55 protein-coding genes, 1 tRNA gene and 1 pseudogene (2 of these 57 cut by a window edge) are annotated in these 56,395 nt (G+C 62.1%); 27 read left to right on the top strand and 30 right to left on the bottom strand.

All coding sequences use genetic code 11. The features are described from left to right. From SFY93_RS08540 to SFY93_RS08525, 4 genes are all read left to right on the top strand, one after another. Positions 1-467: the 3' end of a ThiF family adenylyltransferase gene (locus SFY93_RS08540; protein ID WP_320446747.1), read on the top strand. It extends 781 nt beyond the left edge of the window; the window shows 467 of its 1,248 coding nt (coding positions 782-1,248); the start codon falls outside the window, past its left edge; it ends in the stop codon at positions 465-467. Next, a complete protein-coding gene (locus tag SFY93_RS08535; protein ID WP_320446746.1) occupies positions 464-883 on the top strand; it encodes a ubiquitination-like system serine protease family protein in 420 nt (139 codons plus the stop codon). Before SFY93_RS08540 ends, SFY93_RS08535 begins: the two co-directional genes overlap by 4 nt. Positions 884-1,051: 168 nt before the next feature. After that, positions 1,052-2,074 carry a hypothetical protein gene (locus tag SFY93_RS08530; RefSeq protein WP_320446745.1) on the top strand — a complete coding sequence of 341 codons (1,023 nt, stop codon included), beginning with the start codon at positions 1,052-1,054 and terminating at the stop codon, positions 2,072-2,074. Positions 2,075-2,646: 572 nt separating this feature from the next. After that, positions 2,647-3,906 carry a tyrosine-type recombinase/integrase gene (locus SFY93_RS08525; RefSeq protein ID WP_320446744.1) on the top strand — a complete coding sequence of 420 codons (1,260 nt, stop codon included), beginning with the start codon at positions 2,647-2,649 and terminating at the stop codon, positions 3,904-3,906. On the opposite strand, the gene SFY93_RS08520 is transcribed toward SFY93_RS08525, so the two are convergent. Both SFY93_RS08520 and SFY93_RS08515 read right to left on the bottom strand, forming a co-directional pair. Further along, positions 3,903-4,079 (bottom strand): hypothetical protein, encoded by a 177-nt coding sequence (locus tag SFY93_RS08520; protein WP_320446743.1) that lies wholly within the window; start codon positions 4,077-4,079, stop codon positions 3,903-3,905. The two genes, SFY93_RS08525 and SFY93_RS08520, sit on opposite strands and share 4 nt — an antisense overlap. Before the next feature lie 66 nt (positions 4,080-4,145). Beyond that, positions 4,146-4,222, bottom strand: a tRNA-Pro gene (locus tag SFY93_RS08515). A gap of 93 nt (positions 4,223-4,315) precedes the next feature. Here SFY93_RS08515 and SFY93_RS08510 point away from each other — a divergent pair. From SFY93_RS08510 to SFY93_RS08500, 3 genes are read left to right on the top strand one after another with little or no spacing between them, the layout of a single operon-like run. After that, complete coding sequence (locus SFY93_RS08510; RefSeq protein WP_320446742.1) at positions 4,316-5,311, top strand: L-threonylcarbamoyladenylate synthase; 996 nt, start codon at positions 4,316-4,318, stop codon at positions 5,309-5,311. A gap of 39 nt (positions 5,312-5,350) precedes the next feature. Beyond that, positions 5,351-6,808: an FAD-binding oxidoreductase gene (locus SFY93_RS08505; protein WP_320446741.1), complete on the top strand. Its 1,458-nt coding sequence runs from the start codon at positions 5,351-5,353 to the stop codon at positions 6,806-6,808. Then, positions 6,805-7,233 (top strand): GNAT family acetyltransferase, encoded by a 429-nt coding sequence (locus SFY93_RS08500; protein WP_092139459.1) that lies wholly within the window; start codon positions 6,805-6,807, stop codon positions 7,231-7,233. The genes SFY93_RS08505 and SFY93_RS08500 overlap by 4 nt, the downstream gene beginning before the upstream one ends. Before the next feature lies 1 nt (position 7,234). Here the strand turns inward: SFY93_RS08500 and SFY93_RS08495 are convergent, their stop codons facing one another. After that, positions 7,235-7,990 carry an SOS response-associated peptidase gene (locus SFY93_RS08495; protein ID WP_320446740.1) on the bottom strand — a complete coding sequence of 252 codons (756 nt, stop codon included), beginning with the start codon at positions 7,988-7,990 and terminating at the stop codon, positions 7,235-7,237. Positions 7,991-8,051: 61 nt separating this feature from the next. Here SFY93_RS08495 and SFY93_RS08490 point away from each other — a divergent pair, with 61 nt between their 5' ends. The 4 genes from SFY93_RS08490 (at position 8,052) to SFY93_RS08475 (ending at position 10,100) form a co-directional block, all read left to right on the top strand. Further along, entirely contained in the window at positions 8,052-8,567 is a 516-nt protein-coding gene (locus SFY93_RS08490; protein ID WP_068733299.1) for a hypothetical protein, read from the top strand. 4 nt (positions 8,568-8,571) lie between these two features. Then, entirely contained in the window at positions 8,572-8,994 is a 423-nt protein-coding gene (locus SFY93_RS08485; protein WP_093759520.1) for an NUDIX hydrolase, read from the top strand. Positions 8,995-9,074: 80 nt separating this feature from the next. Next, the gene (locus SFY93_RS08480; protein WP_320446739.1) at positions 9,075-9,449 is read left to right on the top strand and encodes a TIGR02301 family protein; all 375 of its coding nucleotides are present in this window, start codon (positions 9,075-9,077) and stop codon (positions 9,447-9,449) included. 15 nt (positions 9,450-9,464) lie between these two features. Beyond that, complete coding sequence (locus tag SFY93_RS08475) at positions 9,465-10,100, top strand: HAD family hydrolase (RefSeq protein WP_320447722.1); 636 nt, start codon at positions 9,465-9,467, stop codon at positions 10,098-10,100. Positions 10,101-10,109: 9 nt separating this feature from the next. On the opposite strand, the gene SFY93_RS08470 is transcribed toward SFY93_RS08475, so the two are convergent. Continuing rightward, a complete protein-coding gene (locus tag SFY93_RS08470; RefSeq protein ID WP_320446738.1) occupies positions 10,110-11,384 on the bottom strand; it encodes an acyl-CoA dehydrogenase family protein in 1,275 nt (424 codons plus the stop codon). A 132-nt stretch (positions 11,385-11,516) separates the two neighbouring features. On the opposite strand from SFY93_RS08470, the gene SFY93_RS08465 reads away from it, so the two are divergent. Continuing rightward, positions 11,517-12,296, top strand: a complete 780-nt coding sequence (locus SFY93_RS08465; protein ID WP_320446737.1) for an enoyl-CoA hydratase-related protein — start codon at positions 11,517-11,519, stop codon at positions 12,294-12,296. 11 nt (positions 12,297-12,307) lie between these two features. Here SFY93_RS08465 and SFY93_RS08460 read toward each other — a convergent pair whose 3' ends face one another. From SFY93_RS08460 to SFY93_RS08450, 3 genes are read right to left on the bottom strand one after another with little or no spacing between them, the layout of a single operon-like run. Next, positions 12,308-12,682, bottom strand: a complete 375-nt coding sequence (locus SFY93_RS08460) for a DUF6285 domain-containing protein (RefSeq protein ID WP_320446736.1) — start codon at positions 12,680-12,682, stop codon at positions 12,308-12,310. A gap of 4 nt (positions 12,683-12,686) precedes the next feature. Next, positions 12,687-13,685 (bottom strand): phosphotransferase family protein, encoded by a 999-nt coding sequence (locus SFY93_RS08455; protein ID WP_320446735.1) that lies wholly within the window; start codon positions 13,683-13,685, stop codon positions 12,687-12,689. 3 nt (positions 13,686-13,688) lie between these two features. After that, on the bottom strand, positions 13,689-14,483 hold the full coding sequence (locus SFY93_RS08450) for an enoyl-CoA hydratase/isomerase (protein ID WP_320446734.1): 795 nt from the start codon (positions 14,481-14,483) through the stop codon (positions 13,689-13,691). A 218-nt stretch (positions 14,484-14,701) separates the two neighbouring features. On the opposite strand from SFY93_RS08450, the gene SFY93_RS08445 reads away from it, so the two are divergent. Continuing rightward, a complete protein-coding gene (locus SFY93_RS08445; RefSeq protein WP_175368773.1) occupies positions 14,702-15,493 on the top strand; it encodes an SDR family NAD(P)-dependent oxidoreductase in 792 nt (263 codons plus the stop codon). Between the two features lie 197 nt (positions 15,494-15,690). On the opposite strand, the gene SFY93_RS08440 is transcribed toward SFY93_RS08445, so the two are convergent. Then, the gene (locus tag SFY93_RS08440; protein ID WP_320446733.1) at positions 15,691-17,358 is read right to left on the bottom strand and encodes a flavin-containing monooxygenase; all 1,668 of its coding nucleotides are present in this window, start codon (positions 17,356-17,358) and stop codon (positions 15,691-15,693) included. Positions 17,359-17,569: 211 nt separating this feature from the next. Here SFY93_RS08440 and SFY93_RS08435 point away from each other — a divergent pair, with 211 nt between their 5' ends. Genes SFY93_RS08435 through SFY93_RS08425 form a run of 3 tightly spaced genes read left to right on the top strand, consistent with a single transcriptional unit; the run spans position 17,570 to position 20,699 of the window. Continuing rightward, positions 17,570-18,703, top strand: a complete 1,134-nt coding sequence (locus SFY93_RS08435) for a nitronate monooxygenase (RefSeq protein WP_320446732.1) — start codon at positions 17,570-17,572, stop codon at positions 18,701-18,703. 17 nt (positions 18,704-18,720) lie between these two features. Beyond that, complete coding sequence (locus SFY93_RS08430) at positions 18,721-20,238, top strand: acetyl-CoA acetyltransferase (protein WP_320446731.1); 1,518 nt, start codon at positions 18,721-18,723, stop codon at positions 20,236-20,238. Further along, on the top strand, positions 20,220-20,699 hold the full coding sequence (locus tag SFY93_RS08425; RefSeq protein ID WP_320446730.1) for a PaaI family thioesterase: 480 nt from the start codon (positions 20,220-20,222) through the stop codon (positions 20,697-20,699). Before SFY93_RS08430 ends, SFY93_RS08425 begins: the two co-directional genes overlap by 19 nt. 65 nt (positions 20,700-20,764) lie before the next feature. Here the strand turns inward: SFY93_RS08425 and SFY93_RS08420 are convergent, their stop codons facing one another. The 5 genes from SFY93_RS08420 to ltnD form a co-directional block, all read right to left on the bottom strand. Beyond that, positions 20,765-21,973 carry an efflux RND transporter periplasmic adaptor subunit gene (locus SFY93_RS08420; RefSeq protein WP_320446729.1) on the bottom strand — a complete coding sequence of 403 codons (1,209 nt, stop codon included), beginning with the start codon at positions 21,971-21,973 and terminating at the stop codon, positions 20,765-20,767. After that, complete coding sequence (locus SFY93_RS08415; protein WP_320446728.1) at positions 21,963-25,148, bottom strand: efflux RND transporter permease subunit; 3,186 nt, start codon at positions 25,146-25,148, stop codon at positions 21,963-21,965. Before SFY93_RS08415 ends, SFY93_RS08420 begins: the two co-directional genes overlap by 11 nt. 458 nt (positions 25,149-25,606) lie before the next feature. Beyond that, positions 25,607-26,884, bottom strand: coding sequence for a 3-oxo-tetronate kinase (gene otnK, locus SFY93_RS08410; protein ID WP_320446727.1), 1,278 nt, complete (start codon positions 26,882-26,884; stop codon positions 25,607-25,609). Next, complete coding sequence (gene otnI / locus SFY93_RS08405) at positions 26,881-27,663, bottom strand: 2-oxo-tetronate isomerase (RefSeq protein ID WP_116661265.1); 783 nt, start codon at positions 27,661-27,663, stop codon at positions 26,881-26,883. Before otnI ends, otnK begins: the two co-directional genes overlap by 4 nt. A gap of 17 nt (positions 27,664-27,680) precedes the next feature. Next, entirely contained in the window at positions 27,681-28,613 is a 933-nt protein-coding gene (gene ltnD, locus SFY93_RS08400) for an L-threonate dehydrogenase (protein ID WP_320446726.1), read from the bottom strand. 133 nt (positions 28,614-28,746) lie between these two features. Here ltnD and SFY93_RS08395 point away from each other — a divergent pair, with 133 nt between their 5' ends. Further along, positions 28,747-29,412 (top strand): 3-oxo-tetronate 4-phosphate decarboxylase, encoded by a 666-nt coding sequence (locus tag SFY93_RS08395; RefSeq protein WP_165826768.1) that lies wholly within the window; start codon positions 28,747-28,749, stop codon positions 29,410-29,412. Positions 29,413-29,433: 21 nt separating this feature from the next. Here SFY93_RS08395 and SFY93_RS08390 read toward each other — a convergent pair whose 3' ends face one another. The 6 genes from SFY93_RS08390 to SFY93_RS08365 all read right to left on the bottom strand — a co-directional run bounded on the left by SFY93_RS08390 (position 29,434) and on the right by SFY93_RS08365 (position 35,087). Next, positions 29,434-30,138, bottom strand: coding sequence for an ABC transporter ATP-binding protein (locus SFY93_RS08390; protein WP_068733264.1), 705 nt, complete (start codon positions 30,136-30,138; stop codon positions 29,434-29,436). Beyond that, a complete protein-coding gene (locus SFY93_RS08385; protein ID WP_068733262.1) occupies positions 30,122-30,856 on the bottom strand; it encodes an ABC transporter ATP-binding protein in 735 nt (244 codons plus the stop codon). Before SFY93_RS08385 ends, SFY93_RS08390 begins: the two co-directional genes overlap by 17 nt. Continuing rightward, on the bottom strand, positions 30,853-31,836 hold the full coding sequence (locus SFY93_RS08380; protein ID WP_170849756.1) for a branched-chain amino acid ABC transporter permease: 984 nt from the start codon (positions 31,834-31,836) through the stop codon (positions 30,853-30,855). The genes SFY93_RS08385 and SFY93_RS08380 overlap by 4 nt, the downstream gene beginning before the upstream one ends. Beyond that, positions 31,836-32,669 carry a branched-chain amino acid ABC transporter permease gene (locus tag SFY93_RS08375; RefSeq protein ID WP_210269314.1) on the bottom strand — a complete coding sequence of 278 codons (834 nt, stop codon included), beginning with the start codon at positions 32,667-32,669 and terminating at the stop codon, positions 31,836-31,838. The genes SFY93_RS08380 and SFY93_RS08375 overlap by 1 nt, the downstream gene beginning before the upstream one ends. Before the next feature lie 267 nt (positions 32,670-32,936). Then, positions 32,937-34,187, bottom strand: a complete 1,251-nt coding sequence (locus SFY93_RS08370) for an ABC transporter substrate-binding protein (RefSeq protein ID WP_068733256.1) — start codon at positions 34,185-34,187, stop codon at positions 32,937-32,939. 81 nt (positions 34,188-34,268) lie between these two features. Further along, on the bottom strand, positions 34,269-35,087 hold the full coding sequence (locus SFY93_RS08365) for a putative hydro-lyase (protein WP_175368759.1): 819 nt from the start codon (positions 35,085-35,087) through the stop codon (positions 34,269-34,271). A 119-nt stretch (positions 35,088-35,206) separates the two neighbouring features. Here SFY93_RS08365 and SFY93_RS08360 point away from each other — a divergent pair, with 119 nt between their 5' ends. From SFY93_RS08360 to SFY93_RS08350, 3 genes are read left to right on the top strand one after another with little or no spacing between them, the layout of a single operon-like run. Beyond that, positions 35,207-36,124, top strand: coding sequence for a LysR family transcriptional regulator (locus SFY93_RS08360; protein WP_320446725.1), 918 nt, complete (start codon positions 35,207-35,209; stop codon positions 36,122-36,124). Positions 36,125-36,165: 41 nt separating this feature from the next. After that, entirely contained in the window at positions 36,166-37,413 is a 1,248-nt protein-coding gene (locus SFY93_RS08355) for a Zn-dependent hydrolase (protein WP_120288424.1), read from the top strand. Between the two features lie 19 nt (positions 37,414-37,432). Then, on the top strand, positions 37,433-38,341 hold the full coding sequence (locus SFY93_RS08350) for an NAD(P)-dependent oxidoreductase (RefSeq protein ID WP_320446724.1): 909 nt from the start codon (positions 37,433-37,435) through the stop codon (positions 38,339-38,341). A gap of 71 nt (positions 38,342-38,412) precedes the next feature. Here the strand turns inward: SFY93_RS08350 and SFY93_RS08345 are convergent, their stop codons facing one another. Beyond that, the gene (locus SFY93_RS08345) at positions 38,413-39,489 is read right to left on the bottom strand and encodes a tartrate dehydrogenase (RefSeq protein ID WP_320446723.1); all 1,077 of its coding nucleotides are present in this window, start codon (positions 39,487-39,489) and stop codon (positions 38,413-38,415) included. Between the two features lie 145 nt (positions 39,490-39,634). Between SFY93_RS08345 and SFY93_RS08340 the strand changes: the two genes are divergently transcribed. Beyond that, on the top strand, positions 39,635-40,414 hold the full coding sequence (locus SFY93_RS08340; RefSeq protein ID WP_320446722.1) for an SDR family oxidoreductase: 780 nt from the start codon (positions 39,635-39,637) through the stop codon (positions 40,412-40,414). 16 nt (positions 40,415-40,430) lie between these two features. Here SFY93_RS08340 and SFY93_RS08335 read toward each other — a convergent pair whose 3' ends face one another. The 3 genes from SFY93_RS08335 to SFY93_RS08325 all read right to left on the bottom strand — a co-directional run bounded on the left by SFY93_RS08335 (position 40,431) and on the right by SFY93_RS08325 (position 45,103). After that, positions 40,431-41,330: a 4-(cytidine 5'-diphospho)-2-C-methyl-D-erythritol kinase gene (locus SFY93_RS08335; protein ID WP_320446721.1), complete on the bottom strand. Its 900-nt coding sequence runs from the start codon at positions 41,328-41,330 to the stop codon at positions 40,431-40,433. A 16-nt stretch (positions 41,331-41,346) separates the two neighbouring features. Beyond that, positions 41,347-43,134 carry a tetratricopeptide repeat protein gene (locus SFY93_RS08330; protein ID WP_320446720.1) on the bottom strand — a complete coding sequence of 596 codons (1,788 nt, stop codon included), beginning with the start codon at positions 43,132-43,134 and terminating at the stop codon, positions 41,347-41,349. Between the two features lie 310 nt (positions 43,135-43,444). Further along, positions 43,445-45,103 (bottom strand): electron transfer flavoprotein-ubiquinone oxidoreductase, encoded by a 1,659-nt coding sequence (locus SFY93_RS08325; RefSeq protein WP_175368752.1) that lies wholly within the window; start codon positions 45,101-45,103, stop codon positions 43,445-43,447. Positions 45,104-45,258: 155 nt separating this feature from the next. On the opposite strand from SFY93_RS08325, the gene SFY93_RS08320 reads away from it, so the two are divergent. Further along, a complete protein-coding gene (locus SFY93_RS08320; protein WP_320446719.1) occupies positions 45,259-46,092 on the top strand; it encodes a uracil-DNA glycosylase in 834 nt (277 codons plus the stop codon). A gap of 13 nt (positions 46,093-46,105) precedes the next feature. Here the strand turns inward: SFY93_RS08320 and SFY93_RS08315 are convergent, their stop codons facing one another. From SFY93_RS08315 to SFY93_RS08300, 4 genes are all read right to left on the bottom strand, one after another. Continuing rightward, positions 46,106-47,614, bottom strand: a complete 1,509-nt coding sequence (locus SFY93_RS08315; RefSeq protein ID WP_320446718.1) for a glycosyltransferase family 39 protein — start codon at positions 47,612-47,614, stop codon at positions 46,106-46,108. A gap of 82 nt (positions 47,615-47,696) precedes the next feature. Continuing rightward, entirely contained in the window at positions 47,697-48,431 is a 735-nt protein-coding gene (locus SFY93_RS08310) for a ribonuclease HII (RefSeq protein WP_320446717.1), read from the bottom strand. Positions 48,432-48,506: 75 nt separating this feature from the next. Then, entirely contained in the window at positions 48,507-48,959 is a 453-nt protein-coding gene (locus tag SFY93_RS08305; RefSeq protein WP_320447721.1) for a VOC family protein, read from the bottom strand. A 117-nt stretch (positions 48,960-49,076) separates the two neighbouring features. Beyond that, entirely contained in the window at positions 49,077-50,240 is a 1,164-nt protein-coding gene (locus SFY93_RS08300; protein WP_175368747.1) for a PA0069 family radical SAM protein, read from the bottom strand. A 204-nt stretch (positions 50,241-50,444) separates the two neighbouring features. On the opposite strand from SFY93_RS08300, the gene SFY93_RS08295 reads away from it, so the two are divergent. Both SFY93_RS08295 and SFY93_RS08290 read left to right on the top strand, forming a co-directional pair. Continuing rightward, positions 50,445-51,014, top strand: coding sequence for a glycosyltransferase (locus SFY93_RS08295; protein WP_089262399.1), 570 nt, complete (start codon positions 50,445-50,447; stop codon positions 51,012-51,014). A gap of 2 nt (positions 51,015-51,016) precedes the next feature. Continuing rightward, the gene (locus tag SFY93_RS08290; protein ID WP_320446716.1) at positions 51,017-51,523 is read left to right on the top strand and encodes a GNAT family N-acetyltransferase; all 507 of its coding nucleotides are present in this window, start codon (positions 51,017-51,019) and stop codon (positions 51,521-51,523) included. On the opposite strand, the gene moaB is transcribed toward SFY93_RS08290, so the two are convergent. Then, positions 51,520-52,080 carry a molybdenum cofactor biosynthesis protein B gene (moaB, locus tag SFY93_RS08285; RefSeq protein ID WP_320446715.1) on the bottom strand — a complete coding sequence of 187 codons (561 nt, stop codon included), beginning with the start codon at positions 52,078-52,080 and terminating at the stop codon, positions 51,520-51,522. The two genes, SFY93_RS08290 and moaB, sit on opposite strands and share 4 nt — an antisense overlap. A 2-nt stretch (positions 52,081-52,082) precedes the next feature. Beyond that, on the bottom strand, positions 52,083-53,021 hold the full coding sequence (gene ypfJ / locus SFY93_RS08280; RefSeq protein WP_320446714.1) for a KPN_02809 family neutral zinc metallopeptidase: 939 nt from the start codon (positions 53,019-53,021) through the stop codon (positions 52,083-52,085). A gap of 240 nt (positions 53,022-53,261) precedes the next feature. On the opposite strand from ypfJ, the gene SFY93_RS08275 reads away from it, so the two are divergent. Then, the gene (locus SFY93_RS08275; protein ID WP_320446713.1) at positions 53,262-54,395 is read left to right on the top strand and encodes a site-specific DNA-methyltransferase; all 1,134 of its coding nucleotides are present in this window, start codon (positions 53,262-53,264) and stop codon (positions 54,393-54,395) included. 150 nt (positions 54,396-54,545) lie between these two features. Next, complete coding sequence (locus SFY93_RS08270; protein ID WP_320446712.1) at positions 54,546-55,232, top strand: glutathione S-transferase family protein; 687 nt, start codon at positions 54,546-54,548, stop codon at positions 55,230-55,232. Positions 55,233-55,285: 53 nt separating this feature from the next. On the opposite strand, the gene SFY93_RS08265 is transcribed toward SFY93_RS08270, so the two are convergent. After that, positions 55,286-55,714: a nuclear transport factor 2 family protein gene (locus tag SFY93_RS08265; protein WP_320446711.1), complete on the bottom strand. Its 429-nt coding sequence runs from the start codon at positions 55,712-55,714 to the stop codon at positions 55,286-55,288. Between the two features lie 91 nt (positions 55,715-55,805). Between SFY93_RS08265 and SFY93_RS08260 the strand changes: the two are divergent. Beyond that, positions 55,806-56,395, top strand: a pseudogene (locus tag SFY93_RS08260) (LysR family transcriptional regulator); it runs 334 nt beyond the window's last position.

The following is a 56,395-nucleotide window of genomic DNA, read 5'->3' as shown; positions in this document are numbered from 1 at the left end:
ATGCGCTGGCACGGCTGTACGGAAACTGGCATGCGGGCCTGGAGCCGGTGCCGGAGCGGATCACCGCGTCGAACATCGAGCGCCTTAAGGGCTTCGACTTCGTCTTCGTGTCGGTGGACGATGGACCAGCGCGTCTCCTGATCGTCGATTGGCTTAGCGCGCGAGGCATTCCATACATCGACTGTGGCATGGGCCTTGACCGATCGCTCGTCGGCCTGAGCGGATTCGTGCGCGCGACGGGCACCGACCGCAAGGCATTCGACGAAAATGTCGGCACCGCGCGACTGCCCACGCAGAATGCCAAGGTTAACGAATACCGCAAACAGGCGCAGATCACCGAGCTGAACGCGCTCAACGCCGTCATGGCCGTGATCAGGTTCAAGCAGCATTTCAAGCTCCTGGATCGCCTCGACGAAGCGACGTGCAGCATCTTCGATACCGCGACGCTGGAGATCGACAAGTCATGATGGCCATCATGCGCTTCACCTACCAAGCCGTCGAACGCCTGCCCAAGCAGATGGACCAAGGAGTTCTGTACCATTCCGAAGAGTTCGACGTTGCGGCCCTATCCTGCGCATGCGGGTGCGGACATAGAGTGACGCTGCTTGTGCCCGATAGTCACCAGGTCTTCGGGAAGAACGGATTGGCCACCGTCCGCCCCTCGATTTCGGTCTGCGACGCGCCGTGCAAGTCGCACTACATCATCTCAGGCGGCGACGTCGAATGGTTGCCTGCTTTCTCGGCCGCCCAGGCGTCGTTGGTCATGCGCAATCAGATCGCGCGTCACGTCGTCCACGACGAGCAACAGCGACCGTGGATTGACCGCGTCTGGATCGCAATTGCACGGGCCTTCGCCAAGTTGAAGGCGGTGTTGCGCCTGTAGCGCACGCGGCCGTGGATCGGCATGTGTTCCGCGGCGTGCCGAAGGCGCCCTCGGAGGGGATCAGGGTCGAGCTGGAAGTTGCTGTAGGGGTAGCAGCTGCGGCGCACGCTGGTTCCGCTCTTCGTCGTGCTCTGGTGATTTGGGTCAACATTCGATGTGGCGAGACCAATGCACATTTTCATCGACGAAACAGGCACCTTCACCGGGGTCGGTCAGCCGCTCAGCATCTCGATGATCGGCGCTCTGATCGTTCCCGACGCGCGGAGACGAAGCCTGGAGCGAGAGTACGGAAAGATCCGCAGACATCTGCCGATCGAAAAGGGCGAGGTCAAGGGAAAGAATCTGGCGGAGAAGGACATCGCGAGACTCTTGCCGATCCTTCGGCATCACGATGTCCTGTTCGAGGTCGCCGCGATCGATCTTGGTCTCCATACCGAAGAGGGCATTCGGCGAAATCAGGGCCGGCGTGCGGAAAGCATGACGGCGAATCTATCGCCAGAGCATCATCCATCCTTGGTTGATGCCGTCTGGACGGCGCGGCGCGCGTTGGAGTCCTACAGCCTACAGCTCAACATCCAGAGCGCCATCATCTTCGAGTTGGTCCGGACCGTCATCGAACATGGCACGTTGTATTATTGTCAGCGCCGGCCGAAAGAATTGGCCAATTTTCATTGGATCGTCGACGCGAAGGGCGACAATTCCGTTCCGACTCATTGGGAGCAGTGGTGGACGACGTTCATCAAGCCTGCCTTGCAAACCAAGTTTGCTCACGAGCCGATCGGCTCCCTGAGGATCGGGGACTACTCCCACATGAAGCGGTTCGTATTCGACGAGATCTCGGACTTCCACCAGCGGGTGCTGAAGCCGAAGCCAGACGGTCCAAAGCCCATGAATCTCGGCCTGGTCCTGTCGGAGAGCCTCAGGTTCTCTACGGATCCCGAGCCGGGCCTCGAGCTGGTCGACATACTGACCAATGCAACGCGAAGGGCGTTGCGGGGCAACCTACAATCCGGCGGGTGGGGAGAGATCCCGACGATCATAATCAATCGGAAGCCGCAGAACATCCAGCTCCTGTCCTTGGACGATGCTGTGCCTGAAAGTGCCCTCCTCCCCTACGCCAGCGTTGTGAAGGCTTTCGGAACAGGTTCCAAGTCGATGCTGACTGCGGCCAACCGCAAAAGAGATTGGTAGCGCGCGGTCACGCCCTTCGGCGCCTATTTTACCATCCGCAATCTCTCCGAGCGACAGCAAGCAGTTAGCCCTTCCGAGATCGTTCCCGAGCATGCCGTATACTTCAGCTACCTCGAGAAAGGCTGCCAATTCGCTTAAATGCGCCTTGCACGCATCGCTTGTCAGTTTACGTCGCACGACCGATTTCCACTCCAATCTAGCCGATTGCCGCCTCCGCTAAAATACCTCTACCACGGCGTACGATTTCCCATTTTGATACTCGAACTCGCCAGATCTTATGGTGTGACGACAACCAATCTAGGTGAAGTTCACCGAGCATCAGAATATCTGCATCGCATGCCAAGGTGTATAGTCGACAAGCTCGCTAGAGCGAAAGCACGTCCTGATCCCTCCCAGTGGGGTGAGGACGAAGTAATGACCCTGACCGAGGCTGTTGCCGTTTTCTTCCCGCAAGGCCCATTGACATTATCATCATTGCGCAGGGCAGCGTCCGCTGGGACTCTTGAAATCGCCAAAGTTGCGGGCAAGAATCTGACCACGCCTCGTGCCATCCGCAAATTGGTCAAGCCGTCATGCCGGGCCGCAAAGCCAAGCCACCACGACTCTGGTTCAGAGAGGACGATGAAGCCTGGATCATCCTCGACCGTGGCCGGCAAATCCGCACAGGTTGCAGCCGCGGTGACATTGACGGCGCTGCGAAAGCGCTCGAAACCTACATCGGCGGACGGCATACAACTACAGTCGGCGCAACTGACCCTAGCGTCCTCGCAATAGCCGACGTTCTCACAGCCTACGAGATATCGAAACGACCCAAAGACAAGAAGGACGAGCGAGCTTGGGCGCAGCACGACCTATTGCTGATCCGGCTCCTCGATCTCAATGGCTTCTTCGGCGACAAGACGGTCATCAAGCTCAAGGCCCAGCTATGCCGCGACTTCGTAGACTGGTCCACCGGCACGCCAAATGAAAACAACAGGCAAGCCGGGATCAAGCCACGTCAAGGCAATGTGTCCGATCAAACGGCTAGGCGCCGGCTTGAGGATTTACGGGCTGCCATCAACGCGTACCACGCGGAGCACACACTCAGCGTCGTTCCGAAGATTACGCTGCCCCCCAAGGCGGAAGGCCGACACCGCTGGCTGACGCGTAATGAAGCCGCACGTTTGCTCGGTGCCGCGATCGGCTACGTGTGGGACAATGAGCGGGGTGCCTGGAAACGCAAAGAAGATGGCACGCTGTTGCGCCGCGAGCGGTGGCTCATCCGCCGCCGTTATCCGGCTGTCCGCTTTTGCTTGATCGGCGTTTACAGCGCCCGGCGTGAGGAAACGATCCGGCGCACACAATGGCTGCCGACCACAACCCATCCGTGGATGAACCTGGATGCCATGGTCTATCAGGGTAAGGGCGCCCTCGAGCGGTCAACCAAGAAGCGGCGCCCTCCGGCAAAGATCGCTGCGCGCTTGCGTCCCCACCTGGTTCGCTGGTGCAGGATCGATCACAAGCGATCGGCCGAGCTGCGCGCGGCCGGCATCATGAACGACGGCGAGCAGATCCGGTTTGTTGTCAACCGGATGAACGACGGTCAGCCCCTTGCCGGCAAGATCAGGTCGGCTTGGGAAGGAATTCTGGAAGACGCCGGGCTTGGCGACGACGTCGTGCGTCATTCGCTCCGGCATACTGCAGCGACCTGGTTGATGCAGGCTGGGGTGGATCTCTGGGAAGCGGCCGGCTGGCTCGGGATGACGGTTGAGCAGTTGGAAGCCAATTACGGCCATCACCACCCGGATTTTCAGGAAGAAGCCGCAGAAGCCTTTAGCGGGCGACGGGGCTAAATTTCTTCCGAGATTTTATTGTAGGCGTAAAGCGCAGCATTGTAGCGCGCCACTGCCTGCTGTGTCGTACCGGATGAAGCACCTTCGACAGCGTCGAGGGCAGCCTTCGCAGCCAGCAATTCTTCGAGTCGCGATTTCCACTTGGGCCAGAGCGGATGATCTTCAACAGCCATGGGACCCATTTCATTGCGCAATTCGTTGCGCTATAAGATCATGAAAATGCTAAGCTATTGAAATCATGGTCGGAGTGGCAGGATTCGAACCTGCGACCCCTGCGTCCCGAACGCAGTGCTCTACCGGGCTGAGCCACACTCCGACTAAGAGCGCGGCTTATAGCCTTGGGTTTCGCATCCTGCAAGAACCCCGGTAAAGAAGCCTGACCAATTTTGAAGACAAGGATCTGCCCTGCATGGCCGTAGGCCTGACCACCCGGATGAGCCCCGCCGATGCCGCCCATATCGCGGAGGCAGCGGGCTGCCTGCGCGCGGGCGGGCTGCTGGCGTTCCCGACAGAGACGGTCTACGGGCTCGGCGCCGATGCGGCCAATCCGCGGGCCGTGGCGGGGATCTATGAAGCCAAAGGCCGGCCGTCGTTCAATCCGCTGATCGCCCATCTAGCCGATCTCGCTGCTGCCCGGCGCATTGCTCGATTCGATGCGCGCGCGCTGGCGCTTGCCGAGGCGTTCTGGCCGGGGCCGCTGACGCTGGTGCTGCCCAAGGCGTCGGACTGCCTGGTGGCCGATCTCGCCACCGCCGGCCTCGACACCATTGCCATTCGTGTGCCGGCCCATCCCGTGGCCCACGCGCTCCTGCAGGCCTTTGGCGGTGCCGTGGTGGCGCCGTCAGCCAATATCTCCGGGCATGTCTCGCCGACCACCGCAGCCCATGTGCTGAGCGATCTGGATGGCCGGATCGACATGATTCTCGACGGCGGGCCGGTTGAAGTGGGCGTTGAATCCACCATCGTCGGTTGTTTCGACATGCCGATGCTGCTCCGCCCCGGTGGCCTGCCGCGCGAAGCGATCGAACGGGTGTTGGGCCAGCCGCTGGCGAGCCCGCCGGACGAACCCGCAAGCGATACAAACCAGCCGCTGGCGCCGGGCATGCTGGCCTCGCATTATGCGCCGCGGACACGGGTGCGGCTGCTGGCCGACAACGTGAATCCCGGCGAGGCCCTACTGGCCTTCGGATCGGCCCCGCTGCCCGGCATCGAGGCCGCCGCCGCTGTCCTGAATTTGTCCGAACAGGGCGATCTCGGGGAAGCCGCCACCAATCTTTTCGGCTATCTTCGCGCGCTCGACGCCGCTGCTATAGCTTCGGGCGCCAGCGGCATCGCGGTGATGCCGGTGCCGAACCACGGGCTCGGCGAAGCCATCAATGACCGGCTGCGCCGCGCCGCCGTGTAACTCGAACGCAAGACCAAGAAACGCGCTTAGGGAATAGTTATGAATATCGTCCAGCCGAAGCCGCTCACGCTCTCCCCCGAAACCATCGCGCGCTTCCGGGCCATCGTTGGCGACAAATACGCCATCACCGATCAGGCCGACGTGCACCAATACGTCACCGAGGATCGCAACCTGTTCTTCGGCACCTCGCCGCTGGTGCTGCGCCCGAGCTCGACCGCCGAAGTTGCCGCGATCTGCAAACTCGCCACCGAGACCCGCACCGCACTGGTGCCGCAAGGTGGCAATACCGGTCTCGTTGGCGGCCAGACGCCTTATGGCGGCGAAGTCGTGCTGTCGATGCGCCGGATGGACAAGGTGCGCGATCTGGACACCTCATCCAACACCATGACGGTGGAAGCCGGCCTCGTGCTGCAGGTCGCGCAGCAGCGCGCCGCCGAAGCCGACCGGCTGTTTCCGCTGTCGCTGGGCTCGGAAGGCAGCTGCACCATCGGCGGCAATCTCTCCAGCAATGCCGGCGGCACGACCGCCCTCGCCTATGGCGTGGCGCGCGAGATGGCCCTCGGCCTCGAAGTCGTGCTGGCCGATGGCCGCATTCTCAACGGCCTGTCCAAGCTGAAGAAGGACAATACCGGTTACGACCTGCGCAATATCTTCATCGGCGCTGAAGGCTCGCTCGGCATCATCACCGCGGCAACGCTGAAACTGTTTCCGAAGCCGCGCGCGGTCGAGACCGCCTTTGTCGGCCTGAAGTCGCCGGACGATGCGCTGAAGCTGCTCAGCATCTCCCGCTCCGAGGCCGGCGGCAATCTCACGAGTTTCGAACTGATCGCCGATATCGCTGTGGATTTCAGCGTCCGCCACGGCATCGGCATCCGCGATCCGCTCTCCAGCAAACACGCCTGGTATGTCTTGATGGAATTGTCGTCGGGACGCGACGATGCCCGGGCGACATTGGAGGCGATCCTCGAACGCGGCTTTGAAGACGGTATCGTGGATGACGCCGTGATCGCCGAGAATATCGCCCACCGTCAGGCGTTCTGGAAACTGCGCGAGGAAATTTCGCCGGCGCAGAAGCCGGAAGGCGGCTCGATCAAGCATGATATCTCGGTGCCGGTCGCTTCCGTGCCCGCCTTCATCGCCGAAGCCAATGCTGCCGTCGTGAAGCTGATGCCCGGCGCACGCCCGGTGCCGTTCGGTCATCTCGGCGACGGTAACATCCACTACAATGTCACGCAGCCCAAGGACACGCTCGGCGACAGCGACGGCCGCGAGAAATTCCTGGCGCGCTGGCACGACGTCAACGAAGTTGTCTTCGACGTCGTGCTGCGCATGGGCGGTTCGATCTCCGCCGAACACGGCATCGGCCAGATGAAGGCGGCCGAGCTGCCCTCGGTGAAGGACCCCGTCGCCATCGAGCTGATGCGCAGCCTGAAGGCGATGCTGGATCCGCTGAACATCCTCAATCCCGGCAAGGTGCTGCTGCCGGTGCAACATTGAAAGTTGCCCGGCTCGTCGACACCGACATTCAAGCGGTCGTTCAGCTCTGGCTGCGCTGCGGACTGGTGCGGCCCTGGAACGATCCGGAGGCCGATATCAGGCTGGCGCGCGCAGGCACCAATGCCGATGTGCTGGTCGGCCGCAAGGGAAGGACCATCGTCGCCTCCGTGCTGGTTGGCCATGATGGCCATCGCGGCTGGGTCTATTACGTCTCGGTCGATCCCGACCATCAGCGCCAGGATTTCGGCCGTGGCATCATGAGTGCAGCCGAAGACTGGCTGCGCGAGCGCGGCATCGAGAAGATGCAGCTGATGGTGCGCTCGGATAATACCAAGGTGCAGGCGTTCTATGAGTCGCTCGGCTATGGCGAACAGAAGCGCGTTATCTATGCCAAGTGGCTCGACGGACGGCCGCTGACGCCGTGAACTAGAACAATGATCCCTGCCCGTCGTCCTCGCTCACCACAACCTTGCGCGGCGCCCTCGTTGGCTTCACCTGCTCTACAGCGGCCTCTTCCGCCGAGATCGGCAGGATCAGTTGCGCATCGTCATTGGCCACCTTGTTGACGGCCATCGCCACCGGATGCCAGGCGAAGGTGCCGTCTGCGGGCGCAGCGAGCATCGTCATCACATCGGACGCATTATCCGAAGTGCAATCGAGCCACTGGCCGAAATGATCGGGTGCGATCGTCACCGGCACGCGATGGTGCAGTACCGACATGCCCGTGCTGGCTTCTGCGGTGATGAGCGCAACCGTGTCGACCTCTTCGCCGTTCGGTCCCATCCAGGTCTCGGCCAGGCCCGCAAAGCCCATCGGCCCGCCTGCGCTTGGGTGGATAAAATACGGCTGTTTGCGTTCACCGCGATTTTGCCATTCGTAATAACCATCGGCCGGAATCAGACAGCGGCGGCGGCGAATCGCGTTTTTGAAGGCCGGCTTTTCTTGCACCGTCTCGGCACGTGCATTAATCAGAAGCGTAAACTTCCGCGGGTCCTTGACCCAGGAGGGCAAAAGGCCCCATCGCATTAGACGGAAATGCCGGGATCCGTTTTCAACGATGACAACAGGAACCGGCTGCGTCGGCGCAATATTGTACCTCGCAGGAAAATTCGGTTGCTCGATATAACTGAATACCTGCCGTAACGCTTCCGGCGCTGATGTAATAACAAACCGCCCGCACATTCTCGATCCGCAATCCTGCCTCTTCAGGCGGTTTTAACCCAAAACCCCAACAGTGCGACATATGACCCTGACGGCCATACAACCGGCGCAGCATGACCATCACGATCTGGCCAGTGCCGGTGCCGGCCCCGTCGCGTCCGCTGCCGAGCTGATGGCCGCCAATATCAATCCACGCACGGGTCTGGCGACCGACTATCTCAATCACTTCAATGAAGCCATCATGTTGCTCGAGCTGATCCCGGACATGCCGGACTGCTATGAGCTGTTTCTGGAATGGCAGCCGCTCAGCTATGCCGAGCACTTCATCAAATCCAACTTCAAGGCCCGCGATCTCGCCATCGCATCCTATGAGGCTGCACGCCCGGCCATCCGCGCAGAATTCGATGCGCTGGTCGCGAACATGACGCAAATCCTGACGACTGTCGGCGAAGCAATGCGCACCGTGCAGCAGGACCGGACCCGCGCTATGCTGGCCGAGCAGGCTGCCGGCTGGGTTAAGCCGATGGTCGGAACGGCCGGCGGCATCATCAACGGCCGCGATCAGGAATCCGACGTCGACAGCATCATGGCGCAATGACCTCGTGACCGACACGCCTCCTACCCATCCGCAGCTCGCTACCAGCGCCGCCATCTTCCGGGATGGCAAGGTACTGCTGGTCCGCCGCGCCCGCTCGCCGGGCAAGGGCTTCTATTCGCTCCCCGGCGGACGCGTGGAATTCGGCGAATCCCTCGCCGTCGCCCTCGCCCGCGAGGTGATGGAAGAAACCGGACTGACCATCGACATTGTCGGCCTGTCCGGCTTTCGCGAAGTGCTGCCGAACGACAAGGTGGCCGGGCATTACCTGATCATGTCCTTTGCCGCGCGCTGGGTGGCTGGCGAGCCCGAGCTGAATGACGAACTTGACGATTTCCAGTGGGTCGCGCCGGACGATCTCGGCGCCTTCAAAACCACCGATGGCCTCGGTCCGATCCTCGCCATGGCGGAAGATCTGGTCGGACCATAAATAGCTCCTTGCCGCACCAGCAGCGTTGCCTTGCTTCAGACGCCTTGAAAAGGCATATCAGCCGGGTTCCGGGACCATTCATGTTGAAGCATCTGCTCATCATTCTGACGGTTGTGACGATCGGCACTGGCTCTGCCCGGGCGCAGGACGCGGCTGCGCCGTTCGACAATGACCTGCAGCGGATGTCGGAGATTCTCGGCGCGCTGCATTACCTGCGCGGCATCTGCGGCAACAACGAAGGCAACAAGTGGCGCAACGAGATGCAGGCGCTGGTCGATGCCGAAACGCCGTCCGGCGAGCGCCGCACCCGCATGATCGCCGGTTTCAACCGCGGCTACAACGGCTTCCAGCAGACCTACCGGACCTGCACGCCTGCCGCCAGTATCGCGATCCGACGCTATATCGACGAGGGCTCTCGGATCTCGCGCGATCTCACCGCAAGGTATGCGAACTAGATGAAGCCACATGCGATCGACACTGTCTTTTTCGACCTCGACGGGACGCTGACCGATCCCAAGATCGGCATTACGGGCTCGATCCAGTATGCGCTCGAAAAGCTCGGGATCCCCGTCCCGACGCAGGACGAGCTGACCTGGTGTATCGGACCGCCGCTACGTGCCAGCTTCGTGGCGCTGCTCGGCGGCGAGAAAGACGCCGATCGCGGCGTGGAGCTCTATCGTGAACGCTTCGGCACGATCGGCCTGTTCGAGAACACGCTCTATCCCGGCATCGCAGATACGCTAACGGCGGTGACCGCGCCGGGACGACGGCTGTTCGTTGCAACCAGCAAGCCGCATGTGTTCGCCGATCGCATCATCGACCACTTTGGCCTGCGCAAATACTTCACGCGCGTATTCGGCTCAGAACTCGACGGTACTCGCGTCGACAAGAGCGACCTGCTGCGCTACGCGCTCGATGAAACCTCGACCGATCCCGCACGTGCGATCATGATCGGCGACCGCAAGCACGATATCATCGGCGCAGCGAATAACGGCATTCCGGCGATCGGCGTGCTCTATGGCTATGGCGGCCGCGAGGAGCTAACCTCCGCAGGCGCTCGGCATCTGGTTGCCTCGCCTGCGGAAATTCCGGGTTACATCGACTAACTCACAACGTCAGTGCTTGTTGACGCCCATATAGCCGAACAGGAATCCCGCGACCTTGCGTTTCTGAATTTCTTCGCTGCCTTCCGTGATGCGGTAGCGGCGGTGATGGCGATAGATGTGCTCGAACGGTTTGTGGCGTGAATAGCCCATGCCGCCATGCACCTGCATCGCGCGATCGGCGGATTCACAGCACAGCCGGTTGGCCCAGTAGTTACACATGGACACCTTGTCCGACAGCGTATGCTCGACCTGAGCCTGGGTGAGCTGGTCCATCTCCCATGCGGTCTTGCGGATCAGGAGCCGCAACATCTCCGCCTGCGTCGCCAGCTCGACCAGCGGAAACTGGATGCCCTGATTGCGCGCCAGCTCCTCGCCGAACGGTTTCCGCTCGCGCGCGTATTTCACGCTCTCATTGATGCAATAGACCGCGGCGCCCAACGAGCTCGCCGCCTGACGGATGCGGTTCTCATGCACAAAGCACTGCGCCAGCGACAGACCACGACCGATCTCGCCGAACAGTGCATCATCCGGCACAAACACATCGGTGAACGACACACGCGGATGGTCTGTGGGCATGTTGAAGGTCCACATATATTCTTCGATCTTTACGCCTGCGGCCTTAGCCGGCACCAGGAAACAGGTGATGCCGCGCGCATCGCCATCGTCCCCCGACGTGCGCGCGAACAGCGCGCAATGCGTGGCCACATGCATGCCGGTGGTCCACATCTTCTCGCCGTTGATGACCCAGCCCTTGACGCCATCACGCGTCGCCTCGACGGCCGTCGTCTCCATGTGCGTGGCGTCGGAGCCGTGTTCGGGTTCGGTGAGGCCGAAGGTGATGCGATATTTGCCGGTGATCGAGCCCTCGATCATCTCCTTCTGGTCCTCGCGGCCGTAACGATCGAGCATCGTGACCAGCGGCAGATTACCGACGATGGAATGCTCATTCTGCAGATCGTTGTGCAGGCCGAGCCCTTTGGCTGCGAAATGTTCGCGGATCACAGCCATCCAGAGATTGCTGCCGTCTTTGCCGCCATAGCGCTTCGGGATTGCGAAGCGCAGATGGCCGGCGCCGTCGGCTAGGTTCTTCGCTTGGCGTAGCAGCTGCTCCCATTCATGCCGCGGCAGCCCGCCATTGTCGAAATCGGTGCGCGCCCATTCGCGGCGATGATCGAAGAAACGGATATTGTCATCCCGCTCTTCGAGCGGTTTGATCTCGCGCAGGATGAATGAATCGAGTTCGGCGAGATAGGCGACTAGATCGGCCGGCAGGGAAAAATCCAAGGCGCTCTCCCGATTGTTTTCCGAGCTTTGTTGCTCTTGTTAATCGAGCGATTAAGATGGCATCGTCCGATCAAGTCAAGCGCGCCCGCGCGGCGTAAATTCTGCCTAACGAAAAACAAAAGGGAGGCCGCGATGGCTCTGCAATTCTCAACCGTGACCCGCAAGGGACCGATCACCATCGTGACGCTGTCACGCCCGGAAGTTTACAACGCGCTGCACACCGACGCGCATAACGAGCTGCACGAGGTGTTCAACGACTTCGCCAGTGATCCCGACCAATGGGTTGCGATCGTCACCGGCGCCGGCGACAAGGCGTTCTGCGCCGGCAACGATCTGAAGTGGCAGGCTGCCGGCGGCAAACGCGGTTGGAATACATCGGGCTTCGCCGGCCTCACCGCGCGCTTCGATTGCGACAAGCCGATCATTGCTGCGGTCAACGGCGTTGCCATGGGCGGCGGCTTCGAAATTGCACTGGCTTGCGACCTCATCATCGCCGCGGAGAATGCGACCTTCGCCCTGCCCGAGCCGCGCGTCGGCCTCGCAGCGCTCGCCGGGGGCCTTCAGCGCCTGCCGCGCCAGATCGGCATGAAGCGCGCCATGGGCATGATCCTCACCGCACGCCATGTGAAGCCGCAAGAAGGCTATGAGCTCGGCTTTGTCAATGAAGTGGTGCCGCAGGGCGAAGCCCTGAACGCCGCGCTGCGCTGGGCCGAGACCATCTGCCAAAATTCGCCGATGTCGATCCGCGCCTCCAAGCAAGCGATCCAGAAGGGCATGGCGGTGTCGCTGGAACAGGCCATCACCGAGCAGCGCGAATATCCCGCCGTGAAAGCCATGGCGGCGTCGGAGGATTATGTGGAAGGGCCGAAGGCGTTTTCGGAGAAGCGCAAGCCGAACTGGAAGGGGAAGTAGCGCTTCGGCGCTTACTTCGGTTCCAGCTCGCGTTTGTACGCCGCGTAATTCGGCTGATCGACGGCGAGCTTCGCCAGCGTCGTCTGCCACAGATGCTCCTTCACACCGGGCGTCGTGAGATCGACATCACCTTGCGCGATGCGGTCGGCGAGATCCCGATTCAGTCCCTCCAGTGAGCCGTGCACGCCGAGCAGCATCGTCAGGCCATGCAGCTCGGCGGCGTCGCTGTCGCCGGCGAGCGTCAGTTGCCGCGTCACCAGATCAAGTGCGTTGATCGCGACACGCAGCTTGAACGTGGCATGGCCCGAGATTTGAGGTGCAATGTCGTTGCGAAGGAAATCGGCAACGGCCTTTACCAGTTCGTCCGGCCTTGGTTCGTCCTGCATGTCATCAACCTCGCGGTGCCAACAGTCTAAGCAGATCGATCTCCGTCTCCGACGATCGCCGCCCGATCATCGCGCGCTCCATCGAATGATCCGGGCCGAGACGAAACCGCTGCATCATCCCGACGCACATCACGCCCCAACGCAGGGTACCCATCACTTCCCAAAATTTCACCCGCCGTGCATCGACAGCGATTCCGCTAGCCGCTTCGTAACCGGCGAACAATTCTTCATAAGTACCAAACCCGCCAACCGGCTTGTCGATGACACCGAAGCGCCAGGAATTGACGCAGATCCAGCCGAGATCCTCCATGGGATCACCGAGATGCGCCAGCTCCCAGTCGAGCACCGCGCGGATGCCATCAGGACCGATCATCAGATTGCCATGCCGGAAATCGCCATGCACCAAAGTGACGCGCTCGGACAGGCCGGGATCGTTGTCGCGGAGCCAGCGCAAAGCCAGCTGGAACATCGGGCGCGGCCAGCCAAAACCGTCGATCTCCCGCTGCAATTCAGCGATTTCTGCTGCGGAATTCATGCGGCGAAGCTGCGGCAAGCTTGCGGCAGACAGCCCGTGGATGCCGGCGAGTATCTCGCCGCATTGCCGCGCGAGCTTGGGCCGCGCACCCGCGAATTCATCATCGCGCAGGATCTTGCGCGGGATGGTTTCGCCAGCGACTCGCTGCATGATGAAGCCGGTTCCCAGATCGTCATCGGGTTTGAGCACATGCAACACCTTCGGCGACGGGAGACCGGCGTCATGCGCGAGTTGCATGAGTACCGCTTCCGCATCGAGACCCGCGGCACGGCCGGGCGCAGCGCCATAACCCGACGGCGCGCGGCGCAGGATGGCGCCGATGGCGCCATCAGGATGCGTGATGTCGAACGACCACGTCTCCTGGCTGGCGCCACCGGACAAACGCTTTGCATCCGTCACGCCGGTGGCACCGGGACACCACGCCGCCGCACTGCGCGCCAAAAGCTCCGCGAAAGACGTCGTGCTCAAGGCTTACTGGCCCGTGAACTTGGCCGGACGTTTTTCCAGGAACGCCGCGACGCCTTCCTTGAAGTCCGGCGAAGCACCGGCGGCGCGCTGCGATTTGACCTCGAGATTGATCTGGTCTTCGAAGGAATTCTCCGGGCTTTCCCAGTAGAGCTTGCGGATCAGCGACAGTGCGATGGTCGGGCCGTTGGCGAGTTCATGAGCAAGCTTCATGGTTTCATCCATCAGCGCCGCATCGTCATAGACGCGGTTGACTAGGCCCCATTCCAGCGCCTTCTCGGCCGACAGCTTTTCACCAAGCAACGACAGTTCGACCGAACGCGCCTTGCCGATCAAGCGCGGCAGGATCCAGGTCGAGCCGCAATCGGGCACCAGCCCGATACGACGGAAAGCCTGCAGGAAATAGGACGAGCGTGCACACAAAATGAGATCGCCCATCAGCGCAAAGCTCATGCCGGCGCCGGCGGCGGGGCCATTCACCGCGGTGACGATCGGGCAATGCAGATTCTGCAGCCGGCGCAGGAACGGATGGAAAGCGGTCTCCAGCGTCGCGCCGGCGTTGCTGCGCGCCTTTGTGAGCTGATTGTTGCGCCCCTGAAGATTGGCGCCCGTGCAGAAGGCACGGCCGGCACCGGTGAGGACCAGGCAGCGCACGTCCGCCTTGCGATCATCGATCTCGTCCAGCGCCTCGCCGAGACCACCGAGCATGTCGACCGAGACCGCGTTCATCACCTCCTGATGATCGAGCTTCAGGATGGCGACATTGCCGTCGAAATCGAGCGTGACGTGTTTGAACTGCATGGTTTCCTCACGGGATGATCCGCGTGTTTATTCCGCGGTGTGGAAGCTTTGTCTGGGCATGATCTGATCCGAAAACCGGCATCCACTTTTCGGGATCATGCGATTGTATGTCAGGCGGCATATTTGATTTTTCGGGCGCGCTTGTCCATGCTTCCTGGGGAACACCAGCCCACCAACGGACGCACGGCATAACGCGCGCCAAACATGGAAACGCTGACATGGCAACGTCTACACAGATATTCGACCTCAGCGGCCGCGTGGCCGTCATCACCGGCGGCAATGGCGGTATCGGCCTCGGCATCGCACAGGCACTGGCCACCGCCGGTTGCAACGTCTCGATCTGGGGCCGCAACGCCGAGAAGAACAAGGCCGCGGCTGCCACCATGGCGGACTGCACCGGCAAGGTCGATACGCTGGTCTGCGACGTGACCGACACCGCCTCGGTGAAGGCGGCGATGGATGCCACGCTCAAGAAATTCGGACGCGTCGATGGCTGCTTCGCCAATGCCGGCATCGGCGGCGGCGGCCGGCACAATTTCATCGACCGCACCGAAGAGCAGTGGCGCACCATGTTCGCCACCAATCTGGACGGCGTCTTCCATGCCTTCCAGGTGGCCGCACGGCATATGACCGAACGCGCGGAGGCCGGCGACAAATTCGGCCGCCTGGTTGCGACATCGAGTCTTGCCTCGATCTTCGGCACTGCCCGTAACGAACACTATGCGGCGACCAAGGCGGCGATCAATGCGCTGGTGCGCGCGCTGGCCGTCGAATTGGCCCGTCAGGGCGTGACAGCCAATGCGATTCTGCCCGGCTGGATCAAGAGCGACATGACCGCCGGGATCATGGGCAACGAGAAATTCGTCGCCAATGTCATGCCGCGCATTCCGGTGCGCCGTTTCGGCGAACCATCGGATTTCGGCGGCATCGCGGTCTATCTGATGAGCAAGGCGTCATCGTATCATACGGCGGATACGTTCGTGATCGATGGCGGGTATACGGCGTTTTAGACGGACAGCCCTTGCTTCCCCTCGCCCCCAGCGGAGCGAAGCTCCGCGCCGTGGGAGAGGGTGGATCGACCGCGACAGCGGTCGAGACGGGAGAGGGCAATTCTGCGTATGCGGCAAGACCCTCTCCCGCCTTCGCTTCGCTCAGGCACCCTCTCCCGCGGCGCGCAGCTTCGCTGCGCTGGGGGAGAGGGAAAAAGCTACAATGCCACCGCTTCCTTCGTCTTTGGCCGCGCCCGCACCGTCATCGCAAATCCCTCATAGTCCTTTGCTGCGACATCATTGCAGATCTGCCGGTAGACACCGACGCCGCCGATATAGGGCATGAATATCTGCGGCTTGCCGGGAATATTCGCGCCCATATACCAGGAATTGGCCTGCGGATAGAGCGTGCCGGCCGCCACCTCGTTGACATGAGCGACCCATTTGTCCTCCGCGGGATGCGTCGCCTCGATCACCTCTGCGCCACGGTCGCGCATATAGCTCAGGCAATCGGTAATCCAGTCGACATGCTGCTCGATGGACACGATCATGTTCGACAGCACAGACGGCGAGCCGGGGCCGGTGACGATAAAGAGGTTCGGGAAGCCGGCGCTCATCAAGCCGAGATAGGTTCGCGGACCTTCCGCCCATTTATCATTCAGCGTCTGGCCGCCGCGGCCGCGAATGTCGATCTTGGCGACCGAGCCGGTCATCGCATCGAAGCCGGTGGCAAGCACCAGCGCGTCGACCTCGTAATCCTTGCCGCCGGTGCGCACGGCATGCGGCAGAATCTGCTCGATCGGATGGGCCTTGATATCGACCAGCGTCACATTCGAACGATTGAAGGTTGCATAGTAATCTGTGTCGACGCAGATACGCTTTGAACCAACCGGATGGTCGGTAGGCTGCAGCAGCCTTGCCGTTTCGGGATCGCTGACGATCTCTGAAATTCTCTCGCGGATAAAATCGGCGGCGGTATCGTTGGCGCGCTGATCCAGGACCAGGTTATTGTAGACGCCCATGAAGGTAAGCCCGCCCGATGTCCATCGCGCGTGATACTTCTCACGCCTTTCATGCTCCGGGTCGTCGAGCGCGCCGCGATCCGGAATCGGCTGCACGATGCCGTTCTTGAAATCCTCGCGCGCCTGCCTGCGAATCTCCGGATAGTTGTCGCGAAACGATTTGCGCTCATCATCGGTGAGCGGCGCATTGCGCGCCGGCACGCTGAAATTTGCGGTGCGCTGAAACACAGTGAGCTGGCTCGCCTGTTCGGCGATCAGCGGGATCGACTGGATCGCCGACGAGCCGGTGCCGATGACGCCGACGCGCAGGCCGGTGAAATCGACTGGCTCATGCGGCCAGTTTCCGGTGTGATAGACCTTGCCTTTGAAGTCCTTCATGCCACGGAATTCGGGCGTACGCGCATTCGACAGGCAACCCGTCGCGAGCACGACATGCTGAGCGATGGTGGCCTGACCATCGGAAGTCGTTACCGTCCATCGATTGGCGCGTTCGTCGAAGACTGCAGATTTGACCGTCGTGTTGAACTGGATGTCCCCGCGCAGATCATAGCGATCGGCGACATGGCCGGCATAGCGCAGGATTTCCGGTTGCGGCGCATAGCGCTCGCTCCAGTTCCATTCTTGCTGCAATTTGTCATCGAACGAAAACGAATACTGCATACTCTCGACATCGCAGCGCGCGCCGGGATAGCGGTTCCAATACCAGGTGCCGCCGACATCGCCGCCCTGTTCGAAGACTTTCACATGGAGACCGAGGCCGCGCAGCTTGTGCAGCAGATAAAGCCCAGCGAACCCGGCGCCGACGACCACGACATCGATACGCGCGTTCTGATGCGAGACAGGTTGCGGCTGAGCAGCGGCCATGCGTTCACTCCCGTATTTTTTGCTTTGCTTGTTACAGGTAGCATTTCCCGCATAACGCGAAAGCGCAAGCAGGAAATCGGGCATCGTCGCCGCGGTATTTTGCCAGGCGGAATGCCGCTGGTCCGCTTGGCATCGCCCTTCCCCATACGCTAGCGTTCATCACGAACTCGCCAGATGAAGCGGGTCACAAGGGATTCAGGGAGACACGCCGATGAAGTCGCCGATCTGCGAGATGCTGGGCATCGCGTTTCCGCTACTCGCCTTCAGCCATTGCCGCGACGTGGTTGCTGCCGTCAGCCGCGCCGGCGGCTTCGGTGTGCTCGGCGCCACCGCGCATTCGCCGGAGACGCTGGAGCAGGAACTGAGGTGGATCGACGATCACGTCGACGGCAAGCCTTACGGCATCGACGTACTGATCCCGGAGAATATCTCCACCGCCGGTGAGAAGGACGTCACCTGGAAATCGCTGGAGCGCCGCATCACGCCGGAACATCGCGCTTTCACCAGGAGCCTGCTGAAAAAATACGGCGTCGATCTCAAGATCACCGAAGTGCCCGCCAACCAGCCGCAGCCGTTCGACGGCGAGACCGCGCTGCGGCTGCTCGACGTCTCCTTCAACCATCCGATCCGGCTGATCGCCAATGCACTCGGCGTGCCGCCGAAGGCGATGATCGAGATGGGCAAGGCCCATGGCGTTCCGGTGGCGGCACTTGTCGGCGCCAAGGAACATGCGATCCGGCAGGTTGCAGCCGGCGTCGATATTCTCGTGGCGCAGGGCACCGAGGCCGGCGGCCATTGCGGTGAGGTCTCGACCATGGTGCTGGTACCGGAGGTGATCAAAGCCATCAAGCCGATGCGCGAGGTGCCGGTGCTCGCCGCCGGCGGCATCATGACCGGGCGACAGATGGCCGGCTGTATGGCGATGGGCGCCGCCGGCGTCTGGACCGGTTCGGTGTGGCTCGCGACCACGGAATCCGAAACCTCCGAAATCTTTCGCGAGAAGATGATTGCCGCCTCGTCGCGCGATGCGATCCGCTCCAGGGGTCGTACCGGCAAGCCCGCGCGGCAATTGCGCTCGGTCTGGACCGATGCTTGGGATCGTGGCGAGGACAGCCCCGGCGCGCTGCCAATGCCGCTGCAAAGCCTGATCAGCCGCGATGCCTTTGCATCCATCGACCGCTCGGCTGCAGCCGGCAATGCGCAGGCGCGGGATCTGGTCAGCTATTTCGTCGGGCAAGGCGTCGGCCTGATTGACAGCGTCAAGTCGGCAGGCGCAGTTGTGCAGGAGTTCAAGGAGGACTTCGCCGAAGCGGCGGAGCACCTCACCATGCTGGTTTCCGAATAGAGGCAAGAGCAAGAACAATGGCAGTGTCGAACCAAGCTGAAGACCGCATCCCCGTTATCGTCGGCGTCGGCGAATTTTCGGATCATCCGAAGGAGCTCACCGAAGGCCTCGAGCCGCTCGCGCTGATGATCGAAGCGCTGAAGCGCGCAGAGCAGGATTCCGGCGGCAAGCTGCTTGGGGATATCGACTCGCTCGACATCGTGAACTTCCTGAGCTGGCGCTACACCGCACCGGAGAAGCAGCTCAGCGAGAAGCTCGGCATCGCGCCGAAACATGCCTATTACGGCCCGGTCGGCGGCGAGAGCCCGATCCGCTACATTCATGAAGCAGCCAAGCGTATCGCGCGCGGCGAATCGCAGGTCGCGGCGATCACGGGCGCGGAATCGCAGGGCACCGCGACCAAGGCTGAACGTGCCAAGGTGGATCTGCCCTGGACGCCATTCGCCAAGGACGCGCCGGAGCCGCTGCGCGGCGCCAACTATCAGAAGCCGATGGCGACCAAGCTCGGCGTGGCCAAACCGGTCACGGTCTACCCGTTCTATGAAGCCGCCTCTGCCGCGCATTGGGGCCAGACGCCGCGGGAGGCCCACCGCGAATCCGGCGAGTTGTGGTCGCGCTATGCAGGCGTCGCGGCGACCAATCCGGAAGCGTGGAACAAGAAGGCCTTCACGCCCGACGAGATCACAACGCCGACGCCTGACAACCGGCTGATCGCCTGGCCCTATACCAAGCTGATGGTCGCCAATCCGATGGTGAACCAGTCGGCAGCCATCCTCGTCACCAGCCTCGCCAAGGCACGCGCCGCCGGCGTGCCCGAGGATCGTATCGTGCATATCTGGGGCGGCGCCTCGGCCGAGGAGCCGCCCGACTATCTCGATCGCGATCAGTATGTGGAAAGCCACGCGCAGAACGCCGTGCTGAAAGTCGCGATGGATCTGGTCGGCGGCTCCGGCAAGAATTTCGGCGCCATCGAGCTCTATAGCTGTTTCCCCTGCGTGCCGAAGATGGCCCGCCGCACATTAGGATTGGGTGCCGACGTGCAGCCAACCGTGACCGGCGGTCTCACCTTCTTTGGCGCGCCGCTGAACGACTACATGGCGCATGCCGCCTGCGCGATGGTGCGCAAGATCCGCGCCGGCACCAGGACGGGACTGCTCTATGCACAAGGCGGCTTCGTCACCAAACACCATGCGCTGGTGGTGTCGAAGGATATGCCGAAGGAAGCGATCGCGCAGGACACCAATGTGCAGGCTGACGCCGATCGCAACCGCAAGCCCGTTCCGGCATATGTGACCGAGGCCTCGGGCAACGGCACTGTCGAAAGCTTCACGGTGATCTACGGCCGCGGTGGTGAAATCGAACACGGTGTGGTGATCCTGCGCACTGCTGCCAATGAACGCGCGCTGGCGCGTGTGCCGGCGCAGGACAATGCGACACTGGCGTTTCTGATGGATCAGGACAAGACGCCGGTGGGGGCGTCGGGGCCGATCAGCACGGCGAATGATGGCGTGCTGGAATGGCAAAAGGCATCATAGGCCAGATGACCAAATTCATTCCAAAGGATACAAACTTCGAGGCCCGCGTGCAGGCGAGCTTCGCCCGCCAAACGGCGATGACGACACTGGGTATCGAAGTTGCGCGTCAGGCCGCCGGCGAAGTCGAGCTCAAAATGCCGTACAACACCGCCTTTACGCAGCAGCACGGGTTCATTCATGCCGGCATCATCACAACAGCGCTGGATACGGCCTGCGGGTATGCCGCCTTCTCGCTGATGCCCGACAATGCCGCAGTACTTACCGTCGAATTCAAGACCAATTTTCTGGCCCCGGCCCGCGGCGAGCATTTCCTGTTTCGAGCCCGCGTTCTCAAGCCCGGCAGAACCATAACGGTTTGTGAAGGCCAGGCCTTTGCGGTGGAGCGAGGCGAGGAGAAGCTGATCGCAACAATGAGCTGCACCTTGATGGCGCTGTTCGATCGCGAAGGCATCACACACTAGGCGATCGTAAATGCAGGGGTTGCTATGCCGGACGTACGAGCCCGGCATAGCGCGGCGTCAACGCCCTACCCCTTCACTTCCTTCTTGTCCGTCTCCGCCGTCGGCTTGCCGCTTTTCGGAGCACCGCTACCGCCGGTGATACGGACCTTGTCGCCGTCGTTGAGGCCGTCCGGCGGGGCAATGACGATGCGGTCGTCGGCGGCGATGCCGGAGGCGAGCTCGATGTCGCGGCCGAGATCCCTGGCGATGGTCACGGTCTTGAACAGGATCTTGTCGTCCGGTCCAACGGTCGCGACGCGCATGCCGCTCTTGTTGAAGATCAGCGCCGAGGCCGGAACATGGAGCGGCGCGGCGTCGCGCGCCAGGCTCATCTTCACATTCGCATAGCCCCCCGGCAGCAACTCGCCGCTCGGATTATCGAGCACGAGCTGCATGCGCGTGGTGCCCGATGCCACATCGACCGATTGCGACGAGGCTTCCACCGTGGCCGGGAATGTCTTGTTCGGATGATCTGGCACGCTAATGATCGCCTTGGCGCCTAACCTGATCGCCGGCACATAGCTCTGCGGCACGTCGACATAAACGCGCAGCTTCTTGATATCAGATACCACGAACATCGCGGCACCGGTGCCGGTACCGCCCGAGATCAGCGCGCCGACGTCGGTGTTGCGCTGGGTCACAACACCATCGAACGGCGCGGTGATCTTCTTGTAACCGGCGAGTGCTTCCAGCCGTTCGACATTGGCTTGGCCGGAATTCACGGCGGCGCGCTTGTTGTTGAGGTCGGCGGTGCGTTCGTCGATTTCCTGCGCCGAAACGAAATTCGACGCCACCAGCGTCTTGCGGCGGTTCAGCGTTGCTTCCGACAGTTTGGCGCTGGACTGCTGGCTGACAAGGTCAGCACGGGCCTGCAGTAACTGCTGATCGAGGTCCGGAGCTTCGATCTCGGCGATCACCTGGCCCGATTTGACCTGTGCACCGATATCGGCGCTCCAGCTCTTCAGATAGCCCGAGACGCGGGCAAAAATCGGGGCCCGGTAATAGGCCTCGAGCCGGCCGGGCAGATCAAGCGACGCGTTGAGAACGCGGGCATCCGGAGGAGCCACAGCGACGGTCGGGATCGCCTGATCGTCGGTCCAGGCCTTCAGCTCGGTTTCCGTCTTGGCGCGGGCCATGATGCCGGTGACGACAATGGCGCCCGCCGCGACGAGGCCGATCACTCCGACCAGGCCGAGCTTGCGGCGAGATACCGGGGGGGTCTGCTCAGTGGGCATGCAAAGTCTCCGAGGTGGCCGCGTCCGGCGCAGGCTGCTGTTTCTTGTGAACCATGCTGAAAACCACCGGCACGAACATCAACGTGGCGATGGTAGCAAAAATCAGGCCGCCGATGACAGCGCGGCCAAGTGGCGCATTCTGCTCGCCGCCTTCGCCCAGCCCGAGCGCCATCGGCGCCATGCCGATGATCATGGCCAGGGCTGTCATCAACACCGGGCGGAAGCGGACGAAACCGGCTTCGGACGCAGCCTTGATGGGATCGCCGAGGATGGCGTAGCGCTCGCGGGCGAAGGAAATCACCAGCACCGAGTTGGCGGTGGCGACGCCCATGCACATGATGGCGCCGGTCAGTGCCGGAACCGACAGCGTCGTTTGCGTCGTGAACAGCATCCAGACGATGCCGGCCAATGCCGCCGGCAGCGCGGTGATGATCACGAACGGATCGGACCAGGACTGGAAGTTCACTACGATCAGCAGGTAGATCAGCACAATGGCGCCGAGCAGGCCGAACAACAGGCCGGCAAAGGCGCTGTTCATGGTCTGCACCTGACCGAGCAGCGCCACATTGCTGCCCTTCGGCACATCCGCCTTGGTTTCTTCCAACACCTTGTAGATGTCGTTGGACACGGAGCCGAGATCGCGGCCCTGCGTGGTGGCATAGATTTGCACCATCGATTGGATGTCATATTGCGACACCACGGCATTCGAGGTCGAGCGATTGATGTTGGCAATACCGCCGAGCATCGGGGAGTTGTTGCTGGCATTCACGGCCGTGATCGGCAGCGTCTCCAGCGCACCCAGCGAATCCAGTTTGTATTGCGGCGTTTGCATCACGATGGAATAAGACACGCCGTTATCAGGACTGAGATAATAGGTCGGCGCGACTTGCGACGAACCTGCGAGGTTGACCACGAGGCTGTTGGTGACATCGCGCTCGGTCAGGCCGACATACTGCGCACGGGTGCGGTCGACATCGATGTTGAAGCCGGGATTGTTCGGCGACTGCTGGAGCCGTGCATCGGCAATGCCGGGAATGCGACGGATCTTGCTGAGCAGCTTGTTGGCATACTCGAAGTTCGCCGCGAGATTCGCCCCGCGGATCTGCAGGTCGATCGGGGCCGGAGCGCCGAAGTTCAGGATCTGGCTGACGATGTCGGCAGGCAGGAAGGCGAAGCTGACACCCGGGAACTGCCGCGGCAGTTGCTCGCGCAATTGCCGCACATATTCCTCTGTCGGCCTGTGGCCTTCCTTCAGCTTGATCTGGAAGTCACCATCCTGCGGGCCGATCACGCCGGTGTTGTTATAGGTGAGATTGATGCCGGAGACGGGCATGCCGATATTGTCGGTCATGGTCTCGATCTGATCCGGCGGGATGATCTTGCGCACCGCCTTGGTGATATCGGCGAACTGGTTCGCGGTTTCCTCGATGCGGGTGCCGACCTGGGCGCGGACATGCATCAGGATGGCGCCGCCATCGACCGATGGGAAGAAGTTGCGGCCAAGGAACGGCACCAGCAGAAACGACACGCCGACGACGCCGAGGAAGCCGACCACAAAGACCGGACGCCGCGCCAGCGCCATATCCAGCAGGCCGTGATAGCCGCCGCGGATACGCTCGAAGCCGGCTTCGAAGCCCCGCTGGAAACGCACCAGCGGATTGCGGGTCGGCGGCTTCTCGCCCTCATGATGGACATGCGGCTGCAGCAGATACTTGGCCATGGTCGGCACCAGCGTGCGCGACAGCAGGAACGACCAGACCATCGCAAACATCACCGCTTCGGCCATCGGCACGAACAGGAATCGCGCGATGCCGTTGAGGAAGAACATCGGCACAAAGACGATACAGATACACAGCAGCGACACGAAAGCCGGCGTCACGATCTGCGCCGCACCGTCCATGATCGAGGTCTCGACGTCCTTGCCCTGCTCCAGATGGTAATTGATGTTCTCGATGGTCACGGTCGCGTCATCGACGAGGATGCCGACTGCGAGCGCCAGACCGCCCAGCGTCATGATGTTCAGCGTTTCACCGATCATCGACAGCATGATGATCGCTCCGAGCACCGCCAGCGGGATCGACACCGCGATGATGACGGTGGAACGCCAGCTGCCGAGGAACAACAGGATCATCACCGACGTCAGCAAGGCCGCGATGACGCCTTCCACGGCCACGCCCTCGATAGCGCCGCGCACGAAGCCGGATTGGTCGCCAATATAGCTGATCTTCAACGCGTCCGGCAGCGCAGAGCGATAGTCGATCACCTTCTGCTTGATGCCGGAGATGATATCGAGCGTGGAAACCGAGCCAGCCTTCAACACCTGCATCAGCACCGAACGATTGCCATCCACATGTACGATATTGGTCTGCGGCGGATTGCCGTCGCGCACGGTGGCAACGTCATCCACATAGACCATGGCGCCGTTGACGCTCTTGATCGGCAGCCGGCCGAGTTCTTCGATCTTCAGCGGCGAGTTGTTGAGATTGATCGTGTATTCGAATTCGCCGATCTTCTGCGTGCCGACCGGCGTGATCAGGTTCTGCGCGGCCAATGCATTGGCGACGTCCTGACCGGACAGACCGCGGGCCTGCAGCGCGCCGGGATTGAGATCGATCTGGATCTGGCGCTGCTTGCCGCCGAACGGATACGGAATCGCGGCACCAGGCACGGTGACCAGCGGGGTACGAAGCTGGTTGATGCCGATATCGGCGAGGTTCTGTTCGGTAAGACCGTCACCCGACAATGCGACGTTGATGATCGGCACCGTCGAGGCCGAATAGTTCAGGATCAGCGGGGGCGTGGCGCCGGGCGGCAACTGCTTGATCAGCGTCTGCGAGATCGCGGTGACCTGCGCATTGGCGGTGCGAATGTCGACATTGGGCTGGAAGAAGATCTTGATGATGCCGAAGCCGGCATAGGAATTGGCAGTGATATGCTCGATGTCATTGACCGTGGTGGTCAGTGCGCGCTGGAACGGCGTGGTGATACGGCCGGACATTTGATCCGGCGGGAGGCCGGTATACTGCCAGACCACCCCGATGACCGGGATGCGGATGTCAGGGAAAATATCGGTAGGTGTGCGAAGCGCGGCCAGCGGCCCGACAAGCAGCAGCAGCAGGGCCAGCACCACAAAGGTGTAAGGCCGGGTCAGGGCGATGCGCACCAACGAGATCATGAACGGGTAGTCCTCGATACATTGACGAGAGGGGCACTGCGGAAGCCCGCCTGCCCACGATCGAATTCACCTGTTTAGAGAGATCGCCTGCATCCGATTAGTGAGCCGGGCCGGCATAAGCCTATCGGCTCGATTCATGAATGAACGGGCAATCCTCTTTGCATGAGGGGCTGCGAACCGGCGGTCCTCGCGCCTGCTCACGCCAGCAGATTTACCCGACCTGCGACAAAATAGCTAACGCGCGAAGCCTCACGGCAATTCACTTCAGCGGTATTGTTAATTGTTTCCGGGCCGCCGTGGCGTCCGCACAACAGTTTTAGGCTTAAATTGACGCGGCTGCGGCTCGCGACACCCAAGGTGTCACGGGCCGGTCAAGATGAACTATCTGTAATGCGCGCGGCGCAAGCAGCGCCCTGCCTATTCGGGCAGCCTGTCGCCCCGGGATTGGGCGACATCCATCAGGTCATCAGGCTAAGCGCATCTTCAAAAAAAGCCGGTCCACCGAAATTACCGGACTTCAGCGCCAGCAACATCTGGCGCTCCGCCGCACCGACCGCGCGCAACACCGGCACACCGGCGGCGATTTCCGCACCGACCAGAAAACCCGGAATGCCCAAACGATCCACGACAGCGCCGGAAGTCTCGCCGCCAGCCACGACGAGCCGTTGTACGCCGGCGCGGACGAGACCTTCAGCGAGATCGGCCATCGCCTGCTCGATGGCATGCCCCGCGGCATCGCGGCCATGGCGCTTTTGCAGGGCTGTCACCTGATCCGGCGTCGAACTGCTTGCGATCAGGACCGGGCCCTTGCCCAACCGCTCTTTGGCCCAGCCGAGCGCGCGCTGAACTTCCGCGCCGCCCGCAATCACCTGTTCGGGATCGAGATGCAGCACTGGCATCACCTGTTCGGCGCGTGCGATCTGCTGCAGCGTCGCCTGCGAACAACTGCCGGCCAGACAGGCTGCAGCGCCACCCACAGGCGTATCCTTGATCGAGGTCCCCGCATTCGCCTTGACGCGGCCGGACGCGACCAGTGCGCGCGCGAGACCAAGCCCCATGCCGGATGCACCGACAGAGACGCGATGACCCAGGGCGACCGCACCGATGGTTTCCAGATCGCTGGCAAATACGGCGTCGATGATCGCCGCGCCAAAGCCATTCTCCGACAGTCCATCGAGATGCGTCCGCACCACGTCGGCGCCGCAGGCGACAACTCCGAGATCGACCAACCCGATATTTGTCGCGCTCTGCCGCGCCAGCACACGGACGAGATTGGAGTCGTGCATCGGATTGAGCGGGTGATCCTTGAGCGGGCTCTCGTTCAGCGGCACGGAGCCAACGAACAGATTGCCCTGATAGACCGTCCGACCGGTCTCGGGGAATGCCGGCGTCACCAGCACGATATTGTCACCGGAATCGAGCCGCAACGCGTCCATCACCGGGCCGATATTGCCGCCATCGGTGGAATCGAATGTCGAACAGATCTTGAACAGCACATGATCCGCGCCGCGGCTGCGCATCCATTTTTCGGCGGCGCGCGATTTCTCGACCGCCCTGCTGGCCGCGATCGAGCGGCTCTTCAGCGATACTACAACGGCATCGACGTCTGGCAGCTGCAGATCATCCGCAGGAATACCGATAGTCTGCACCGTGCGCAGACCGCAGCGGGTCAGCGTGTTGGCCAGGTCGGACGCACCCGTGTAGTCGTCAGCGATGCAGCCCAGCGCCAGCGTCATGCTTTCACTCCGGCATAGGGCTTGAACCAGCCAAGTCCTGCGACCGTGTCGCCGGCCGGGCGATATTCGCAGCCGACATAATTGTCGTAGCCGATCCGGTCGAGTTCATCGAACAGGAACGGATAGTTCAGTTCCTCACCGGACGGTTCGTTGCGCGACGGCACGCTGGCGATCTGGATATGCCCGATCCACGGCAGCATCTCGCGCAGCCGCATCGTGACGTCACCGTGCATGATCTGGCAGTGATAGATATCGAACTGCAGCCCGAGATTGGGAATCTTCATGTCGGCGATGATGTCGCGTGCGAACATGAAGTCGTTGAGAAAGTAGCCAGGCACGTCGCGCGGGTTGATCGGCTCGATCACCACGTCGACGCCATGTTCGCCGAGAAAGTTCGCGGCCCATTCAACGGATTTGCGGAAGGCCGCCACGGCCTTCGGATCACGGCGATCGGCGAGACCGGCCATCATGTGCAGCCGGCGGACATTGGTGGCCAGGGCATAGGGCAGTGCCGTGTGAATGCTCTGCCTGAGCTCATCGAACTTGTCGGGACGTGCGGCAAAACCCTTTTCGCCGGCATTCCAGTCGCCCGGCGGCAGATTGAACAGCACCTGCTTCAAGCCATTTCGTTCCAGCCGTTCGGCGATCGCTTCCGGCGGATGCTCGTAGGGGAACAGGAACTCCACCGCAGTGAAACCGGCCTTCGCCGCGGCATCGAAGCGATCGAGGAACGCGTGTTCGTTGAACATCATGCTGAGATTGGCGGCGAAGCGGGGCATCGATCGTCCTCTTGTTCTTAGTTCGGCTCGCCCGGCAGCTTGGTGCCGGTGACCTTGGCATACATCCGCGCCACCGACGCATCGTCATCGCGGCCCATGCCGGAGGCCGAGGTCATCAGAAACATCTGCAGTGCCGCAGCGGAGACCGGCACGGGGAATTTCGCTGTACGCGCCATGTCCTGGATGATGCCAAGATCCTTGACGAAGATGTCGACCGCGCTACGCGGCGTGTAATCGCCATCGAGCACATGCGGCATGCGGTTCTCGAACATCCAGGAGTTGCCGGCGGAGGCGGTGATCACCTCATAGACCTTGCGGATATCAAGACCCTGCTTGGCGGCAAACGCGATGGCTTCCGAGGCGGCGGCGATATGTACGCCTGCGAGGAGCTGGTTGATCATCTTGAAAGCGGCACCCTGCCCGGCAGCATCACCGAGTTCATAGAGCTTGGCGGCCATCGCATCGAGCGCCGGCCGCGCCTTGGCAAAGGCAGCCTCGCTGCCGGATGCTAGAATGGTGAGTTCGCCCTGCGCCGCACGCTGCGCACCGCCGGAGATCGGGGCATCGAGGTAATGTCGGCCGGTGGCTTCGAGATCCCGGGCAAGGCGGCGGGCGACATCGGGATCCATCGTCGCGGACGATACGAATACCGCACCTTTCGGCAGCGTTTCGGCAACGCCATCCGTCCCGAAGAGGACGGTCTCCGTCTGCGCGGCATTGACGACGACGCTGATGACGATATCCGCGCCCTGCGCAGCGCCGGCCGGGGTATCAGCGCCCTGCCCTCCGTCCGCCACGAAGCGCTTCACCGCATCCGCCGACACGTCGCAGCCAGTCACCGTGAAGCCGTCCTTCTTGAGCGACAAGGCCATGCCATAGCCCATCGACCCCAGACCAATAACGGCGACGCTTGGTCTCTCAGAACTTGGTTTTTCAGATGCAGGTGACATGCGGCAATTCCCTAGGGGTCCTCGATGGCCAGCTTGAGGCGGCCTTGCCTCTCGGTAACACGGCTTGGCCATCATGCCAAAGCGTGGGAAAAAGCATCACGAGGAAATGCCTAGAAAAGACCGAGGACATCCGGTGACTGACACAAAGCTCCGTGAAGAGATCTGCCGGCTCGGCCGCTCGCTGTTCGACCGTGGGCTGACGCCGGGCTCATCAGGCAATATCAGTGTGCGCTGCGATGATGGCGGCTGGCTCGTGAGCCCGACCAATGCGTCACTGGGCTCACTCGATCCGGCCCGGCTGTCGCGCCTCGACAGCAACGGCCGCCTCATATCTGGCGACGCGCCAACCAAAGAGGTTCCACTGCATACGGCACTGTATGAGACACGCAGCGCCGCCCGCGCCGTGGTGCATCTGCATTCGACCCATTCGGTCGCCGTCTCGATGCTGCCGGAAATCGATCCGCGCGCCGCGCTGCCACCGATGACGCCCTATTACCTGATGAAATGCGGCGCGACGGCCCTGGTGCCGTATTATCGGCCGGGCGATCCGGCGGTCGCCGACGCCATAAAGGGCCTCGCCGGCAAATATTCATCCGTGCTGCTGGCCAATCACGGCCCGGTGGTGTCCGGCGACACGCTGGAAGCAGCGGTCTATGCCATCGAGGAACTCGAAGAAACCGCGAAACTCTATCTGTTGCTGCGCGGGCTCAACCCGCGGCACCTGACGCCGGCACAAGTGAAGGACCTGGTGGCGACGTTCGGGCTGGTTCTGCCGGATCATGATGGACATGGACACTAGTCGCCCACGTCCCGCGACAACTTACAGCCCCAGATACGCCTTGCGCACATCCGGATTGGTCGCAATCTCCGAGGCCTTGCCCTGCATCTGGACGCGGCCGGTCTGCAGGATATAGGCGCGGTCGGCGATCTCCAGCACTTCGGCCATGCGCTGCTCGACGATCAGCACAGTCATGCCCGCGTCGCGGATCTTGATGACCGCCTGAAAGATCTCGTCCACCAGCTTCGGCATGATGCCCTGCGACGGCTCGTCAAGCATCAACAGGCGCGGACGGGTCATCAGTGCGCGGCTGATGGCCAGCATCTGCTGCTCGCCGCCGGACAGGGTTTCGGCGCGCTGCTCGAGACGTTCGGAAAGGCGCGGGAACAGGTCGAACACCAGCTTCAACGGCTCGTCGCGATCGGGCTTGCCGCGATACATGTAGCTGCCGAGGCGGAGGTTGTCTTCCACCGACAACCGCGGAAACAGCCGGCGGTTTTCCGGCACATAGGCGATGCCGCGCGCGGTGATGAGATGCTGCGGCACGCCGTTGATCTGCTCGCCATCGAAGGTGACGGTGCCCGAACGCGGACGCTCGGCGCCGGCGATGGTCTTGATCAGCGTCGACTTGCCGGCGCCGTTGGAGCCGCAGACGGCGACGATCTCGCCCTTGGCGACGTCGATGGTGACGTCCGAAATGGCGACCAGCCCCTGATAGGCGGTGGTGGCCTCACGCACCGACAGCATGGCGATCCCCGAGATATGCACTGATGACTTCAGGATGCCGCACGACATCCGCGGGTTTGCCCTCGACAAGCTTCTTGCCGAGATTGAGCACGATGGCGCGGTCGACCAGCGGCATGACGATTTCCATGACGTGTTCAACCATCAGCACGGTGACGCCGGTCTCGCGGACCTTGCGGACCAGGGCCACGCCCGACTGCGCCTCGAGCGGCGTCAGGCCGGTGAGACATTCGTCGAGCATCAGGAGCTTCGGTTCGGTGGCCAGCGCACGCGCCACTTCGAGGCGGCGCTTCTCCGACGGAATGAGATCCCTAGCAAGCTTGTCGGCGCGCGGGGCAAGACCGCAGAACTCAAGCACCTCATGTGCCTTGCGCCGCGCATCGCGCATCTTTTCGTTGCGGATCAGCGCGCCGACGATGACGTTGTCGATCACGGTCATGGTTTCGAAACTCTTCACCACCTGGAAGGTGCGCGCGATACCGCGCTGGCAGCGTTCCGCCGCCGGCATCTGCGTGACGTTCTCGCCGTTGAACCAGATCGTGCCCTGCGTCGGCGGCAGCACGCCGGCGATCAGGTTGAACAGCGTCGACTTGCCGGCGCCGTTCGGCCCGATCAGGCCGACGATTTCGCCAGCGCCGACGGAGATCGAGACGTCACTATTGGCGATCAGGCCGCCGAAGCGCTGCCAGACGCCACGGGTTTCGAGAAGAGGTGTCGTCATTGCGGCACTCCTTTCGAAGCCGGACGTCGCGAGAACAGGCCGATCAAACCATCGGGCCGCGCCAGCGAGATCACGACGATCACTGCGCCATAGAGGATGAGATCGACGCCGCGGCCGGAGCCGCCGATGAAGGAGCGCGTCAGTTCGGTCATCGGGATCAGGATGACCGCGCCGAGCACGGGTCCCCATAGCGTACCGATACCGCCCAGCACCGCCGGCAGTGCCATCAGCAGCGAGAACTGGAAGGTCATGACGCTTTCAGGATCGATATAGGAGACGAACTGCGCATAGAAAGCGCCGCCGATCGCGGTGAGGAAGGCCGAGACGGCCGCTGCGCCCATCTTGGAATTGAACACCACGACGCCGAGGCTTTCGGCCGCATCGGGATTATCCTTCACCGCGCGCCACCAGAAGCCCCATTTGGAGTCTTCCAGCCACCAGGTGATGAACCAGGCGACGCAGCAGAACACCAGCGCGAAGTAATAGAACGGCAGCTTGCTGCGTGTGAACTGGAACTTGGCCCAGCTATCGCCGCGCACCGGGATGTCAATGCCGAGCGCCGCACCGGCATAGTCCCAATTGTGGAACAGCAGGAAGCCAATTTCGGCGATGACGATAGTGGCGATGACGAAGTAATGGCCGCGCAGGCGGAAGGTCGGATAACCCAAGGCGAGCGCGATCAGCGCGGAAATGATGCCACCGCCGAGCATGCCGAACCACGGCAGCACGCCGAATTTGGTGAACAGCAGCGCCGTCGTATAGGCGCCGAGGCCGAAATAGAGCGCGTGGCCGAGCGAGATCTGGCCGCAATAGCCGCCAAGGATGTTCCAGGCCTGCGACAGCGCCGCATACATCAAGGTCAGCACCATGATGTTCTGGACATAGACGTCCTTGACGAAGAACGGCACGCAGGCGGCGATGGCCGCAAGCGCGGCGGCGAGGATGAGGTCGCGGCGGCGACGTTGGGTGAAGCTGTCCATCAGATCGATCCGAACAGGCCGCGCGGCCGGACAAAGACGACGAGAAGATAGACGGCATAGATGCCGACCGATTTGAGCGACGGCGGCAGGATCATCGCCGTGGTCGCCTCGACCAGACCGACGATGATGCCGCCCGCGAACGCGCCGAACACGCTGCCAAAGCCGCCGAGCGCCACGGTGACGTAAGCGATCAGCGCGAAGGACGCGCCCACGTCGGGATAGATGTAGAAGAAGATCGCCATCACGCCGCCGGCGAGACCGATCAGCGCGGAACCGAGGCCCCAGCCGAGGGCGAATACCTTGTTCTTGTCGATGCCGACCAGCGCCACGGCGCCGGCATCCTCACGGGTCGCTTCAAGCGCGCGACCGAAATCGGTCTTCTTCATGAAGAAGTAGAGCGCGCCGAAGGCAGCGATGGAGATCAGCGCGCCGACCAGCTGCGGCACCGGCAGGAACACCCCGAAGATCGAGATGGTCTTGCCGCCGAGCATCGAGGCCGGGATGCTGCGATAATCCGGGGTGAAGAAGAACTGCGCGAGGCCGCGCATCAGGATGGCGAGGCCGAAGGTTGCGAAGATCTGCACCATGCCGATATTGGCCTTGGCCCGCATCGCGAAGCGTATGATCACGAGATAGATCACCGCGCCGAACACGAACATGCCGGCGGCCACCAGCGGGATCGACAGCAGTGGGTCGACCGCCCAGAACATGAACAGGAAGAAGGTGAGATACATCGCCAACATCAGGAATTCGCCATGGGCGAAGTTGGTGACGTCCATCAACCCGAAGATCAGCGCGAGGCCGACCGCGAGCAGGCCGTAAAGCAGCCCCATCAGCAATCCGCTGGCAAGGCTCTGAATGATGGTCGCGGCGGTCACGAAGTAATCCTCTCTGTCTGTCGTCCCCGCGAAAGCGGGGACCCATAACCACCGACATCACAACTGGGCGATGCCGGTCAGACCAGGTGCAAACCAATCCTTCGGAGGATATGGATCCCCGCCCCCCGCACGCCTTCGGCGTGCTAGGCGGGGATGACACCGGAGTATGTGATGACATCGTCGAGTCCGACGACGCCACCACATGCGTTTAGAGAACGCGCCTTACGGCATCGGCCAGATCGCATCCGCCACGGCGGCCTGCGGCGGGAAGATGGTGACGAACTTGCCACCGTTATACTGCAGCAGCACCGGGTCGGCGTTGTTGTTCTGGCCCAACTCGTCGAACTTGACCTTCGCCCACGGCATGATCGTGCTTTCGCCAGGCATGTCGGTGGCGACCAGCGCTTCGCGGATCTTCTCACCATCGGTCGACTTGGCGCGATTGATGGCGTCGGCCATCACGATCAGGCCCATGAACTGGCGCGAGGAGTAGTCGTTGAAGTCCTTACCGGACTTCTCCTTGAACATGTCGTTGATCTTGCCGACCATCGGACGCTTGGCGGCGAGATCGAGCGAGAACGAACCGCGCGAGATGACGCCCGGAATCTTGTCACCGACCGCATCATACAGCGCCTTCTCGGAGAAGCCGGCGTCCTGTGCGACGATGTTCTTGGCCTTGTAGCCAAGTTCGCCCATGGTCTTGATGAGCAGGATGCCATCGGTGGTGTAGCTCGACGGCATCAGCACGTCGGCATTGGCAGCCTTGAGCTGCTGCACTTCGGCAGTGAGTGACGGCGAATTGGCGCGATACTTGATGTCGGCGACGATCTTGTAACCGCGGTCGGCAGCGAGCTTGAGCTGCGCATTCGCCGAGTCCGTACCGAAGATGGTATCTTCATGGAACAGCGCTAGCGTCTCGATCTTCTGGCCTTTTTTCTTCAGCGCATCGAAGAAATCGAACATCGCCGTCGAGAACATTTCGTCATGCGGGGCGGCGCGGAAGTAATATTTCAAACCGCGGCGATGCAGGCTTGGCGATGAGTTGTCGGCCGACAGGAACGGGATCTGGTAGCGCTCGCAGATCTGGCTGACAGTGACGGCGACGGCGCTCTGATAGGTGCCGACGATGGCCGAAACCTTCTCCTGGGTGATGAGACGCTCGGCTTCAGCGCGGCCCTTCTGCGGATCAGCCTGATGGTCGGCGAATACGAGACGCACCTTGGCGCCGCCGAGACCGGTGAAGCCTTCGCCCTTCGCCATCGGCAATGCGAAATCGTAATCCTTGTTGATGATATCGGCAGCCGTTTCGAAAGCTTTCTGCGCGTCAACGCCGATCTGCGCGCTGGCGCCGGACAGCGGATAAATCACGCCGATCACGACTTCCTTGACCTGCGCGCGCGCAGGCTTGGCCAGAGGCAGCAGCGCGGCGGAAGCGGCGCCTCCAAGCAATACGTTTCGGCGAGAAATCGTCATGTCTTTGTCCTTTGTGACCGGCGGCTATCGATGAAACTAATCAAGGTTACGGTAAAGCCCGAAAGATCGGCAAGCTGCTTCTTATAAAACAGCCAAATGCTTATTCTTCAGGTCCGTGACGAGCATGACACCCGGCGCATGCGTAATCGCGAACGGCACGCGCGCTGCAGCAATGACGGCTTGCGGCGTGACGCCACATGCCCAGAACACAGGGATTTCATCGTCGTTGATGTGCACCGCATCGCCGTAGTCGGGCTTATTGATATCCTTGATGCCGATCGACTGCGGCAGGCCGAGATGTACCGGCGCACCATGCACTGCGGGAAAACGCGAGGTGATCTGGACGGCACGGATCGCATCAGCCGGCTTCAGCGGTCGCATCGACACCACCATCGGCCCGGCGAACGGGCCAGCGGATTTGCAGGCGATGTTGGTGCGATACATCGGCACCAGCACATCCTGCTCGATATGACGGATCGGCAGATCGTCGGCCATCATGGCTTCTTCGAACGAATACGAGCATCCGATGACGAAAGACACGAGATCGTCACGCCAGTACTTCGTCACCTCGTAAGGTCGATCAATCGCCTCGCCATCCTTCCAGACGACATATTGCGGAATGTCAGTCCGGATATCGAGATCAAGACCGAGGGCGGGAATGCTTGGATTGCCGACATCCGACATGCCGATGATCGGGCACGGCTTCGGATTGAGCTGGCAGAAGCGATGGAAAGCCGCGGCCTGGGCTTCCGGCAGAATAACGAGATTGCCCTGGACATAACCCGGGGCCACTCCGGCGGTGCTGCCATATTTGCCCGCGCGATATTCGCGGCGAGCAACCGCGCTGGGCAAATCCGAGGATCGATCGTCGCTTTGCTGCGCTGCCGAAGAAATAGCCATCTTAGTGTCCTGCCTAATTCTGCCTCGACACGCACTGAAACTCAGGGCTAGTATAATGTCTAATCGTTGTTTTTAATCGACATTCATAAATCCTACTTATCGATAGCCGGATCGCATCCATGGCGGACTTCAAGGCGCTGGAGACTTTTCTCTGGGTGGTCAATCTCGGCAGCTTCCGCGGCGCGGCCCAGAAGCTCAACACGACCCAGCCGGCAATCTCCCAGCGTATCGCGCAACTGGAACACGAGATGGGCGTGCGGCTTCTGCAGCGGGACCGCCGTATGGCCTCGCCAACGACGGCCGGACGGCAGATGCTGGTCTATGCCGAAAAGCTGATCGGCCTGCGCTCAGAGATGATGGCGGCGGTTGGCGATCGCTCGGCAATGCGCGGCGTGCTGCGGCTCGGCGTCGCCGAGACCATCGTCCACACTTTGCTGACGCGGCTGATCAAGCACGTCAATATCTCGTATCCGAACCTGTCCCTCGAAATCGAGGTCGATATCACGCCGAACCTGAATGCGCGGTTGCAGGCACAGGAGATCGATCTCGCTTTCGTGCTCGGGCCGCTTTCGACATCCAACATTCGCAACCGTGTGCTGTGCGACTACCCCGTCGGCTTTCTCGCCAGCCCTTCGCTCGGGCTCGGCAATGATCTGCTCTCGATCCATGACCTCGCGAAATTTCCCATCATCACCTTCTCGCGCAAGACCCGGCCCTACGAGATCGCGCGCTCGCTGTTCAACCGGCCCGACCTGCCACCGATCCGGCTGCACGCCAGCGCGTCGCTGTCTACCGTGATGCACATGGCGATTGAGGGCTTAGGTATCGCACTGATCCCGACAGCCATCATCGAGAACGAACTCGCGGACGGACGGCTGCAATTGCTCAATACCAACCTGCAGCTCCAGCCGCTGACATTTTCGGCAAGCTGGCTCGCGTCACCCGACACGGCCGCAATCGAACTCGTCGCAGGCATTGCTGCGCAACTGGCGCAGAACAGTCCATTGGTTGACGAGCCGGCAGCGTCGGGTCATTGAAAAGCAGGCCTCTTCAACACAAACTTCTCGGGACAGACCGCATGACCAAGCTTGGCGACAACCTCAAAATCGATTCCGCACGGCTGTGGGACACGATCAACGAGACAGCGAAATTCGGCGGCACCCCAAAAGGCGGCGTGCGACGCCTGACGCTCGGGCCTGAAGACAAACTGGTCCGCAACTGGTTTCGCAAGGCCTGCGAAGACGCTGGCCTGGAGGTGCATGTCGATGCCCTCGGTTCGATGTTCGCGCTGCGCAAGGGCCGCGACATGTCTAAGGCGCCGATCGGCATCGGCTCGCATCTCGATACCCAGCCGACTGGCGGCAAGTTCGACGGCATTCTCGGTGTGCTCGGCGCGCTCGAAGTCGTCCGCACGCTGAACGATGCCGGCATCGAAACCGAGATGCCGATCTGCATCGCCAACTGGACCAACGAGGAAGGCTCGCGCTTTGCGCCGGCGATGATGGCCTCCGCCGCCTATGTCGGCGACTTCACCACCGACGACATTCTGTCGCGCAAGGACATTGCAGGTGTCACCGTCGGCGAAGCGCTCGACGAGATTGGCTATCGCGGCGACGTTGCGGTCGGCACGCAGAAATTCTCGGGCTTCGTCGAACTGCATATCGAACAGGGCCCGATCCTCGAGGCAGAGAGCAAGACCATCGGCGTGGTTGAAGCTGGCCAGGGCGTGCTGTGGTTCGACGGCATGATCACCGGCTTCGAGAGCCATGCCGGCTCGACGCCGATGCCACTGCGCAAGGATGCGCTGGCGACATTGTCGGAGATCGTGCTCGCCACCGAGCGTGTGGTCAGCAATATCGGCGCGCTCGGCACCATCGGCGAAGCTGTGATCGCAAATCCGTCACGCAATGTGATCCCCGGCGAGATCGCCTTCACCATGGATCTGCGCAGCGCCGACGCCGGCAAGCTGGACGCCATCGAGAAGGGCGTCCGCGACGCCATCAAGGAGATCGCCGCGCATCGCAAGGTTGACGTCGCCTTCGACAAGGTCTGGCACAAGCCGCCGACGCACTTCAACAAGGACTTCGTCAATGCGGTTGAGACCGCCGCGACGTCGCTCGGCTACTCGCATCGCCGTATCACCTCAGGCGCCGGCCACGACGCCTGCAACCTCAACAACATCATGCCGACTGCGATGGTGTTCATTCCGAGCAAGGATGGCATCAGCCACAACGAGCTCGAAAGCTCGACGCAGGAAGATTGCGCCGCCGGCGCCAATGTATTGATGCATACGGTGCTGGCGCTTGCCGGCGTCGCATCGAAGTAACGAGAGATAGGGGGCAATAATGCGCGGCGTATTCGTCGATGCCAGCGAAGAGCTGGCGAAGATTCTGGAACGGCTGACGCAGCCGGGCGACATCGCAATCAAGATCAATCGGGATGAGGACATCAAGTCGGCCGATCTGCCTGAGGTGCTGGACGGCGCAGAGATCGTGATCGTCGATCACACCTATCTGCCGACAGACGTTGCGAAGCAGTGCACGGGCCTCAAGCATGTGGTGTTTCTCGGCACCGGTGCACGCAGCTATATGCATATCGAGGAGCTTGCTGCGCTGGGGATCGAAGTCCACCTGATCCGCGGCTATGGCGATACGGCCGTTGCCGAATGCGCCATCGCGCATATGTGGGCTGCTGCGCGCGGCCTTGCCCAGCAAGACCGTGAAATGCGGGCCGGCAACTGGCTGCGCGATGAAGGCATGGAGCTGACTGGCAAAACGGTTGGTCTGGTCGGCTTCGGCGGCATCGCTGCGGAAGCCGCGCGTATTGCGCTCGGCTCGGGCATGAAGGTGATTGCCTGGAATCGGTCGCCGAAGACATACCCCGGCGTGACCTTCACCGATCTCGATACGGTGCTCTCGACCAGCGACGTCGTTTCGATCCATCTGCTGCTAAATGACGACACCCGCGGCATGATCACCCGCGAGCGCATCGGCCAGATGAAGAAGGGTGCGATCCTCGTCAACACCGCGCGCGGCGCGGTGGTCGATGAAGCGGCGATGATCGATGCGCTGCGGTCTGGTCATCTGCGCCATGCCGGCCTCGACGTGTTCGACATCGAGCCGCTGCCGGCCGGCCATGTACTGACGACACTGCCTAACGTGACATTATCAGCGCATTCGGCTTTCCGTACGCCCGAGGCGAGCGTGAACCTGATCGCCGCGGCCTGGAAGCATTGCCGGCGGATTGCAGCTTAAGCGCTGCAAACTCCCAAAATGAAAATGCCCGGCTCAAGCCGGGCATTTTTGTAGATGCGCAAGAAGCAGAATTACTCCACCATCTCCGCCACGGCCTTGCCGCAAGCGCCTGTATCAGCCTGACCGCCGAGATCGCGCGTACGCAGCGTGCGCTCACCGAGGGTGCGCTCGATCGCCTTGACGATCGAATCCGCTGCAGCCTTCTCGCCGAGATGTTCCAGCATCATCGCGCCGGACCAAATCATGCCGATCGGATTCGCAATGCCCTGCCCGGCAATATCCGGCGCCGAGCCATGCACCGGCTCGAACACTGACGGGAAATCGCCAGTCGGGTTGATGTTGCCGGATGGCGCGATGCCGATGGTGCCGGTGCAGGCCGGGCCCAAATCGGACAGGATGTCGCCAAACAAGTTGGATGCGACGACGACGTCGAACCAGTCCGGATGCATCACAAAATTCGCGGTGAGGATGTCGATGTGATACTGGTCCCACTTCACATCGGGATAGTTCGCGCCCATCGCCTTCACGCGTTCGTCCCAATAGGGCATCGTGATCGCGATGCCGTTGGACTTGGTCGCCGAGGTCAGGTGCTTCTTCGGCCGCGACTGCGCGAGGTCGAACGCGAACTTCAGGATGCGGTCGACACCGGTGCGGGTCATCACCGTCTGCTGGGTAACGAATTCACGGTCGGTGTCCGGGAACATGCGACCGCCGACGGATGAGTATTCACCCTCGGTATTCTCGCGCACCACCCAGAAGTCGATGTCACCGGGCTTGCGGCCGACCAGCGGACAGGGCACGCCGGGCATCAGGCGCACCGGGCGCAGATTGACGTATTGGTCGAATTCGCGCCGGAACTTGATCAGCGAGCCCCACAACGAAATGTGATCCGGAATCTTTGCCGGCAGGCCGACGGCGCCGAAGTAGATCGCATCGTGCTCCCCGATCTGCGCCTTCCAGTCGTCCGGCATCATCTGGCCGTGCTTCTCGTAATAGTCATAGGACGAGAAGTCGTAATGATCGAAATGCACCTTCACGCGATGCTTTTTCGCTGCCGCTTCAAGGACGCGCAGGCCTTCCGGCATGACTTCCTTGCCGATGCCGTCGCCGGGGATGACCGCGATCCGATATTCTTTTTGTGCGCTCACGTGGGGTTTCCTTCGCCAGTAATTCTGCCTGCAGATGTGGACCAAAGCCGGCCTGCGATCAACGCTGCACTGCAATGTTGACCGGTTTTGCCGCAGGGGCCTAACTCTGTCGCAGACACTCCCTTCTGCAATCCAGAGGCATTCCATGGATCTTCATTTGCGTGGCAAGCGCGTCCTGATCACGGGCGCATCCAAGGGTATCGGCGCGGCGGCCGCGGAAGCGTTTGCCGAAGAAGGCTGCGATCTCCGCCTCGCCGCTCGCAATGTGGAGCAGATGCAAGCCTTGGCGGACCGGCTGCGCTCCAGCCACCAGATCGATGTCGCCGTGCATGGCGTCGATCTGCGCAAGCCGGATGACCTCGCCACGCTGGCGGCTGCCGCCGGCGATATCGACATCCTCGTCAACAATGCCGGCGATATCCCCGGCGGATCGCTCGACAAGATCGACGAGCCGACCTGGCGCCATGCCTGGGACCTCAAAGTGTTCGGCTTCATCAATCTCACGCGCCTCATCTATGCGCAGATGAGGGCGCGCGGTCATGGCGTGATCGTCAACGATATCGGCGCGGCCGGCGAAAAGTTCGACGCCAATTACATCTGCGGCAGCGCAGGCAACGCCGCGCTGATGGCGTTTACGCGGGCGCTGGGCGGAAAGAGCCTGAAGGACAATATCCGCGTGGTCGGCATCAATCCCGGCCCGGTTGAGACCGAGCGCCACATCACGCTGATGAAGACCCGTGCCAAGGCGCAATTCGGTGACGAGAACCGCTTCCGGGAATTGCAGCAGGGCTTGCCGCTTGGTCGCGCCGCGAAGCCGCGTGAGATCGCCGATATGATGACATTTCTCGCGTCAGATCGCGCCGGCTACACGACGGGCGTGATCTACACGGTAGATGGCGGCCACAGCGCCGGCTGGAGCAGCTAGTGCTGCGCTCGGCGCGTTAGCTCAGCGCTCCGGCATGCACCCACCACAGCGGGTGGGCGAGTTGAATGGCACCGGCCGCGCGCTGCGCGTCGGTGTCGTTGCCGAACAGCGCAAAACAGGTCGCGCCCGAACCCGACATGCGAGCCAAGCGAACGCCTTCGGCACCGCGTAAGGCCGACAGCACGGTGTCAATCACGGGCTCGACCTTCAGCGCAGGCGCTTCGAGATCGTTGGTTCCGGCATTGAGCGCGTCGATCCAGGCATCGAGCGAGCCGCCTTCATTCGGCCAGGTGGCCCGTTTCAACACGTCCTTGACGCCGACACGCAGCTCGCCATTCTTCAGGCCGAGCTCCTTGAACACATCCTTGGTCGCTACCGGCACGCGCGGATTGACCATCACGCAGGGTAAACGCGGAATGCTGAGCGGCAGCAGGTTTTCGCCCACGCCCGTCATCACGCAGGCGTGCGACGGCACGCAAACCGGCACGTCGGCGCCAGTCAGGCGCGCCACTTCGAGCACGCGGGGATCGTCCATTTCGAGATTGTTGGCGCGCACCAGGAGGCGGAGCGCGGCGGCAGCATCCGCCGACCCGCCGCCAATGCCGGCGGCAACCGGCAAGTGCTTGTCGAGTGCAAAGCGCCCGAATGTGAGACCCTCGACGCGCTCGCCGAGCAGCCGGGCGGCCTTGATCACGAGATTATCGGCGGCGTCGCCGCATTCCTGCGCGCGCGGGCCAGTAGCGGTCAGCGACAGATCACCACCCGCATCCAGCGTCAATCTATCGGCGCAATCGGCAAAGGCCACGACACTTTCGAGATCATGATAGCCGTCAACTCGACGGCCGATGACGCGCAGGGTCAGATTGACCTTGGCGCGCGCATCTTCTTCGAGAACCGGGCTCGTTGAACCGGTCATGCCCCCAACCATGGAATTAGCCGCCTTTGCCGTCTTCTTTTTTCTTATCGTTGGATGCAGCCGACGACGATGGCTCGTCCGACAGACCGTTTTCCATCTTCGCCTCGATCTTCGGAATCTCTTCAGCTTCCGGCTTCAGATCCTTGGCGTGCTGCCACTGGAACTTGGCTTCTAGCTTGCGACCGACGCGCCAATAGGCATCGCCAAGATGATCGTTGATGGTCGGATCTTCCGGCTTCAGGTCGATGGCGCGTTCGAGTTGCTTCACGGCATCGTCGTAATTGCCGATGCGATAATAGGCCCAGCCGAGCGAGTCGACGATGTAGCCATCATCCGGACGCTGATCGACGGCACGCTTGATCATCTTCATGGCGTCGTCGAGGTTGATGCCCTGATCAATCCAGGAATAGCCGAGATAGTTCAGCACATGCGGCTGTTCGGGCTGCAATTCGAGAGCCTTACGCATGTCGACCTCAGCCTTGGCCCACTGCTTGGAACGCTCCAGGCAGATGCCGCGGAAGTAGAAATACACCCAGTTCGGCTTGTCCTGGTTGGCGGCAATGACGTCGATGCCCTTGGTGTATGTCTCGGAGCAATCGGCGAATTTCTTGCGACCACGCTCGATATTGCCGAGCGCCATGATGGCTTCGAGATCCCTCGGATCGTCGGCGACAACGCCCTTGAGAATCTTGATGCCTTCATCGCTGCGATCGGCCGCATCGAGATCGGTGGCCTGCTGGATCTGCGCGTTGCGCTTCAGCGCCGAATTGGCGGGCACGCGCTCATAGACCTTGATGGCCATCTGCGGCTTCTTCACCGACTCGTAGAGATCGGCGAGCGACAGCAGCGCCAGCGAGTGGTCCGGCTTGAGGTAAAGCGAGAGCTGCAGATAGACCAGCGCGAGGTCTTCACCGCCGCGGCGGGTCAGCGACGCGCCGATGCCATAGAGCGCTTCGGCAGCGCCAGCCTGCGGACTATCGACCAGCGGCGCCAGCTTCTTGCCGGCCTTGGTCTCGCGGATACCTTCCAGCACCAGCGGGTGACGGGCGAGCTTCTTGTTGAAGGTCTCATAGATGCCGAGCGCTGCGGCATCGTCCTTGTTGCGCGAGGTCCAGCGGCCATAGGCGTCGACCACGCGCAGCGCGGAATCGTCGAGCTTGTAGGCGCGCTCGAAACGGGCGCCCGCATCCTTCTGCTTGTTGGCAAGATCAAGGATCAGGCCAGCATGCAGATCCTTGAAGATCGGATACCATTCCGGACCGGCCAGCTTGTCGATATTGGCAATCGCCGTCTTGCTCTCACCGGCGCCGTAGCCGGCCCAGGCCGACAGCAGCGTCGCAACGAGGTCGGTGATCGGGCCGCGCACCGACTGGTTGATATTGGTCTGCGCGGCAGCGTATTTCTTCAGCTTGAGATCGCGCACCCCCACAACGAGACGGGCGACGCGGTTCGACTTGTCGATGGTCAGGATGCGATCGGCGAGCTTGACGGCCTCATCGATATCGCCGTCAGCGAGCGAGGAGATGAAGGCGCGATCGAGCAGTTCGTTGTTCTTCGGATCGGTGCGCAGAGCAGAGCGGTAAAACGCCGCAGCCGAGGTGGCGTCGCGCTCGACGCTGGCATGGCGGGCGGCCAGATAACTGCCGGCGGTGGTAAGCGACTTCAGATCGCGGGACGTGGGAAACTGGGCGGCGGAGCTATCGCCGGTATGATCCGGGGTTTGCGCCAGCAGCTGACCGGGCATCGCGAGGACGGCGACCGTCGCGGCAGCGAGCGTCAAACGATTGAAACGGATGGACAACATAGGGTTCGCCTAGCTCCAGGATTTACGGGCAGGATATCGAGCAAAATGCGAGCAGGACTGCAAGACAGGCTCGGATGCGCAGCCGACCCGGCAATAGTGCGCATTCCAACAATGCCGCGTTTGGCGGTCAATCGCAAGGATCGGGGGCGCGATCGCACCAATGGCACCTTGAAGCCTGTCAGCAATTGGGCCGCCGGATTGCGCCACTGCCCCTGAAAACGCTCGCACTGTGGCGTTATCGTGACATCCGGCCGGTGTAGCGGCCCGCGAACAGGCGCCGCCGCTCACACAATCGTAATCAGCGAGCCGGTTACATCGCCTCGTAGTTCGGGCCGCCGCCACCTTCCGGCGGAACCCAGGTGATGTTCCCGTTGGGGTCCTTCACGTCGCAGGTTTTGCAATGGACGCAATTCTGCGCATTGATCTGGAATCGCGCACCGCTCGACTCTTCCACCCACTCATAGACGCCTGCCGGGCAATAGCGATTCGACGGGCCGGCAAAGACGTCGTGCTCCGACGACTTCTGCAGCGCCATGTCGGCAACCTTGAGATGGATCGGCTGGTCCTCCTCGTGATTGGTGTTCGACAGAAACACCGAGGACAGGCGATCGAAGGTGATCTTGCCGTCCGGCTTCGGATAGACGATCGGCTGATACTGCTTGGCGGGCTTGAGCGCCTTGCGATCCGGCTTCTCATGCTTCTGGGTGCCGAACAGCGAAAAGCCGAACGTGTTGCACCACATGTCGAAGCCACCGAGCGCGTTGCCGAGGAGGGTCCCGAACTTGGACCACAGCGGCTTGGCGTTGCGAACCGGATAGAGATCCTTGCCGATCGAGGACGACCGCCAGCCTGTCTCGTATTCCATCAACTCGTCATTGGCGCGGCCTGCCGCCAGCGCAGCTGAGACGTGCTCGGCGGCCTGCATGCCTGACGCCATGGCGTTGTGAACACCCTTGATGCGCGGCACGTTGACGAAGCCTGCGGCGCAGCCGATCAGCGCGCCGCCCGGGAATACCAGCTTCGGCACCGACTGGTAGCCGCCCTCGGTGATCGCACGCGAACCGTAGGCCAGGCGCTTGCCGCCTTCGAAGGTGTCGCGGATCAGTGGATGAGTCTTGAAGCGCTGGAATTCCTCGAACGGATAGAGATAGGGGTTTTCGTAGTTCAGATGCAGCACGAAGCCGACGGCCACGAGGTTATCGTCGTAGTGATACAGGAACGTGCCGCCGCCCACGTCATTGTCGAGCGGCCAGCCGAACGAGTGCTTCACCGTGCCCTTCTGGTGCTTGGCCGGATCGATCTGCCAGACTTCCTTGATGCCGATGCCGAACTTGCCGGGCTCGCAATCCTTGTCGAGGGCGAACTTGGCGATGATCTGCTTGGTCAACGAGCCACGCGCGCCTTCGGCGAACAGCGTGTATTTGCCGAGCAGTTCCATGCCGCGCGTAAACGAATCCTTCGGCTTGCCGTCGCGGCCGATGCCCATGTCGCCAGTGGCGATGCCGCGCACGGCGCCATTGTCGTCATACAGCGTCTCGGCAGCTGCGAAGCCGGGATAGATTTCGACGCCGAGCGCCTCCGCCTTCGCACCCAGCCAGCGGCACACCATGCCGAGCGAGGTGATGTAGCAGTGATGATTGTTCATCAACGGCGGCATCAGGAAGTTCGGCAGCTTGAAGCCGCCGGTCTTGGTCATGAAATAGAACTGGTCGTCCTTGACCTGGGTCTTGAGCGGGCAGTCTGCATCTTCGCGCCAATCCGGGATCAGCTTGTCGAGATTGACGGGATCGATCACCGCGCCGGACAGGATGTGCGCACCGACCTCGGAACCCTTCTCCACCACGACGATGGACAGGTCCGCATTCAGCTGTTTCAGCCGGATCGCGGCCGACAGACCGGAGGGCCCGGCACCGACGATGACGACGTCGAATTCCATGGACTCGCGCGGCGGAAGTTCTTCAGTGCTCATAATCTCGTCTCAGACCCGTTTCCAACCCGTTCAGAACGCTTCTAAGGGCTGTTGTTTCCGATTTTTGGCGGAAGAACAACCACCTAAATGCACAGGAGGCGTTTCACTGGGCGGCGATCCGGCCTAGATTGCTGGCATGCCTGTGACCCCCTCTCATGACGCCTGAACCCCACCCCAGCGTTGCGCAACTGCTCGCCTTTTATCTGGAGGCCGGGGTCGATTGCGCATTGATGGATGAGCCGGTGAACCGGCTGTCGGACGACCTCCCGCCGCCCGCCCGGGAGCTGTCCGACAGCGCGCCGAAGCGACCACCGCTGAATGGCATACCACCTCCGCCGCCGCGACCACCCGCCCGCGTCGAGGTCGCCCCGGACGTGGCGATTGCCGCCGCCCGCGACGCCGCGCGCACCGCGCCCTCGCTCGAGGTACTGCGTGGCATGCTGGATACATTCGACGGCTGCGCGCTAAAATCGACCGCGACCCAACTGGTGTTTGCCGACGGCAATCCGCAGGCGCGGATCATGTTTGTCGGCGAGGCACCCGGCCGCGACGAGGACATCGAAGGCCTGCCCTTCGTCGGCCGCTCCGGCAAATTGCTCGACCTGATGATGGGCGCGATCGGCCTGAAGCGCACCGACGTCTATATCGCCAATGTGATTCCATGGCGCCCGCCGGGCAACCGCACGCCGACGCCGCAGGAGACGCAAATCTGCCTGCCGTTCATCCAGCGCCAGATCGAGCTGGTGAATCCGGACATCCTCGTCACGCTCGGCAATCCCTCGACACAGACACTGCTGCAGACCCGCGACGGCATCATGAAGTCCAGGGGACGCTGGGTCGATTACGACACCGGCACCCGCAAGATCAAAGCGCTGGCGACGTTTCACCCGGCCTATCTGCTACGTTCGCCGTCCTACAAGCGGATGACCTGGATGGATCTGCGCGCGATCGCGAAGGCGCTGGAAGCGCCGTCGGGCAGGACCAGCTAGCAAAGGCGTTCGTCTAGGGCGCCTTCGGCCGGACGATCGCCCAGCCAATTCGCAGCAAGGGCTGCCGGCCATTCACCAGACGTTCGAAGGCGCGCGGCACTTCCGGCACGAGGTTGGGAAAGCGCTGCGCGATCTCCGCGGGCGGCGTGCCGATCGTATCTGCCGCGCGCCACACCACGACGCCGCCGGTCTCGGCGAACTTCGCGGGCGTGATCCATGGCGTGCGCGAAGGCACCGCATCGTTCAGCAGATGCGGCCGTGACGCGCTCATGCCGATCAATGCTGCGAGTTGCGCATCGCCTGCGACCGCCGACAGTGGACGATTGGTGCGACGTTCGAAACTCTCACCGAAGAAGCGCCCGATCTCGCGCGCGGGCAGCGCTGTGACATCCTCGGGACCATCGACCCAAGGCAGAATCACAAGACTGGCGAAGGCTGCGAGGGCCGGAGCGATGATGGCGAAGGCCCAGACCTTGCGCAGCACGCGCTGGCGCCGCAGCGCGATCAGATCGCCCGACGCCACGACGACGGCCAGACCCGACATGACCAGCGCAATGCCGGCGCCGCCGACAACGCGATCGAGGCCGTAAAGCGCGGCGAACAGGCTGCCGAGCAATCCCGGCGCGAGTGCGAAGAAAAACACATAGCCCCGGGCCAGCGGATCGACCGGTGGGCGGAAGATGATGGGAGCTTCCTCGGTCTTCGGAACGATGCGGCCCCAGTTCATCACCGTGAGAACGATCACGCCGGTAATTGACGCAAGCAGCCAGGCCATCAGCACGCCCCACTGCCGCGCCTGGCCTGCGATATCGGTCAGTTGCGGTGGTACAGGCACAATCGGTGCCCCGGCCCGGATCACCCACATAGCCCATGGCAATGTCAGCACCGCGATGACCAGTAAGGCATAAAGCGGGTCGAACGAAGCAAGGTTACGCCTGCCCCGCGATGTCGCGAGCCCGAAGACGAGTGGCAGCGGCAGCAGCCACATCGCATGGGGCGTGGTCAGCAAAAGCAGGCCGGCCTCGATCGACAGTGCGAACCAGGCATTGCGACGCCCCTGCCCGATTGCCAGCCAGGCATGCAGCAGGAACATCGCCCAGAGCGGACGCGCCAGGATCAGCGGGCCGAATTCGATGCCGGGCGTGCTAAAGGCCGTAACCGTCATGGTGAGCAGCACGGCGATGACAGCCTGCGGGCCGCCGACGATGGCACTGCCCAGCTGATAGACCGCGCGGAAGGTGAGGACGGCGCAGATCTGCGCCAGCAGATAGACACCGAAGACATGATTGCCGGCGGCCCGGAAGGCGATATCGGCCAACCAGAACGCCAGCGGCGGTCCCATATGGGTACCGACTTGATATTCCCGGCCATAGGCCAACACGGTGGCGAGATCGCCCGGCGGCCCGCGATACAGCAGCAGGGGGACGACGAGCCAGATCGCCGCCTGACACAGCACGACGATCCAGAACACCAGCCGCGGCCGGGCGCGGATCAGTTCGACGATCAGGGAGGTGAAACGCATTGAACGTCTGAACCGGCCAGCAGGGAATGAAGCGTGCTCAGGTGATACGGCGCAGAGCCAAGAGAGGCAACCGCCTGAGCGCTCAGGCGGATATATCGATATCGATGGTGGTGTGGACTTCGATCAGACCCGCCGCACGGACGCCAGCCTGATGACGCGCACGCGCCGCAGCAACCGGCGCGAACAGGCTGCGATGATGAATGCTGGGCCCCAGTTCATTCAGCGCGGCCATATGCTGCGGCACGCCATAGCCCTTATGGATCTCGAAACCGTAGCCCGGGCAATCCTCGGCCAGCCGGCACATCAGCCGGTCGCGCGACACCTTGGCGATGATCGAGGCTGCTGCGATGGAGAGCACCAACGCGTCGCCGCCAATGACGGCCTCGCAATCGGCCGTCGTATCGATCTTGTCGCGGCCGTCGACAAACACATGTTTCGGCGCGTCCGGGAGCGACGCGACCGCACGCGCCAGCGCCCAGAGCGAGGCCCGCAGGATATTGTCTCGGTCGATCCGGGTGGGTGATGCGTAGGCGACGGCAAAGGACGACGTAGCGCAGATTTCCTCGAACAGCGCCTCGCGCTTGCTCTCTGTCAGCTTCTTGGAATCGTCGAGGCCTTTTGGAATGTTGTTCGGGTCCAACACAACCGCGGCGGCAACCACCGGTCCTGCCAGCGGACCACGCCCGGCCTCGTCGCAACCAGCCACCGGCCAGATGCCTCTCTCCAGCAGCGCGAATTCGCGCGTAAAGCATGGCGCGACAACGATCTTGCTCTTGCGCGGCTTGGCGGGGGGCTTCTTTTTCGCATCTCGAATCATCCGGTGATCCTGCTGAAGCAGGCCAACACGCGCAACCGGGAACTCGGGATCGTGCCCGCTATTCAGATTGCCGCTTTAATCGTCCAGATGCACTCGCCGGTCGTCACCGACCTCGATCCCCGGTGCCGTCACCACGTCCCAGGCGTGCCCGTCCGGGTCCGCAAAGTAGCCGGAATAGCCACCGTAGTCAGTCTTTCGCGCCGGCTTCAATAACGATCCGCCGCAATCGACGGCGAAAGCGAGGACCGCATCGACCTCGTCCTCCGAGCGGCAATTCCACGCCAGCGTGCTGCCGCGAAACGCCTGCGGCCTTGGATGGTCAGGCAATGTCGCGTCCTGCGCCAGTTGATCCCACGGAAACAGCGCGAGGACGCTGGCGCCGGTGTCGAAAAAGGCAATGGCATCGCCCGAGCCACGGGCCTTTCGCGTAAAACCCAGCGCTTCGTAGAAGGCAATGCTCCTGCGTATATCCGCGACGCCCAGTGTGATCACCGTCATGCGCGCGATTGGCGCGGGTGGTTTTGTCATCGTCATGCGTGTCACTCCTGTACTCACTCTATAGATCGAAAAGAGGGACGTTGGCAGGCTCTGGTTTCCTGCCAACGTCCCCTCTCCACCACTCCGTACGCTGCGAGACCTGCGGAGTTAGAACAGATTCAATTGCTGACCGGCACCGGCCGGCTTCTCGAAATGATCGAGGGTGAGCTTCGAACGACGCTTGTTGAGGCCAAGCTTCGTGCAGGCGATCTCGAAGCGGCGACCGATCATCCAGGCCATCGGCCCCGTGCCCTTCATGCGCGTGCCCCATTGCGAGTCGTAATCGCGGCCGCCGCGCATTTCGCGGATCAGCGTGAAGACATGGCGATAGCGGTCCGGATAATTCGCGATCAGCCATTCGCGAAACAGATCGCGCACTTCCATCGGCAGCCGCAGCAAAACGTAGCTGGCTTCCTTGACGCCGGCATGAGCGGCGGCATCGAGAATGCGCTCGATCTCGCTGTCGTTCAGCGCGGGGATCACGGGCGCCACCATCACCGTGGTCGGAATGCCAGCCTCGGATAGCTGCCGCAAAGCTTCCAGCCGCTTCGACGGCGTCGACGCGCGCGGCTCCATGGTGCGCGCGAGCTTCGGATCGAGCGACGTCACCGACAACGCCACTTTGACCAGATTGCGCTTCGCCATCCGCGCCAGGATATCGATATCGCGCGTCACCAAGGCAGACTTCGTGACGATGCCGACGGGATGACCGGTCTTCTCCAACACTTCGAGAATACCGCGCATCACCTGACGCTCGCGCTCGATCGGCTGATACGGGTCGGTATTGGTACCGATCGCGATCATCTTCGGCTCGTATTCGGCGGCGGCCAGCTCCTTCTCGAGCAGCGCCGGCGCATCGGGCTTCACGAACAGTTTGGCTTCGAAATCGAGCCCGGGCGAGAGACCGAGATAGGCGTGGGTCGGCCGCGCGAAACAATAGACGCAGCCATGCTCGCAGCCACGATAGGGATTGATCGAACGGTCGAAGCCGATATCTGGCGACTCGTTGCGCGTGATGACCTTGCGCGCGGTGTCCGTCGCAACGGTCGTCTTGAACGGCGGCAATTCATCGAGGCTCTGCCAGCCGTCATCAAAGGCGACCCGGGCCTCGGCCTCGTAGCGCCCGCTGTCGTTGGACTGGGCACCGCGGCCGCGCCGCCGCTGCTTGTCGATCGCCACCGCGATCTCGGGAAAAGGGGAAAGCGCACCCGCCGGCTTATCGGAGGGCGCCGGGACCGGCGGGTGCTTGAGGGCAGCGATCTGGCGACTCATGAAGCCACGATAGCGCGCAGACGGAACAAAGCAAGAACATAAATAGGGTGGCACACGGCCGGGGCACTGTGCATTCTCCCGCCGCCTCAGAGAGGCGGCCGAAAGTCGAACCGCCCCGAAATTGCAGCAGCCACCGGTGCCGCATAGACTATGACGAAATGATAACGCGGCCACCCCGTTGTTGAGAGGTATTATCCGACACCCATGCTGAGCGTGATCATCCCCACCGAAGGCGTCGAACAGCCCGCTGTTGCCACACTGGCAGCGCTGGTGCCGGGCGCTGCTGCCGGTGTGATCCGCGAAGTGCTGCTGGTCGATCGCGCTGGCACCGATGTCATCGAACGTGTCGCCGATGTCGCGGGCTGCGGCTTCCTGACCTCGCAGGGATCGCGCGCCGCGGCGATGGCCGCCGGCGCCAAGCAGGCGCGCTCGCCCTGGCTAATGTTTCTCCATGCCGGCGCCGTGCTCGATGCCGGCTGGATCGAGGAGACCCAGCAATTCATCCAGCGCGTCTCGACCAGCAACCGCCCCCGCGCGGGCATTTTCCGCTATGCGCGCTCGCCCTATGACGAGACCAATTTTCGCGATGGCCTGAAGCACCTGGTCCGGATGATCACAGGCCCCAAGGCCGATCAGGGCCTGCTGATCGCCCGCGAACATTACGATCGTCTCGGCGGCTACGCACCCGATGCCCGGCGCTCCGAAGCGCGGCTGCTGCGCCAGCTCGGGCGGTCATCACGCACATTGCTCCGCAGCCGGATCATCGTCGCCTGACCATGGCCGCCCAAGCCCCCGATGCCGTTCGGCCTGCAGTGCTACGCGATCTCCAGCCTGGCGATATCGACTGGGTGATCCGCAGTCACGGCGAGCTCTATGCGGCCGAATACGGGTTCGATGCATCCTTCAAGGCGCTGGTAGCTGACATCGCCGCAGAATTCGTCGCGTCATGTGATCCTGCGTGCGAACGCTGCTGGATCGCCGAGATGAATGGCGCGCCCGTCGGCTCGCTGTTTCTTGTGAAGGCATCCGACGACGTCGCCAAGTTTCGGCTCTTGCTGATCGATCCCAAGGCGCGCGGACAAAAGCTCGGCCAGCGCATGGTGACAGAATCCATCGCCTTTGCGCGGCAATGCGGCTATCGCAGGATCGCGCTGTGGACCCAGAGCAATCTTGGCGCAGCGCGAAAAATCTATCAGGATTCAGGTTTCGCGCTGGTCGCCACCGAGCCGCATCGCAGTTTCGGGCAGGATTTGATCGGCGAGACCTGGGAACTGGTGCTCTAGACCGACGCGCCCTTCGCCTTCGGGCGTCGCAAATGCTCATCCAGCCGCGGCATGATCTCCACGAAATTGCAGGGCCGCGTGCGGTAATCCAGCTGCGCGGCAAGAATGCCGTCCCAGCCGTCACGGCAGGCGCCGGGCGAACCCGGCAGGCAGAAGATAAACGTCGCGCCGGCGGTACCAGCGGTCGCGCGGCTCTGGATCGTCGAGGTACCGATCTTGGCGTGGCTCAGCATGTGAAACGCAATCGAGAAACCATCCATCCGCTTCTCGAACAGAGGCTCGATGGCTTCCGGCGTGACATCGCGGCCGGTGAACCCCGTGCCGCCGGTCGTGATGATCGCGTCCACGCCGGGATCGGCAATCCATGCGCGCATGATCGTCCGGATCGCCTCGACATCGTCCGTGACAATATCTCGCTTCGCCAGCGTGTGACCGGCCGATGTCAGCCGATCCGCCAGCGTCGCGCCGGACTTGTCGTCGTCAAGCGAGCGCGTATCGGAGATCGTCAGTACCGCGATGTTGAGCGGCACGAAGGCCTTGGTCGCATCAGGCTCCATCGCTACAGCCGATCCGTCGCAAATGTGTTGCAGGCCTGCACGCTGCCTTGCTGATAGCCGGTCATGAACCAGCGCTTCCGCTGTTCGGCAGAACCGTGCGTGAACGAGTCCGGCACGACGCGGCCCTGTGCCTGACGTTGCAACGTATCGTCGCCGATGGCGGACGCGGTCTGCAGCGCAGCATCGATGTCACCGGCTTCGAGGAAACCGGGGCGCTTCTTCGATTCGCGATTGACCCAGACGCCCGACAGACAATCGGCCTGCAACTCGACGCGGACCTGCAGCAGATTGGCCTCAGCCTTGCTGCCGGCCTGCTGCTGCAGGCGTGTCACGCGCGGAATGATCCCGAGCAGGTTCTGAATGTGATGGCCGGCTTCATGCGCAATGATATAGGCCGCGGTAAATTTGCAGGCATTGCCCGAGCAACCGCGGAATTTGGTTTCGACCTGACGGAAGAAGCCAGTGTCGAGATAGATCTTCTTGTCGGGCGGACAGTAGAAAGGCCCCATCGCCGACTGCGCATTGCCGCAGCGCCCGCCATTGGTGGCATTACGAAACAGCACGATCTGCGGCCCGGTATATTTCTGCCCGCTCTCCTTGAAGATTTCGTCCCAGCGATCGTCGATCTCGCCGAGCACGCCGGAGATCATGCTGCCCATCTCGTCGGTGGGTGCGCCTGATTTCGTCGGCGTCGAGCGCCGATCGGTCTGATAGGTCGGCGCCTGCTGGCCGCCGGTGAGAATTTCTGCACCGCCAATCAAAATGCGCGGATCGATGCCGAACGCCCAGCCAACGAGGCCAAGCACAATCACCGTGCCTATGCCGAGACCGCCGCCGCCACCGGGAATACCGAAACCGCCGCCCCCGCCACCATATCCGCCACCGCTGTCGTCACGACGGTCATCGATATTATCGCTGCGACGGAAGTCATCGTAACGCATGGGGCAATTCCTTCATTTCAATTCGCAGCATTTTAGACGAGTTGCAGACGATCCCGCACACATAACGCAGTTGCGACGCAAAATTTCCATTGCATTAAGCATTACCCTGCCCGGCAAAACTTGCCTAGTTCGAACTCGTTACCAATTAAGTCGATTTTTACTTTGCGCGGTCAATGTCTGCCTGTCGGTTGTTTAGTCCCGCGTCGCCGACAGCGTCGCCTGAGTCAGAGTAATTGAGTCATGGTTGTTTCGCGTCGCGGGGCGTCTGCAAGGGCGCCCCGCTCTCACTTCGAAACCTCTCCGAGCAGCAGCATCGTCATTGGTGATTGCGTCGCAGAGATGTCAAAACTCCCGGCAGGGTCGGTCGATCTGGTGTTCGCAGATCCACCGTACAATCTGCAGCTGAAGGGCGATCTCAAACGCCCCGATGAATCCCATGTCGATGCGGTCACCGATGACTGGGACAAGTTCTCGTCATTCGCCGCCTATGACGACTTCACGCGTGCGTGGCTCCTGGCTGCACGCCGCATCATGAAGCCGTCGGCGACCCTCTGGGTGATTGGCTCCTATCACAACATTTTCCGCGTCGGCGCGATCATGCAGGACCTCGGCTTCTGGGTCCTCAACGATATCGTGTGGCGCAAATCGAATCCGATGCCGAATTTCCGCGGCCGTCGTTTCACCAATGCGCATGAGACCATGATCTGGGCTGCGCGCGACGAGAACGCCAAGGGCTACACGTTCAATTACGAAGCCCTCAAGGCCGCCAATGAAGACGTGCAGGCGCGTTCCGACTGGCTGATCCCACTCTGCACCGGTGACGAACGCCTGAAGGGCTCGGACGGCAAGAAGGTTCACCCGACCCAGAAGCCGGAAGGCCTGCTGGCCCGCGTGCTGCTGTCGTCGTCGAAGCCCGGCGACCTCGTCATCGATCCGTTCAACGGCACCGGCACCACTGGCGCTGTCGCCAAGCGCCTTGGCCGCAATTACATCGGCTTCGAACGCGACCGCGATTACGCCGCCGCTGCCGAAGCACGCATCGCCGCGATCGAGCCGCTGCCCGAGGCAACACTGGCACCGTTCATGACCGCCCGCAGCGCGCCCCGCGTGGCGTTCTCCGAACTGGTCGAGCGTGGCATGATCTCGCCCGGCACCAAGCTGGTCGATCTCAAGAAGCGTCATGGCGCACTGGTGCGCGCCGACGGCGCCATCATGTTCGGCGACAAGGTCGGCTCGATCCATCGCATGGGCGCGATGGCCCAGGGCTCCGCCTCCTGCAACGGCTGGACGTTCTGGCACGTCGAGACCAAGAAGGGCCTGCGCCTGATCGACGAACTCCGCGCCGAAATCCGCAGCGAGATGGGCGCGGTCTAAAGTCCCCGCCCGTGCCAACCGGCCGGACGCATGCGCCCGGCCTTCGTCAAAACATCGCTTGCACTCTCCCTGAATTCCAAGCACGAGACAACGGTCCGCATCAGCGGCCCCGCCTCGTGCTTTGACGTATGAAATCCAGGGAGATTTGAGATGCTGAAGTTTTACTTCAACGGGTCGCCAAACCCGACCAAGGTTGCGCTGTTTCTCGAAGAGGCCGGCCTGGCCTATGAGCCGATCGCCATCGACACCCGCACCGGCGCGCAGTTCAATCAGGACTTCCTCAAGGTCAATCCGAACGGCAAGGTGCCGGCGATCGACGACGACGGCGTCAAGGTGTTCGACAGCAACGCCATCCTGCTCTACCTCGCCGAGAAGACCGACAAATTCCTGCCCGCCAACACCCCGGCCAATCGCGGCGAGATGCTGTCCTGGCTGATGTTCGTTGCCACCGGCGTCGGTCCGTTCTTCGGCCAGGCCGTGCACTTCAAGCATTTCGCGCCCGAGAAGGTCGACTACGCGCATAACCGCTATCAGTTCGAGGCGAAACGCCATCTCGGCGTGCTCAACGACCGCCTGGCCGGCCGGCAATATATGGTCGGCGACACCTACACGATCGTCGACATGGACGTCTGGGGCTGGGTGCGGATGACCAACTTCATTCTCGGCGACGAGGGCTTTGCCCAATTCCCCAACGTAAAGCGCCTGCATGATGAGATCTCGGCACGCCCGGCCGCAGCGAAGGCTGTCGCCCTGAAGGACACATTCAAGTTCAAGGCCGAGATGGACGACGAAGCCCGCGCCGCCATGTTCAAACATCTCGCCACCAGCGCAGCCTGATCACGAGGCATCCAACGAATGCCGGGCGCAGTAATGCGCCCGGCATCTTTGTGTCAGGCAGGAACGTGCGCCATTTCCTCCGGAAAAGGCCCCAGCACCCGTTCCACCAGCGCAGTGTCGCAATATTCCTTGATCACGGTGATCTTGCCGTTCTCGACACGCCACACCATGCAATAGTCGTTGTCGTAACGATCGCCGGTCTTGGTGACATTGTCGCCCTTGGCCTCGACCACCACCAGATTGCCTTCCGCAATGAAATTGGACGCGACCGTGCGCGGTCGAATGTCGAACAGCGACCTGAAATGTCCCATGAGGCCATTGAGGATCGCATCCTTCCCCTTGAAAGTGCGTCCCCAGGAATACTGACCGACGACGATCCAGCACGCGTCATCGGCGAGGTGATCGGCGAAGGTCGTGCCGCTGCGGTTGGCTGAATCGCTGTAAACCTGCTGGATAAGCTTCTTGTTGTCTGCCGTGCTCATTGTTCTGCTCCATCGCTTGAACGATGACGCAGTATGGGTTGGACAATCCCCATTCTTCCAATCGATAGTCTGTATGATATATATTCACTCCATGAATTTGGCAGCGCTCGATCTCAACCTGCTGGTCGCGCTCGATGCATTGCTGCGCGAGAGCAATGTCGGCCGCGCCGCGATGCGGGTTGGCCTGTCGCAGCCAGCGACCAGTCACGCGCTGCGCCGGCTCCGTGACGTTCTCGGCGATCCCCTGCTCGTCCGCGTCGGCGCCCACATGGAGCTGACGCCGCGCGCACAGGCCCTGCGCGGTCCACTCGCCCAGACACTGGAACAGGTGCGCGGACTGTTCATTCCGGATGTCTTCGATGCCCGCCAGAGCGACCGGCACTTTCGGCTGATGATGCCGGATCTGGCCGTCGAACTGCTGATGCCGCCATTGATGAAGAAGCTCGACAGCGTCGCGCTGGGCGTCCGGATCAACGTCGTGCCATGGCGCGGCCCGTCGATCATGACGGCGGAATTCGCCCGCAGCCTCGACATGGTGATCAGCATCGGCAACGCCTTCAATGGTTTCCATCGCCAGTTGCTCTATGTCGATTCCGACGCCCTTGCCGTCCGCAAGGGCCATCCGGCAGCGGCACGCCTGAAGACGACCGAGGGATTTCTCAAAGCCCGCCATGTCGCCGT

The sequence above is a fragment of the Tardiphaga sp. 42S5 genome (genome assembly GCF_034044155.1).
Lineage (GTDB): Bacteria > Pseudomonadota > Alphaproteobacteria > Rhizobiales > Xanthobacteraceae > Tardiphaga > Tardiphaga robiniae.
The sequence above is the reverse complement of the archived record's forward strand: the minus strand, read 5'-3'. Positions and strand labels throughout refer to the sequence as shown.

Bases quoted from the DNA above. Each gene is read 5' to 3' on its own strand.
- SFY93_RS08435 (WP_320446732.1), top strand. From the start codon at position 17,570: ATGAAGTCGCCGATCTGCGAGATGCTGGGCATCGCGTTTCCGCTACTC.
- SFY93_RS08305 (WP_320447721.1), bottom strand. From the start codon at position 48,959: ATGACAAAACCACCCGCGCCAATCGCGCGCATGACGGTGATCACACTG.
- SFY93_RS08325 (WP_175368752.1), bottom strand. From the start codon at position 45,103: ATGAGCACTGAAGAACTTCCGCCGCGCGAGTCCATGGAATTCGACGTC.
- SFY93_RS08320 (WP_320446719.1), top strand. From the start codon at position 45,259: ATGACGCCTGAACCCCACCCCAGCGTTGCGCAACTGCTCGCCTTTTAT.
- SFY93_RS08525 (WP_320446744.1), top strand. From the start codon at position 2,647: ATGCCGGGCCGCAAAGCCAAGCCACCACGACTCTGGTTCAGAGAGGAC.
- SFY93_RS08505 (WP_320446741.1), top strand. From the start codon at position 5,351: ATGAATATCGTCCAGCCGAAGCCGCTCACGCTCTCCCCCGAAACCATC.
- SFY93_RS08310 (WP_320446717.1), bottom strand. From the start codon at position 48,431: ATGATTCGAGATGCGAAAAAGAAGCCCCCCGCCAAGCCGCGCAAGAGC.
- SFY93_RS08430 (WP_320446731.1), top strand. From the start codon at position 18,721: ATGGCAGTGTCGAACCAAGCTGAAGACCGCATCCCCGTTATCGTCGGC.
- SFY93_RS08420 (WP_320446729.1), bottom strand. From the start codon at position 21,973: ATGCCCACTGAGCAGACCCCCCCGGTATCTCGCCGCAAGCTCGGCCTG.
- SFY93_RS08315 (WP_320446718.1), bottom strand. From the start codon at position 47,614: ATGCGTTTCACCTCCCTGATCGTCGAACTGATCCGCGCCCGGCCGCGG.
- SFY93_RS08385 (WP_068733262.1), bottom strand. From the start codon at position 30,856: ATGACGACACCTCTTCTCGAAACCCGTGGCGTCTGGCAGCGCTTCGGC.
- SFY93_RS08335 (WP_320446721.1), bottom strand. From the start codon at position 41,330: ATGACCGGTTCAACGAGCCCGGTTCTCGAAGAAGATGCGCGCGCCAAG.
- moaB (WP_320446715.1), bottom strand. From the start codon at position 52,080: ATGGAGCCTGATGCGACCAAGGCCTTCGTGCCGCTCAACATCGCGGTA.
- SFY93_RS08275 (WP_320446713.1), top strand. From the start codon at position 53,262: ATGGTTGTTTCGCGTCGCGGGGCGTCTGCAAGGGCGCCCCGCTCTCAC.
- SFY93_RS08450 (WP_320446734.1), bottom strand. From the start codon at position 14,483: ATGCAGTTCAAACACGTCACGCTCGATTTCGACGGCAATGTCGCCATC.
- SFY93_RS08530 (WP_320446745.1), top strand. From the start codon at position 1,052: ATGCACATTTTCATCGACGAAACAGGCACCTTCACCGGGGTCGGTCAG.
- SFY93_RS08270 (WP_320446712.1), top strand. From the start codon at position 54,546: ATGCTGAAGTTTTACTTCAACGGGTCGCCAAACCCGACCAAGGTTGCG.
- SFY93_RS08380 (WP_170849756.1), bottom strand. From the start codon at position 31,836: ATGGACAGCTTCACCCAACGTCGCCGCCGCGACCTCATCCTCGCCGCC.
- otnI (WP_116661265.1), bottom strand. From the start codon at position 27,663: ATGCCCCGCTTCGCCGCCAATCTCAGCATGATGTTCAACGAACACGCG.
- SFY93_RS08440 (WP_320446733.1), bottom strand. From the start codon at position 17,358: ATGGCCGCTGCTCAGCCGCAACCTGTCTCGCATCAGAACGCGCGTATC.
- SFY93_RS08415 (WP_320446728.1), bottom strand. From the start codon at position 25,148: ATGATCTCGTTGGTGCGCATCGCCCTGACCCGGCCTTACACCTTTGTG.
- SFY93_RS08295 (WP_089262399.1), top strand. From the start codon at position 50,445: ATGCTGAGCGTGATCATCCCCACCGAAGGCGTCGAACAGCCCGCTGTT.
- SFY93_RS08350 (WP_320446724.1), top strand. From the start codon at position 37,433: ATGCGCGGCGTATTCGTCGATGCCAGCGAAGAGCTGGCGAAGATTCTG.
- SFY93_RS08510 (WP_320446742.1), top strand. From the start codon at position 4,316: ATGGCCGTAGGCCTGACCACCCGGATGAGCCCCGCCGATGCCGCCCAT.
- SFY93_RS08300 (WP_175368747.1), bottom strand. From the start codon at position 50,240: ATGAGTCGCCAGATCGCTGCCCTCAAGCACCCGCCGGTCCCGGCGCCC.
- SFY93_RS08390 (WP_068733264.1), bottom strand. From the start codon at position 30,138: ATGCTGTCGGTGCGTGAGGCCACCACCGCCTATCAGGGGCTGGTCGCC.
- SFY93_RS08460 (WP_320446736.1), bottom strand. From the start codon at position 12,682: ATGCAGGACGAACCAAGGCCGGACGAACTGGTAAAGGCCGTTGCCGAT.
- SFY93_RS08535 (WP_320446746.1), top strand. From the start codon at position 464: ATGATGGCCATCATGCGCTTCACCTACCAAGCCGTCGAACGCCTGCCC.
- otnK (WP_320446727.1), bottom strand. From the start codon at position 26,884: ATGACGCTGGCGCTGGGCTGCATCGCTGACGACTACACGGGTGCGTCC.
- SFY93_RS08375 (WP_210269314.1), bottom strand. From the start codon at position 32,669: ATGGGGCTGCTTTACGGCCTGCTCGCGGTCGGCCTCGCGCTGATCTTC.
- SFY93_RS08355 (WP_120288424.1), top strand. From the start codon at position 36,166: ATGACCAAGCTTGGCGACAACCTCAAAATCGATTCCGCACGGCTGTGG.
- SFY93_RS08445 (WP_175368773.1), top strand. From the start codon at position 14,702: ATGGCAACGTCTACACAGATATTCGACCTCAGCGGCCGCGTGGCCGTC.
- SFY93_RS08370 (WP_068733256.1), bottom strand. From the start codon at position 34,187: ATGACGATTTCTCGCCGAAACGTATTGCTTGGAGGCGCCGCTTCCGCC.
- SFY93_RS08265 (WP_320446711.1), bottom strand. From the start codon at position 55,714: ATGAGCACGGCAGACAACAAGAAGCTTATCCAGCAGGTTTACAGCGAT.
- SFY93_RS08520 (WP_320446743.1), bottom strand. From the start codon at position 4,079: ATGGCTGTTGAAGATCATCCGCTCTGGCCCAAGTGGAAATCGCGACTC.
- SFY93_RS08495 (WP_320446740.1), bottom strand. From the start codon at position 7,990: ATGTGCGGGCGGTTTGTTATTACATCAGCGCCGGAAGCGTTACGGCAG.
- SFY93_RS08330 (WP_320446720.1), bottom strand. From the start codon at position 43,134: ATGTTGTCCATCCGTTTCAATCGTTTGACGCTCGCTGCCGCGACGGTC.
- SFY93_RS08365 (WP_175368759.1), bottom strand. From the start codon at position 35,087: ATGGCTATTTCTTCGGCAGCGCAGCAAAGCGACGATCGATCCTCGGAT.
- SFY93_RS08480 (WP_320446739.1), top strand. From the start codon at position 9,075: ATGTTGAAGCATCTGCTCATCATTCTGACGGTTGTGACGATCGGCACT.
- SFY93_RS08340 (WP_320446722.1), top strand. From the start codon at position 39,635: ATGGATCTTCATTTGCGTGGCAAGCGCGTCCTGATCACGGGCGCATCC.
- SFY93_RS08360 (WP_320446725.1), top strand. From the start codon at position 35,207: ATGGCGGACTTCAAGGCGCTGGAGACTTTTCTCTGGGTGGTCAATCTC.
- ltnD (WP_320446726.1), bottom strand. From the start codon at position 28,613: ATGTCACCTGCATCTGAAAAACCAAGTTCTGAGAGACCAAGCGTCGCC.
- SFY93_RS08425 (WP_320446730.1), top strand. From the start codon at position 20,220: ATGGCAAAAGGCATCATAGGCCAGATGACCAAATTCATTCCAAAGGAT.
- ypfJ (WP_320446714.1), bottom strand. From the start codon at position 53,021: ATGCGTTACGATGACTTCCGTCGCAGCGATAATATCGATGACCGTCGT.
- SFY93_RS08465 (WP_320446737.1), top strand. From the start codon at position 11,517: ATGGCTCTGCAATTCTCAACCGTGACCCGCAAGGGACCGATCACCATC.
- SFY93_RS08290 (WP_320446716.1), top strand. From the start codon at position 51,017: ATGGCCGCCCAAGCCCCCGATGCCGTTCGGCCTGCAGTGCTACGCGAT.
- SFY93_RS08490 (WP_068733299.1), top strand. From the start codon at position 8,052: ATGACCCTGACGGCCATACAACCGGCGCAGCATGACCATCACGATCTG.